The sequence below is a fragment of the Sulfolobus sp. E5-1-F genome (assembly GCF_009601705.1).
Classification (GTDB): Archaea; Thermoproteota; Thermoprotei_A; order Sulfolobales; family Sulfolobaceae; genus Saccharolobus.
Genome location: NZ_CP045687.1, coordinates 1,853,394 through 1,911,064 on the forward strand (window position 1 = coordinate 1,853,394; position 57,671 = coordinate 1,911,064).

Genomic DNA, 57,671 nt, shown 5'->3' on the forward strand with positions numbered 1-57,671 from the left:
CTAAAGAAGGAGCCAATACTCCCTCAATATGACCTAACTCTATCCCCTTCTCCTTTACAGAATAAGTGGCTAATTGCGTAAATAGAAAAGGAAATGAGAACCATGATAAGGTAATTAAAGGGAAAACTAGATCATTTGAAACAAAAAGTGTCAGGATGAATGATGCTATACTCCCAATGAGCAGAAAAGGACTGGACAAAACTTCATAGAAAACTAAAAAGGATACTACAACAAACAACCCACCATAAATAATCTTATTTTTACTAATATTCACCTTTAGACGGGAAATATTTAACAAAATCTCGTCCGGAAAATTTCTTCTAGAAATTCCCAATATAATTCCAATAATAATAGTAGCAATCGCATAATATCCTAACAGATTTAAGAATGTAGATAAAACAAGACTAGAGTTTACATTATTTGAAATAACTAGCGCATAAGCTATTGCTGTTACATAATAAAGGAATGAAACTATTATGGATGAGAACATTAAAGTAATAACTACTGAGAACATTACCATTAATATAGGAACAACCAGCAATAATATAGACAAATTATTTACTAATTGGGTTAGATTACTTCCTAATGTTAAATAATTCATTAAACGATCAATTAGGTAAGCTATGATAAGCATTAATACATTAGCCACGATATGTCTCTTCTCATACATTTATATATTACCCTTTAGTATTACATTATTGCCAAAGTAATGATAAATGTAACCAATGAATTCTTGGTAAGACTGAAGAGACTTGGTTATGAAGACTTAACACCAATCCAGAAAATAGCAATACCGAAAATACTCTCCGGAAAGAACGTTTTGATCATTGCACCAACGGGATATGGAAAAACCGAGGCTGCAATATTACCAATATTTTATACGATTTTCAAGGATAAACCAGAAAAAATCTCAACACTCTACATAACTCCCTTAAGAGCACTAAATAGGGACCTTGAGTCAAGGTTAAAAAGAATAGGAGACGCATTTGGTATCAGCGTAAGCGTTAGACACGGAGATTCTTCAACAAAAGAAAAGAAGGAAATTTTAGATAATCCACCTGACGTATTGATAGTCACACCAGAAACACTACTATACTTAGTGCTAAACGATAGTTTTAGGAAATACTTTGGAAATCTAAAATGGATAATAATAGATGAATTACAAGAAATGTTAGATGAGAAAAGAGGAATTGAACTATCCGTTCTACTCCAAAGAATCAAAAAGATAACAAAAAACAGAATTCAATTAATAGGAATTTCTGCAACCATAGGAGATATCGAGATGGCGAAAAAGTATTTAGATAGGGAAGGAGAGGTAGAAGTGGCAAGTATTAACGCTATAAAGGATATAAAAGTAGATTTAATCCTTCCTAAGATCGAAAAGAAAGACGCTGATTTAGCAGTAAAGTTAGGTTTAAGGCCAGATACAATTGCTAGGCTTGAGAAACTTAACGAGATTATAAAAAATAATAAGCCAATTATAATATTTACAAATACTAGGGAAACTAGTGAATTCATAGCCAACCAACTCACAAGCAACTACTCCTTGAAAATAAGTTCTCATCACGGTTCGTTATCAAGAGAAATTAGGATAAAAACAGAAAACGACTTTAAGAGCGGAAATATAGACGCTATAGTTGCAACTTCCAGTTTAGAGCTAGGAATTGACATTGGGAGAATTAATCTAGTAGTCCAATACATGTCACCGAGACAAGTAATTAGATTAATTCAGAGGGTAGGAAGAAGTGGACATAAAATAGGTAGAACGTCCATAGGTTACGTTATACCTTCTGAGGATATTTTCGATATTTTAGAATGCAAAGCAATAATAGAAGCATTATATTCCGGTTATTTGGAAAAACCACTATTTGAGGAAAATCCGCTTGACGTTGCAGCACACGAAATAGCAGGAATAGTTTTAGAGGGCTATAGAAATCCTAACGAAATCTTGGAAATTCTACGTAATTCATTTTATTTTAGGAATTTCACTCACGAAATGTTCCAAAGTATCATAGATCTCCTAGAGAGCGCAAAAATAGTTAAGAGAAAAGAAGATGGAAGCCTAGTACCGGGTAGAAGAATTTGGAAATATTATTACACTACTAATATGATACCAGATTCCATTAGAAGTTATATTGTAATCGATCACGCTACTAACATTAAAATAGGTACTTTAGACGAAGATTTTGTAGCCTCATTAGATGAGGAAAGTGTATTCGTTTTAGGAAGTAGACTATGGAAAGTCGTATCTATAGAAAACGATAAGATATTCGTAGAAAGAGCGGAACTAAAAAACGGAATATTGCCAAGTTGGTTTGGAGAATCAATTCCAGTTGAGAAAGAAATAGCAAGGAAAGTTTACGAATATATTTACATGATAGAAAAGGGAAAAATGGAAGCTGAGGATGATAGCATAACTAACGTAGTAAGGGAATTCAAAGATAGAGGATACCCGGAACTAAGACCAGATTTAATCTTAGTTGAAATAGTAAAGAACAACCTAATTATAATTCATTCACCATTTGGTTCGAGAGGGAATAACACACTTGGTGCTATAATTTCAGTTATGCTAGATGTGGAAAAACAGACCAAGACGTCTTACAGGGCAGATCCTTATCATATCGCTATATCTTCCGTACTACCAATAACTCGCGATGATATAGAAAAAATCGTCACTATGCTAAATTCCATGCCTATAGATAAAACAGTTGAAATCCTAAAGAGAGGAATAAGGGGAAGTCCACAATTTAAGTGGAAATTAATAGTAGAGATAAAGAGGTTTGGAATGATAGATTCAGAAAAGGAAATAACGCTCACCTCATCTATTATAAAAGCTTATGGAGATACATTAGTTGGAGAAGAAGCAACAAATGAATTATTAGTTAAAAATTACGATATCGAAATAATAAAGGAACTAAAGAATTACAACTGGAAAATAGTTGAGGTTTACGAAGCATCTCCATTAGCTGAGCAATTTCTCGATAAAATCCTTAATTACACTTCATTTGACAAAGAGGAAAAACCACTAATGATAGAGATCTTCAAAAAGAGACTAGAAAACAAGGAGTTAAAATTAATCTGTCTCTCATGTGGATGGAATTCGAGTTATTCTATAGTTAACTCACCCAGCAAATGCCCAAAATGCTCCTCAATCTTCTTAACTGCCACTAACCCTAATGATAATGATTCCATAAAGATAGTGAGAAAGGCAATAAAAGGGGAGAAGCTAACCAGTAAGGAAAAAAGGCAATTAGAAGACCTAAAGAAAATTGCCTCCTTCTTCCCAGATTACGGTAAATATACACTAATAGCATTAGCAACTAATGGTGTAGGACCAAGTAATTTAGGAAAAGTATTAAGTAAATTAAGTGAGGGGGAGAATGAATTTTACATGGCCTTAATAGATGAAGAAAAAAGGTTCATAAGAACAAGAAAATACTGGCACTAATCTTAAATTTAAGCCTCTTAAAAGTTTTTGTGAGATTAAAATGCCCGCAATCGAAGTTGGAAGAATTTGTGTAAAAATAAAAGGAAGAGAAGTTGGGAGCAAATGCGTAATTGTTGATATAATAGACGACAACTTCGTATTAGTAACTGGACCTAAAGATATTAGTGGTGTTAAAAGAAGAAGACTCAACATTCTACACTTAGAACCAACTGATAAGAAAATCGATATACAGAAAGGAGCTTCAGATGAGGAAGTAAAGAAGAAATTAGAGGAAGCTGGTTTAACAGAGTACATGAAAGAGAAGATAAAGATTAAAATACCAACATTGTGATTTAGATGATCCTAAATGATTTTATTTACAAAATAGATAATTTTTGTGGATATAAAAATGAATGGAAGATAAGAAAAGATAGTGAGACATCAGATAAATACGGATATTATCCAGAAAAAAGACCAATAGAAATATATATAAAAAACTCAATAATAAACCTTGATAAACCCCCTGGACCAACAAGTCATGAAGTAGCGTATTGGGTTAAAAAAATACTAAACGTTAGTAAAGCTGGACATGGTGGGACCCTAGAGCCCATTTCTCTGGGCGGGGTAATCCCAAGGTTACCGGCGTATTACCAATAGGAATAGAGAGCGCAACTAAAATAATGAATTACATAAGTAAAGGAGGAAAAGAGTATGTATGCGTAATGCAAGTCCATTGCGAATATGATAAAGAAGAACTGACAAAGATAATAACATCGTTCAAAGGACAGATATACCAAAGACCACCAGTCAGATCATCAGTCAAGAGGAGACTAAGAGTTAGAAGTATATATGATATAGAAATCCTCGATATGGACAAGAAATTAGTACTATTCAGAGTAAGCTGTGATTCTGGAACTTATATGAGAAAATTATGCCATGACATAGGGATAATTTACGGTTGTGGAGCACACATGAGAGAATTAAGAAGAACTAGATCTGGAATTTTCACAGAATCTACAAATTTAGTAAAACTACATGACCTTTCTGAAGCAATATACTTATACAAAAATTGCAAAGACGAAACAGAACTAAGAAAAGTACTTATGCCAATGGAATTCGCTACTTGTGAAATGCCCAAACTTATAATAGAGGACTCTGCAGTAAATGCATTAGCTTACGGTGCACAACTAGCTGTACCTGGAGTAGTAGCTTATCAGAACTTCAAAAAGAACGATACAGTTGCAGTATTAACTCTTAAAGGAGAATTAGTAGCAACCGGTACCGCATTAATGGACAGCAAAGAGTTAGAAAACGCAAAAAAGGGAATAGTAGTCAACTTAAGTAGAGTTTTTATGCAAAGAGATGTATATCCTAAAGCATGGAAAAAACATGAGTCATGAATACGTGATTTTTGAAGTAATTAATGGTGTGCCTCTAACCCTTCTCTCCTCACCGGGAATATTTTCGAAAAAGGAATTAGACTTGGGAACAAGAGTACTTTTAGAAAACATAAAAGTAGCGGAAAGTGGAATAGTCGCTGACGTTGGCTGTGGATATGGGCCCATAGGAATTTACCTAGCATTGAAAAATCCTAAACTTAAGGTCTACATGGTAGATGTTAACTATATAGCACTAAAGTTAGCTAAAAAAAATGCTAAACTTAATGGAGTCGAGAATAGAACAATAATATTAAAATCTGACATCTTCGATAATGTTCCCGCTGACGTTAAATTTAACGCTATTTACTCTAACCCACCACTTTCTAAAGGAGTGGATTTTCTACAAAAGCTTGAGGCTCAAGCGTATGATAGATTACTTGAAAAAGGATTCATACAATTAGTAGCATATAAGGGCGAAGGAAATATAGAGAAAATATTTGGTAAAAGATTTAAAGTTGAATCCATAAAGAGAAAAAAAGGGTACTCCTTAATCACAATAGTTAAAGATTAAAGCTATAAAGCAAAACTATAACTGCCGGGGTGCCCGAGTGGTCCAAGGGGCTGGCCTTGAGAGCCAGTAGGTATTAAGCCTGCGCGGGTTCAAATCCCGCCCCCGGCGTATAATATTAATCAAGCTATTTATACTAAATATAATCTAATTTTTAGTTACGAATAAGTTTCTAACAAAACTTCTAAACCTTGCTTAACCCTTTCTTCAACATCTCTACTACCCAAACCTAACATTAAACCAGCATGATACCAACTCTTACCTTGTAGAACCCTAGCAACTAGAGAAGCCTCAACTTCGATACTCAAATTAACTTTAAGTTCTAAGAAGTGCTTAGTAACTAAAAAGTGCGCAGCCTCAGCAATAACATTATAAGGTACCTTACCTCCTATATAAGCCTTAATCTTATTAGCATATAAATCTGGTACCTCTCCCTCTCTCCTTTCAGTATAAGTATTTCTCAATAACAAGGCAATAAGCTGAGGATTCAAATTATAGTAAACTTGATGAGAAGTCCTCAGCAACTTATCCTTCAACAAGCTCGAAAGCTTAACAACAAACCCCTTACTCTTTTCACTTAAAGGCTTAATTACAATAACAGAATAACCGTTAAGCTCCTCATTCTTAATGGAAGATAAGTAAATCGGAGTAAATCCATTCTTAATCCAAAACCGTAAGACAGAATAATCTGCAACAAAGGAGGATCCAATCCAGTCCACTCCCTTTGCCATCTTAGTAACCTCTTCAATAACCCTACTTCCTATACCCTTACCTTGATTTTCCGGAGAAACGGCAATCCTCATAATCCTCCAACCTTTCAACTTACCGAAATCAAACGCCCTCATGTACTTTATAAGCCTGTGAGGAATTAAATGCCCCTCATTCTTTAAACCATTCGAAATATCCTCTATTTGCCTTTCAGTAAGGTCTCCTTCATAAACAATCTGACAAACGGCAACTGGTTTCTCTGATGAATACCCAACTACAACCTTTTGAAATGCCATATCGCCTAAAAGCATCAAATCATCCGGAGAATTCCTATAATGAGCAGTAACCAATATTCCATAAACACTCTTAAGCAAATCACAATCTTGAAATAACTCCTCTTGAGATACCTCAGTTATTTTCAGTTCTCCATTATATTCAACCTCAGGTGGTTCAGCATCAAGTAGAAAACCATCAAACATAAACTTCTCTACAGGATCACCCTTAGCATATCTAATAGGATAATCCATCTTTATATGCTTTAAAAGTACCTTGTTTTTTAACTTATCAACGTATTTTAAAAACGCCTTACCAGAACCCTCATAGCCGTGAACAGTTGTAACTAAGATCACCTTATCCCATCCTTGTAAAATATAATCCAAAAACTCCATACCGATAGCTGCTGCCTCATCTACAACTATTAGATCACCCTCTTCGTTTCTAGCCAGGTCTGGAGAAACCCACTTTACTCTGGAATCGCCAGCAGTTATCTTCATTATCTTACCATCCTTTGAGGTAGAAAGTTTATACTTAACATTTAGAGCCTGTAATCCTTTAATTACGAAGTTAAGTATTTCCTGTGAAGAGTAATATGTTGGAGAAGTTACTAGAATATTAGTGAACCTTTCCTCACTCATTAGATAAGATAAAAACAAACCGATAGACGCACTCTTTCCCCTACCCCTAGCAGCTGTTACTACTAGAACCTTTTTCCCTGGGTTAATGAGGAATAGAGACTCCTCAAGAACCTTGTTCTGATCAGAAGACAAGCAAAGCTCATGAAGCTCAATTGGAACTTTAGGATTTTTAGGTATCTTCTTATAAGGTCTATGAGTTTCATTCGAAGAATATGGAGTAAAATTACACTTATCCTCTTTAAAGAGAATTATTCCCCTATACTTCTTTGCTAGCTCAATAAATCTATTTTCAAATAGATCTTTAACAATACCATCCCTAGTTAAAGACTCCTTATACAACTTACCCTTTAAAATGTCGTCACTATAAACTATTGCTAAACCTCCTCCCCTAGTCATATCTACGAATCTGGCTATATAGTTAGGTCTAAAATCACCCATTGCATCCAATATTACCAAATCCGCACTCTGCCCAAGATATTTCTCTGAATTTGAGTAATCTACGTCAAGAAAGTTTTCAAATCTCCTCTTAAATTCCCTCATTCTATCCTTTGAATTATCAAGCCATGGATGAAAGGCATATATGACCCTTGGCTTCTTATTAACTCTTAAATATTCATCAACCAGCAAATTAACCTTCTCTAGTGAATCATGAGATTGAATTATTGCCAAATGTCTATAATATCCATTTACTGCATCTACGAAATAGTTCTGAAACATTTTCATCACATTATGTATGCGGCCGCCGGGATTTGAACCCGGGATCACCGGCTTGGAAGGCCGGCGTCCTAATCCAGCCTAGACTACGGCCGCACTACATTATAATGAGAATAGGAAGGTATTTATTTTTTTCTTCAAGCCAGAAGCGTATTAAAAAGAAAAGAGAGGTTTTTTTAAAAAAATAATAATTAGCTTAACTTATTCTCCTCATTACTAGAACTATAGCTACTATCGCTACTATTAGACCTATTATCCCAGCTATTATACCACCATATGCTATTGTCGTTAAACTACTTACAGTGCTCTTTAGGCTAGCAACTTCGCTATTTAAAGTACCAAGACTTGCACTTAGATTACTTATTTTACCATTTAGTGCTGTAACTTGATTATTTAAAGTAGTGTATTGCGAAGATAACGAGCTAAGTTGACTGCTTAAGGAACTTACAGTGCTATTCAATTTTCCTATTTCACTGTTTAATGTCGAAATCTCAGACTGTAAAGTAGATATTTGAGCGTTAGCATTAGTTAAGCTCTTATTCAAACTCGCTATAGTGGCATTTAACGAAGATATTTCCGCCCTTAATGTATTCACTTCATTATTTAATGCGTTAATAACACTAAGATAGTTTGGAATCGCAGTTATAAACACATTATAAGTAACTGTGTGAGCTCCGTAAGTTACTGTTAAACTACCACTGATCAGGTAAGAAGATATTAACGTTAAACTTGTAGACAATTGAGGAACTTGAAAACTTAACGTAAATGAACCGTTGGCAGCAGTTGTCGTACTTAACGTTTTAGTACCAACTGTCGGTGTATTAAGAGTTAATGTTACTGTTACACCAGATAATGGAGCTACGCTAGAGTTGTATACGTAACCCATCAAATTCACAGTGCCGTTCTGCATAACTACTGAAGTTATGACACCATTTGCGAACTCTACAAACTGTGGATATGTATTCTCATACATTGCCAAGTTTTGTAAAGTTAATACTATTGGAGCTACTGCAGGAGTGGTGACATTAACGTTAATAGTACCGACAGCTACACCACCAGCTACTTCAACAGTAATTTGCCATATCCCTATTACATTGGGGAATGTATAAGCATTAGGTATGTAAATTCCACCGCTCGCATTAACTGTTGTAGGAATACTTGCCGCTAAAGTAGAATTAGGGAAGAACAAGTTTATAGTAGCACCTTGGCCAGCGAACTGAGTGGGAACAACAGCGTCAATTGTCACTGACTTTCCGACATAGTAAATTTGATTATTTACACTTGGACCGTAAAAAGTCACGTTACCAGACGTATAAACCGCAGTACTCACTAACGCTACAACTGAAATTAATATCAAGGTAGATAAAACGAATGTTTTTTTCATAACCATTCACCTCAAATATATGGTAAAGAGAAAAAAATAAAAACCTTTTAACTTGAAACCGCCGTTACGTTGGTATATACTAAGAACGTTGGATATAGAGATATTGCAGGACCACCAGCAAATGGTACTGCAAACATTACTACTGTATGAGGCTCACTTGGAGTTGACATACTTATGAACTGATATGATTGTACTGGTACTTGTAACACTACACCAGGGCCTAGAGATGGTGAATACACTGTCTGGAATGCTGGAGTACCAGGTACTGGAGTACCAGTAGTTACGTTATAGCCTAAGAATGATACTGTCGCTATATAGAACGGATATGGATATGGTACAACGCTAGTTACTGATAACAATATATACTGGCTAGTTGGACTTAGAACCAATGACTTATTATAATAGTAGAAGACCTTGTATTGAGCTGTTTGTGGAACTGTTACACCTAATGGAGCTAACCTAATTGGAGTATTGTTAAATGCGCCTAATGTAGTTTGCCCAGTTACTGTTGCATGAGTGACTGGGTCTTGAACAGTGAACGTTACATTAGAGGTTAATGGCAAAGCTGTGTATGGACCGAAGTGATATCCTGCATATGTATATTGGTTAGCAGTTCCAACTGCAACCTTATGAGATCCTAATACTACATACATCGTCCCGTTTGGACTACTTAATGTTCCAGTTGCTACATATAAGTTAACTACTGCTCCTGAATATACACCAAATGTTGAAGTCTCCGGCAGAGTAGATATTAAATTACCACCGTAAGATGCTACAAACATCCCGTTCATGTAAACTATAGTACTTGCATTGCTTGGATTATACATTACCGTTACCGTTGCATACTTACTAGTTATTTTAACGCTTGTTACTTGTATTTGGGTAATGCTTGCATTGGCTGCGTTAATATCAACTACCTTAGCACTTGGCTGTTGTACTACTGCATAGCTTATCTCAACTGGAATACCAGTTGTAGCGTTAATATACTTTGCAGTGAATATCCATTCAACCGAACCTGGAGTGGTTGGTGACATCACATAGAATTCGCCAACTATTAGTAAGGTCTTATTTGTTACATAGGCTCCACTAACAACATCATGATAGGTTACATATAGGTAGCTTCCATTCAGAGCAGCTGTATTTGGTAGACCTAATAGTGTAGCCAAAGCTGATATGTTAAATAATGTAGTCTCGAATAGTGGGCTGCATTGAGATACTTCACCTAAGCTTGTGGATATTAACAACTTGCTAACATTCAATGGTGATAATACTATTGACTCGTTCATACCATTTAGTTGCACAGTTATTGCAGTAATGTTACCTACGTTAAATCCGTTTTCTACAGCCTCAATTACACCACTTTGAGGACCTATGCTTATACTGCTATAGAACACATAGTATGGATCGGAAATCCCGAATGGCATGTATAGTTTGCCAACCGGGAATACTTGTGGCATTATTAATTCTGGAGTAACATTTGCAAACGTTAGAGTTACCTTATTGGTCTGATACTGTCCTGTACTTAAATAATAGAAGTAAGAAGCATAGTCGGGACTCACATACCACATTACAATCTTGGTGTTTAGTACATACCCTAGTGGCATGTACACAGTTACTACATATGTTGGAGTTGAGATGTTGTATAAGATATTTGTCGTAACAGTATAGCTAGTTCCTGGTTCAAACTTAAAGTCCACTGGATAATATCCAGCTGGAGCTGAAGTATAAGTCAATGCTACTGTTTGTCCATTTAATGTAACAGTAGTAGTTACGGGGGTGGTAGTTGCATTGGGTAGAGGACCTAAGGTTATATTCTTTATCAACTTAGTACCGTTATAAATCGCAACATGTAGGCCAGCATTGCTCATTAAGTCACCTTCTCCCGCAAAAGTAGCATTATTAACTTTGGAATTTGCTGTGGAGGTTTGCAATACTGAACCAGCATCACTCACTTGAGCTAACGTATACATGTTATCGCATGTTAGACCAACTAACGGAGTCTTTGGTACAGTGAAAAAGCTTGGTAGTGCTATATATGCTCTGAATGAACCTAGTGCAATTGGAGTACCTTGAGTGTCAACACCAGTTACAGTCACTGTTGTAGACGGACCCCATATGTGGAAAGTCACTAGATATATGTAACCTAAACTTTCAACAGTGAATCTCAATGGCATAAATACCGCGAAGGATAGTGGAGCTCCGGTTAATGTAGTAGCTATTACATCATAATCGTTGTAATGTACTAAAGGTAAAGACGAGGCCTTAGTTAGATTACCTACAGCCTCAGCAGAATTTTTGGCTTGTGCCAATTCACCCAAATACGTGCTTATTAATGTTGATGGATTTAGTTCAGCTTCGTATACAGATCCATTTAACAAGTAATTACCTGATGAAATAGAGTACTTACCAGTTATGTTAAACATTATTACTACTTGTGGGAAGCCAGTATTTAAAGACACTATTTTATTTATTACTGTCTGGTTATATATTACTGTCGCACTATTATCATCACCCAAGTTTATTGGAACTATAGGGGCTATGAAGAAGGTAAAATTAGCCATTTCGCCAGGTTTACTGAAGAAGAAGTTTATTGTACCATTGAATATATTTGCACTTAATGTTGCACTGCCATTCTGATATATGAAAACGTTAAATGCAACTCCTAATCTACCAGAGAAGATATAATTGCCAGGTGGGGTTACGTTAAAACTGTTAGATGTGTAGATAGTAGTTCCAGTTTGTAATGTTAGAGTTACATTCTCATGAGCAGTAACGTTCATTTGACCATTGAACATTAATATTGGACTTTGAGTTGGAGCAGAGTATAATATCGTATTATTTGATAAGTAGTATTTTTTAAATGGAGGAGCTTGGAAGTTAGCTGTTGGTTTAGAAGCACCAGGAGAAGTATACGTTGTGTTCGCAATCACGAACCAGTATATTAAAGCAGGGGCTAATGAGGAGTAAGTTAAAGTAAAGTTGAATGGTGATGTAGTAGTTGTAATGTAATTATCGTACACAGCTACGGTTATGTTGCTTCTTCCAACTGCGTAATTAGCACCGGGTAACATTTTTGAGTTAGTATAGTATAGTGGATTTAATAATGTACCTACAAGCTTTACTTGCGGAGATATTGTTATGGTATAAGTGACTCCAGCGTAAGAGAATTCTAGTTGAGTGCCTGGTGGTAGTTTTCCTAAACCGTTATATGCGTATGTCTTGCCATCTTTTTGAGCTGCTTGACTAATCAAATATGGTAAGCTTAGCTCACTCATATACTGATTAACTTTTACGCTTCCATTAGTGTAGTTAACGATAGCATAACTTTTAGAAGGAGTTACACCAATGCTTTGTTCATAACTATATGCTAATTCTTCAGAGGAAGTGGGTGTGCCATATTCACCAGTAGTATTTAGTAGTAAAACTACGGAATTATGAGCCACATCAAAATAGGCGAGCTTTTTAAAATTGGAATCACTTAATGTTATTGTTCCATATCCTGAACCATTTGGAAATTTAACACTAAATGTTATAACGTTTAAAGTATAATTAATCGCTAATCCATAATCAAGCTCTGTTGCTTGAGCTCCTATTGTAGCGTTTGAGCTAGCACTAAAGAATAGGTTTATGATCATATTGGAAGTGTTGTAGACAGAGGTGACAGATGGTATTGTGTATATTGCTGAATTGTTTGAGTTTGCTGCTTGTGTTGGCACTACAAATCCAGTTATTATGCCTAAAGTAGATAGGAGGAATACAGAGGTTAGGATTAGACCTAGGGTTTTATTCATACTACCTCTGGTGGTGGAATATGTGAAAATACTTTATAAAGCTTTGTATACAGATTGAATTTTTAGAAGTGGACCGGCCGGGATTTGAACCCGGGACCTCTCGGATGCCAACCGAGCACTCTTCCAGGCTGAGCTACCGGCCCACTGGTTAAGAATTTTTATTTAGACTAAATAAAGTTTATGCGATTGGAAGAGGATTAGGGGGAATGACTACTCTAGGAATAGTTTATGATAAATTTCTCTCCCCATATTTTGCAGGAGGAGGTGCAGTTCACGCTTATGAGGTCACTGTAAGACTTAAAAATTACTTTAAAGTTATCTATTACCCTAGTAGTACTGTCCTAGTTTGGGATAAGGAAGTAGTAAAAGAGAAGGCAAAGGAGTTAGAAACACAAGGTATAAGAATTGCTAATGAATTTTATGAGATATTGGAGAAGAGGGAGAAGATTAGTAAAATCAAGAAGTTTTTATTTGCTGATAAGGTAACTAAGGAGTTTTCTAAAGGTTATAGGGTTGATTCTGATATTTTTGTATCAACCTGACCATACATCACTTGATATTTTCTAGAGAGTGTCCAGAATGCAAATAATTCAATAAAGCTTGAAGGAGAGAAATATAATATTATATAAAATAAAGCATTAAGTACAATTACATCTTTCAATACAGCAGAAGATTAATTTTATATTGTAATGAAAAATAATAGATTTGAGAGAAAAACAGAATTTCAAATATAGCCTACACTACTCTCGTTTCCCAGGAGTGTGGCCACCAATTTCATGCGTTTGAAATATTTGCGTTTATAATTATCACTCCCCTATCCACTAAATACACTTGAGTGTAAAGAATGTTGTAGATTAGGAAGAAGGTCGAGAGCCCAACTCGTTAACCTATTTGAACTTTAGGTGAAGCGAAAGTCCATTGAGGAGAGCCTATGCTTCAATGTCCTTGCTCAGCGTAATCCCTCCTACCAAACCCTCCTATGCTAACATTAAACCAGTCAAAGGCACTATAAGCTGGTAAACCATCATGAAAGTAAATCACTCAATTAACCCTCCTAAAGTACTTACTAGCAATTTCCTCAATCCCCCTCGTGTTAACTAGCACAATCAATACGTGAAAACTACTCCTCAACACAACATCCCTAACGATCCAAACGTAATAATAATTACCCCTAACGCAAACAACCTTAGTCTCGTCAATAGTGTTTCAAGGATACAACGTACTTAACGTTACCAAGCCTCAGTAGAGCAAAGTGGAGTGTGATAACCTCCAGGAGGATAAGTCAGCTAGATAACTCGCTAGGCTTAATGCGATCTCCTCCCTAACGTGAAATCTCGGCTTAAGATTAATATACTTCATTAGGATTAAAATAACTTGGGTGAGCACGGGAATATTCCGTCTATTAGACATGTGTTTACCAACAAAAATCTCATGCTCACCAAAAAAGGTATTACGCTAAGCAAAAGGATTTATTTTACGCGTAAAAACGATTTGCACAATTTATTTCAAATTAAGCAAATTGCTGTCTATATTCCTTGATTTCATCATAAACTAATTAATATAGGAAGAGTCGTGAATTGTGTGGTTAGTTAAGTTTTTTATTCTCATAACTTTCTTTCTCTTGTGATTTCTGTTATTGTTAATGAGTATTTTAAGAGGGGTTTTCTGAAGGATGCTCTTCACAGTGTTTTTTCTCAAACATTAGACAAGAGTTTGTATGAGGTTATTGTTGTTAAGAGGGAGGAGGATAGGGAGGTTGATGATTATGCTAGGAAGAATGGTGCTAAGATAATTTACGATGATTCACCTCAATTAGGTAAAAGGTTTTATGTTGGTATTGAGGAGTCACGTGGTGAAATTATTACATTTCTTGAGGATGATGATATGTATGCTCCAGAGAAGTTGGCTTATATTCGTGAAAAAATGGGTGATAAAGTTGTTGGTGGGTTTAAGAATTTGTTATATAAAATTGACTATAAGGGGAATGTGATAGGGAAGGAGGAGAAGTTCATAGCTAAGGATGAATTAGTTACTCCACAGAACTACAAAAATGGAAAGTATATTAGATTTTTTGGGAATAATTCTTCTATAGCCGTGAGGAGAGAAATAATAGGTGAGGAGTTAAAGAAGATAGATCTAGTTGTTGATAGATATCTATCGATACTCTCAATTTGTTCTGGTGGTTACTATTATCTCAATAATTACCTAACATATTATCGTATTCACCCTCAAAACGATTCTAGGAATAGAAACTTAGAGAGAAGAATTAAAGGGAGTTTAAGGTGTTTTTCTGATCTTCAACTTATTTACGAGAAATATAAAAATTGCTCTAAAGAGATTGAGAAGACTATAAGACTATTTCTCCTTATGTATAAAATGCAACTTTCAATTTACTCTCTTTTCCCCGAATCGAATCTTCCAAAATTTAACTTAACGGCAAGGGAAAAGTTATTCTTGTTAAATACTGCAAATCTCTTTCCAATAAATACTGTGAAAGTTATTCTACTTTCATTGCCTAGCGAGGAATTGAAGAGAAGAGTATTTTCATATCTATACAAAAAAGACCAAAGACGTCTCAAACGCAAATAATTCAATAAAGCTTGAAGGAGAGAAATATAATATTATATAAAATAAAGCATTAAGTACAATTACATCTTTCAATACAGCAGAAGATTAATTTTATATTGTAATGAAAAATAATATACTACGAAGAAAAATAGAATTTCAAATAGTAGTTTCCTGAAAATTACGTATAATATATAACGTTTAATTTTTCCAATGCAAGATAAGGTATATCTATACTATACTATGTATGCTTCAACTATTTACGATTATTTAAATCTTTTTGGAGAGAATCTATGTTAGTGCTCAAGGTTTAAGGGATCTAAGATGAATTTACGTAAAGTACTAATCGAGATTCTTCCTCTTTTCATAGGGAACTTATATAGACCATTTCGTATCTTGTTAAGGTTTTTTAAAAATGTTTTTACAACCGAAATCCTCACTTTTTGGGTAGGGAAGAGGTCGAAATTAACTTAATCTTGTGTATGGGTCCGCCGGGATTTGAACCCGGGACCACGACGACCCGAACGTCGCATCCTAGTCCAGGCTAGACCACGGACCCCTATTATTTAAATTATAACTCGTGTTTATAACACTAATGGCAATTGATGAACTATTCGATTCCTATGTGATAGAGACTATCGGTAAGAGAATATCTGGAGATATTGTTTGGAGTAAAGATGTTTCCGCATCCTTAAGGAAATGGAGGGAGATGTTTAACATTTCCCAAGGTGAATTGGCTAGGGAGATGGGGATTAAACAGTCTGTTATCGCAGATTACGAGAGGGGGAGAAGGCAAGCTGGTAGTGAGTTCATTAAGCGCTATGTTTCTGCTTTGATTTCTATAGACGCTAGGAGAGGTCATAAGGTTACTAAAGAGTTGGCTAAGATGTTCGGTATAAATTTCCCTTTCATTGTCGACATGAGGGATTTCAATTCTCCTATTGGCATAGATAAGTTAGTTAGGGCTGTTGATGGCGTTATTGTAAACTCTTTTGTTACTGATAAAAAGGTTTATGGTTATATTGTTACTGATAGTATTAGGGCTATTCTGAGTTTGAGTGGTTTAGAGTTTTATCAAGTATTGAGCATGATGGTGAATAGGGTTGTGGTCTTCACAAGGGTAAGTAGCGGTAGATCTCCAATGATAGCACTTAAGGTTGCCCCAATAAGGCCTCAAGTAGTGGTTTTCCATAGACCGATTAAGCTAGATCCCTTAGCTTTAATGCTAAGTGAGGTTGAGGAAATAAATGTTATAGTCTCTACTAAACCAACTGAGGAGGATTTGATCAAGAGTTTGAAGTCCCTTCTTGCAGAATCATAATCGCCTTTGCTATATCACCATTCGCCTTAATTAGGGCTTCTCTTGCCTCTTTTTCGCTTTTTCCGGTCTGTTCTGCGACGAATTTTACATCTTCTTCTTTTATCTCTACTTGCTGATTACTTTGTTTTTGCTCTTCCCTAGTTTGTCCGCCGAATATAACTATTGCCTCATTGCCCATGACGTTAGTTTTTGTAACAGTGGGATTTTCGATTATTATATTCTTTTCATTAGTCTCAATTATCACTCTGATTGCATTTATTTGTTCAGTTTTTATTCCCATTCTTTCCATTTTCTTTAGGTCAGAGGGTTTTATTTTTACCATTACAAGTTTTATTGAAGAAGAAGTAAACTTAATAGTTTGCGGTTACAATATTTCACAAATGAATTACTTTCTGAAAATATTAGGTGGTGGAAGAGAGGTAGGCAGGTCTGCCATTGAGGTCGGAAATAGTGATAGCAGTGTAATATTAGATTACGGAGTGAACTTTGATGAAAAGGATAATCCAAATTTTCCATTGCAGGAAGTACCTAGTAGAGTGAAAGGCTTCATTGTATCCCACGCACATTTGGACCACATAGGGGCATTGCCTATCTATCAAATAGGTTCACTGAATACTAAGGTATATGGCACTGTGGCAACTAGGATAATAACAGAGGTTATGTTAAAGGATTTTCTAAAGCTTTCCGGTTCTAAAATACCTTACGAGTGGGTTGAGGTAAGGAAGACAATGGACAATTTTATGACGATCGGATATGGAGAAGAGACGGAAGTTGATAGTATGAAAATCTCGTTATACAATGCTGGCCACATACCGGGAAGTTCAATTATTAAGGTGTCATCAGAGAAAGGTTCAGTAGTTTTTACTGGAGACATTAACTTAACGGAGACTAAATTGATGAAACCAGCGGAAATTGAGAGTATAGGAGATGCAAACGTTTTAGTTATGGAGTCAACTTATGGTAAATTTAACCATCCCAACAGGAAAGACGTTGAAAATGAATTCTATGAGAAGGTTGTAGAAGTGGTAGAGAGTGGTGGGACTGTTTTAGTACCAGCTTTTAGCTTGGCTAGGAGCCAAGAAGTCTTGTCTGTATTAGCGGAAAGGGATTTTCCTTATCCAGTTTACTACGATGGAATGTCTAGAGAAATAACGGAGATAATGCTTGGTTTTAGAGAGTTTTTGAATAGACCGGATTTACTTAAGAAGGCTTACGATAATTTCAATTACGTTAAGGGATGGGAGGATAGGCATAGGGCATGGAAGGAGAAAGGAGTTATCGTTGCTAGTGCGGGAATGCTTAAAGGTGGACCAGCTGTTTATTATTTCAAAAAACTTTCAGAAAATAGTAAGAATGCAATATTCTTAGTTAGTTACCAGGCCATTAACACACCAGGAAGAAGATTATTGGAAATGGGTAAGTTCGATGAATATTCTGGGTTATTAAAGGCTAGATTGGAAATTTTTGACTTCTCAAGTCATGCTGGGAGAAGGCAATTATTAGAAATAGTTAAATCAATTAAGGGTTTGGAAAAGGTGGTACTAGTTCACGGTTCTCCAGATAATGAAACATCATTGGCTGATTTAATAAAGCAAGAGACTGGAATTGAAGTTGTAATTCCGGAAAATGCTCAAGAAATTAGTTTATAAATGTTTAAAGTAGACGTAATTTGTGATAATACTATTTATTCACGCCTCAGACTTCTCATTTAATGTAAAGGAGAAAGCTATTAAGGAACCAGAAGAGGCTAAATTGAAGTCAATAGAGTTGAAGAACGTTCTAGTGTGTTTTACTACAGTTGAGAAAGGTGATGATGAGGAGATTTTAAACAAGGCAATAAATGATATCTTAGATGTTTATAATAAGGTAAAAGCGGATTCCGTGGTTATTTACCCTTATGCCCACTTATCTTCTAACTTAGCAAATCCAGATATGGCGATAAAGATACTCGAATCGTTGGAGAACTTATTGAAGGACAAGGTAAAGGTTTATAGGGCACCATTTGGTTGGTATAAGGCTTTTTCTATATCTTGCTATGGTCATCCCTTAAGCGAGTTGTCAAGGAGAATAAAAAAGAGTGAGGAGTTAGAGAAGAGTGAGGAGTTGAAGTACTGTGAAAAGTTCGGATTTCCCACCTCTGCTGAAAGCACGTTCATGAGGAGAGCAGTAATAGGATATTTGAGAAACCTATTTCAACCACTTTATGAATCTGAGAATAATGAAATCGTAAGTAATGGCGAGATGAGCGTACTTTATCAAAATACAGAAAGCGGAAGACCTCTCCCATGTATCAATGAAAATCCTAGGGTAATAGTAGTTTATGGTGGTGTTAAGGAATTAGATTTTCCTAAAGAGATTGCTGATAGTAAAAATAGGATTAAGATCTGGTGGATAAAGGAGGGTAGGACTTATGTAGACGTTGGAAGATTGGTATATTACTTCATTTTAGAGTCGATTAAGAAACAGCCTCCTACTTTGCCAGATTGGCTTAATCCAATTCAGGTTAGACTCTTACCAGTTAAGAAGGACTTCTTAGATTTCTCAACACAAGTTGCAGAAAGGTTAAGAAAGGAGGGAATAAGAGTTAACATTGACGATTTGGATGATAGTTTAGGAAATAAGATAAGGAGAGCTGGGACTGAGTGGATACCTTTCGTTATAATTATAGGAGAAAGGGAAGTGAAGACTAATACGCTCACTGTAAAAATTAGAGTGAATAATGAGCAAAAGAGTATGAGTATCGAGGAGTTAGTTAAGGAGATAAAGGATGAGGTTAAGGAAAGGCAGAATTTACCACTTTATTATAGCCTCTATAGGCGATAAAACCGATAAGGTGGTGAAGTGTGAAATTTTAAATCAGACAAATATCTCACGCTGCGATTAAATAGAATGATCCAGACCTTGTATGTATGAGTAATGTAAATCCATAATAAATTAGAATAACTCCTTAACCGGAGGAATTAAGTCTAATAGGCGTAAATGAATTTTTTATTTTAAATTCAGATTTTTCATGGATGATAGTAGAAGCTAAGGTTCCGTTAAAGCTAACGTTATTTGGAGAGCACGCTGTAGTTTATGATAGGCCAGCCATTGCGATGACTATTTCAGAGAGCTTAAAGGTTAGAGTAAGTGAGAGTGATAAATTCCTAATTATATCGCCATCCCTTAATATAAGAGGGGTTAAGTTAGATCTAAATGAGATGAAAATTGAGAGTGATGAAGCGAAAAAAGTGCTTAGATACGTATTTGAGGTATTAAATTACTTTGGAATGAAGAGACCAGTAAAAATAGAAATAGATTCCACTGTTGAACCATCTGTTGGATTAGGTACTAGTGCTGCTGTTATTGTTGGTACTGTTGCTGCTTATTCCAGATATTTAGGAATTGAGTTAAACAAAGATGAAATAGCTAAAATTTCCCACGACATAGAGTTAAAGGTTCAAGGAATAGCAAGTAGAATGGATACCTATACTGAAACTTATGGTGGTTTAATTTATTTTCCACCGGGCGGAAAGGGATTTGAAAGGATAGATTCTGATTTTAAATTAACTGCTGGGTATATAAAGAGGAGTATGAGTACTGCTGATGTTTTATGGCGGGTTAGAAAACTCAAGGAATTAAACAAGGAAGTCTTCGATAGTATATTAGATGTAATAGGTGAGATAACTAATAGAGCTAGATCCTTAATATTTGAACAAAATTACGAGGAATTAGGACTCTTAATGTACGTAAATCACGGCTTATTGTTTTCTTTAGGGGTAACTTCCCCAGAAACTGATGAGATAGTTTCTAGAGCTAAACAATTGGGAATAAAAGGTTGTAAGATCAGTGGAGGAGGGGCTGGTGGTTCTATAATATGTGTAAAGTCCAATGAGGCTGAAGTTCTTTTAAGGAGTTACAACGCTAAGATAGTTGACTCAACCCTAACTAAAGATGGAGTCAATTTTTCGATAATATGAGGAAAAGTCTAATTTACCAGTAACTAAAAGATAGATTATTGTGTGTGGAATTATAGGGGTTGTGTCGAATAGGGAAAGCAATAGACTAGCTGAACTAGTAGTATCATGCCTAAATAGACTAGAATACAGAGGCTATGATAGTGTTGGTGTTGCTGCGCTTTCAAATACAAATTTAGAGATAAGAAAGGCTAAGGGTACGGTTGAGGAAGTAGTAAGGAAGAAGAATATTAAAGAATTATCTGGTTACGCGTTTTTAGGACATACTAGATGGGCTACTCACGGTGGTCCTACTGACTATAATGCTCATCCCCATACAGATTGCAATAATAATATAGCGGTAATTCATAATGGAACTATAAGGAACTTTAAAGAACTAAGAGATGAGTTACAAGCTCTAGGACACAGGTTCAAGAGTGAGACTGATACTGAAGTAATACCTCATATGATGGAGGAATACATGAAAAGGGGTGTGGACACTTTTCAAGCATTTAGAAGTGCAATAAGGGGTATTCAAGGTAGTTATGCAGTTTTAGCAGTAGTTAAGGGGGAAAGGAGAATTTTCTTTGCGAAGAGAGATAATCCATTAGTAATAGGATTGGGAGACGAAAAGACGTTTATAGCTAGCGATATTCCTTCGTTTTTACCTTATACTCGAAAGGTTATAGTAATATCTGATGGAGAGCTAGGCTATATAACGCCAAATAGCGTTTATATAGAAGACGAAAACGGCAATCCAATAGACGTCACAAGTAGGATAAAGATAATAGATTGGGACGCATCATCAGCCTCCAAAGAAGGATACCCTCACTTTATGCTTAAGGAAATTCATGAAAGTCCGATAGCTGTTAAAGATACAATTTCTGGACTTTTAAGTGAAATTGATAAGATAAGTGAAATCGCTGAGGAAATAAGGGAATCCTCTAGAATAATAGTTACTGCTGCTGGAACAAGTTATCACGCTGGGTTATATTTCTCTTTATTACTTGCTAGAAAGGGGTATACGAGTATTCCATTAATTGCATCAGAATATCATAATTTTAGAGCCAGAAAAGGTGATATTGTAATTGCGATAAGTCAAAGTGGAGAAACTCTAGATGTAAAAATGGGAATTAGGAAATTTAAAGAGGAAGGGGCTAAAATAATCGCGTTAACAAATGTAATTGAGAGCGATATAGCTAGGGAAAGCCACTACAAACTATATATGAGAGCTGGACCAGAAATTGGAGTTGCGGCTACAAAAACTTTCACATCTGAAATAGCATCTTTACTCTTTTTGTATTCCCTAATAGAAAAAGAAAGCATAAATTATCTAGAAAAGGTCCACGAGACAGTGAGAAATGTAATAACTGAGACTGAAGGATTTGCTAAGAAAATTGGGGAGGAATTAGCTACTAAAAACAATGTTTATTATTTAGGAAGAGGACTTGGAGTACCTTTAGCAATGGAAGGGGCATTAAAGATAAAGGAAATAGCATACATTCACGCTGAAGCATATCCGGCTGGAGAAAGTAAACACGGACCAATAGCGTTAGTTGAAAATGGATTTCCAATAGTCTTTATAAATGATGGAGAACTGGTAGATGAATTGGAGAAGAATTTACAAGAGATGAAAGCGAGAGGTGGTAAGACTTATTCAATAAGTGTAAATAAAAGACTTAGCTTCGCAGATACTGAGATTCTGGTAAACGCTGATGAAAAGGTATCTTCACTTGTGATAGCTCCTATAATCCAATTAATAGCGTATTACGCTTCTGTTAAGAGGGGATATGATCCAGATAAGCCTAGAAACTTAGCCAAAACAGTCACGGTTGAGTAAAGATGAAGGCTATAGTGTTAGCTGGGGGAAAGGGAGAAGGACTATTGCCATACACTCATAAGATTCAGAAAGAGGCTATTACAATACTAGGTAAAGCGATAATAAATTACACAATAGATGGTCTAAAGAAAGCGGGTATAAAAGAGTTTGAGATAGTCGTAAACGAGAAGGGAAGCCAAATAGAAGAAGAGATAGAGAAGCTTGATGTATCCTTTGAGACTATAGTGCAAAAGAGACAAGGAATTGATGGAGCGATTCTAGATGGTATGGAAAAGATTGATGATGATATATTTGTGTTGGCATTTGGTGATATTATAGCCCCTGCGGAGTTCTACAAGAGCCTTATGGACACTTACATAATGACAGGTAGGCAAGCGGTTATACCTTTGATACCAGTAAGTGAGGGAACAGAAACTTACGGTTTGGTTAAAATCATTGACAATAAACTGAAGGTAGTTAAAGAAAGCTCAACTCTAGCATTAGGTGGAGCTTACATATTACCAAAACCAAAAGACAATTTCACTTCTCTTCTGGATTATATTGATCTTCTCTCTAGTAGAGATAAACTCAACTATTTTATTTGGTCGGAGAGTTGGGTTGACATAGGTTACCCAGAGGATTTACTATTTGCATTAGAAACGTTGCTGAGAAGAAAAGAGAGCGTGATATCAGATAAGGCTGAGATTTCGAAAAACGCAATAATAGGAAAAGGAGTTATTGTTGAAGATAATGTAACAATAGAAGAATATGCAGTGATTAAAGGTCCAGCTTATATTGGTAAGAACGCTTATATAGGATCATTTTCTTTAGTAAGAGATTATTCTTCCATAGAAGAAGGAGCAAAAGTGGGAGCTTACTGTGAAATTGCCCATTCTCTGATCGAACCCTTTGCTGAAGTGGGTTCTAAATCGTATTTGACTTACTCAATAGTGGGTAAAAGAGCTAAGATAGGTGCTTCTGTCGTAACTGCGAGTTATCCAGCACAATCACTAAGTAGACCTAGATTCAACAAACTAGGTGCTTTAATTTCACCAGAAAAAGTAATTAAACATGGAAGTGTAATAGAGGCCGGAATGAAGATTTAATAAAAAAGTCTAAATTTCTTCAGCGTTTTTCTCTATCTTCTTCTTAAAAGAACTACGGCAACCACTACTATAACTATTATCACTATTACAATACCTATTATAATTGGAGTTGATAGCCCAGAGCTGGTAGCAGACACTGTTGTTGAAGAAGACGAAGATGTAGTTAAAGTAGAAGTTGTAGTTGAAGTAGTTGAAGTTGTGGACGTAGAAGTCGTAGTCGAGGACGTAGAAGAAGTCGTAGTTGAAGTAGTTGAAGAAGATGTAGTTAAAGTAGAAGTTGTAGTTGAAGTAGTTGAAGTTGTGGACGTAGAAGTCGTTGTACTTGTTGTTGAAGTAGTGCTGGTGGTCGATGTTGTACTGGTCATTGTTGTAGTTGAAGTAATAGTAGGTATTAATCCAGTACTTACTATACCATGAGGTGTGATATAAGTTATATTTATTTGATATTGCGTTCCGGTATATTCTTCAGGTATCTTTAATTCTATCCAAGAACTACCATATGCAAATTCAGTGCTATTACTGCCAAAGTAAGGTTCTTGAGATGATTGATCATTTATTTTTAGTGTTGAAGTGAAATTACCTAGGACTGTTATAAATGGCTTAAGAGAAGAGGATTGTGGTAAAACCTCAACTATAACTTTATCGATTAAGCTAAATGGATATTTAGATAGGATGTATGTGTACCCATTTGTTGTTACAAACGATACTGTAATGTTATTAGATGTATATGTATTAGATGTAATTAAAGTGCCATTTAACCCATAACTAACATTTACAAAAATTAAAAATGGAATGTATCCTAATACTTGCTGATAATTACTAATATTGTAGAACTGAATATAATTGTAGAAATAATATAGACCTTGCGGGACGTAACCTGGTACTAGAATCGGTATGTAAGAGGAATTTAAGAGAGGTGGTTGTAATTCAAATGGAGCGTTATACAGCCTATACATATTGGTGATAAATATTGATGAATAGGTATATGTTGCTACGGATATATTCCAACCACGAATATTTGTTATTGTTAGATTTACCGTGTAGAGCTTATTTGGTATTCCACTCACTAACATTAGGTTTGCACTATTATTTAGTAAGATGTTAGCAGATACGACCTTAGATACACTATTCACGTTAATTGTTAGAGACTGGCCGTTCACGGTTAAAACGTTCTTACCGGTCGGTAAAGATAATGTAACCGGAGAGTATGAATAGGGAGGAATAGTTATTGTAGTATATGAGTTACCATTAAGATAAACAGTTACTGTTTCACTAGTTGGGTTATTATTTATGACGTAAGCCGTAAATGAGGCTGATGAACTAGCAGTAGGAATTGTAATAAAGCCGGTTGGAACGAGTGCTATATTACTTACTGTTTGTGATTGTGCTAGCGTCAGTGGAATTGCAAACATTAAAATTGCAAATAGAGATATAAAACCAGTTACAAGTACTTTTCTTAAACTCACTGACATCACATTATGCAAACCGTGTTTATAAATAAACTTTTTGCTTAGTAGTATTATGTTAGAAAGTATTAAATACAGTACTTCAAGTAATTTTAGATAGAAGATTTATTATCAATTTTCCTTCAATGTATCATTAACGCCTCTTAAAAAAAATTTTTAAATAAAACTGCATATAGACCTAGTGTTAATTCTTGTATTGACTAGAATATTCCAAGATAATGTCAAAGTTTATAATTCAATAAAAAGATCTTAACTTAATGATTATCTTAACAAGAAAAGATCTAGATGAACTGCTAAACGCCGAAATAGCTGTAAACTCAGTAAAAGAGGCATTCAAATTACATTACCAGAAGAAGATAAATCAACCACAACGTTTAGTAATGAGTATAAAGGGAAATTGGTGGGGTTTAATGCCCTCAGCAACTGACTATTCTTTCGTAACCAAAATAGTTAATGTTATACCGGATAATAAAGGAAGAGGTTTACCATCAGTTCAAGGTGTTGTAATATTGATGTCACCAGATACCGGAGAAGTATTAGCGATAATTGATGGAACAATACTAACTGCAATAAGAACAGCAGCAGCAAGTATATTATCAACTGAGATAGCCATTAATAGTAGAAATATTGGCAATTTGGGAATAATAGGTGCAGGAATTGAAGCATATTATCACGCTAAGTTAGCCTTAGAATACTTCCGAGTTCAGAAAATTTACATTTCTGCTAGAAAATCTCACTTCGAATTAGCTAAGAAAGTTGGTGGTGAGGCTACAGACTTAGAAACATTATTAAAGAATTCAGATATCATTTTCGCAACCACTTCATCAAATGTTCCAGTAGTATTAGGAAAATATCTAAAAGATGTATTTCATATATCAAGTATAGGTGCACATACCCCCGATTCAAGAGAGATAGACGACGATACCATAATAAAGTTAAAGAGTTATATTGTAGACTCATTAGAAGCAGTTTCTAAAGAAAGTGGCGATTACATTATTCCTAAACAAAGAGGATTATTGGAAAATAAGATAATAAGGGAAGTTGGTGAAATAATAGATAAGGGTTTAAAGGTAGAAATGCCATCGTTATTTAAAACTGTGGGAATTGCAGCTGAGGATAATGTAACTGCTCATATGGCTTATCAAGAAGCTTCAAAAAGAGGAATTGGGGTTAACGTTTCCATATAATCTCTTGCACCTTCTCTTGCTTATTAACATATAACGCTAGAACAAATAGTAATGAGGATAGACGATTAAGATATTTAACATGAACGTCCTTAGCTCTATTTCTCCTTAGTAGCTTTACTACACTTCTCTCACTCCTTCTGCATACAGTTCTAGCCAGATGAAGAAAGGAAGCTGCGATATGTCCTCCAGGTAGAATAAAATTTCTTAACACTGGTAAATCCTTAGATAAATTATTGATCTGCTCTTCTATCCATTTTGTCTTATCTTCGTCGAAATTCAGGTCAAAGCCAGCGATTTCTGAGGAGAGTGAGAATATGTCTGATTGAATTCTCACTATAATTTCATGAAGTTGCGGATAAAGAGATGAAATAACACCTAAACTAGCATTTAATTCATCAAGGTCTCCAATAGCATTTACAATATCATCATCTTTCCAAATCTCACCAACTGAGGGTAATTTAGTCTTACCCTTATCACCAGTTCCGGTATACCAGATCGTCATAGGATATTATGTTCAAAGGGAGATTAAAAACCTCGCTAATTCTCTTTCATAAACTGTTGTGATCAAAACACCTTCCTTGTTTACAATTGCTATTACCGGTTTCTCAGTCTCCCTAAATTTTCTTAGCAAATCTATGATTCTCACGTTATCATATTCCATTGGAACCTCCTCAAGTGGTACATCACAAACTTTAGTATTTTCATATAGTTCTGGATCAATTTCAAGCAGAGTCTGTATCGACACATATCCAAGGGGTTTATTTTCATAATTTACAACAACTATACCCCTAACACCTCTTTCACCGATTTTAGTAATTACCGACCTTAAGTTCTCCTCACACGTAGCGTAAAGTGGCTTTATTTGTAGCTTAATTACCTCTTGAGACAGCTTCACTTTTTTACTCTCTGAAATTTTCTCTCTAGCTTTATAGCTTATTTGAAATAGGAGAGGAACTATTAAGGCTGAAAGGGAAATTGCCAAGATCGAAAATGAGTACGCAAATTCTCCTACATATCCTAACGTTAATCCAGTAAGTAATATTGATGAATCCACCCCTCCCTTAACGCTAGTTCCAATTCCATTAATCTTGCCCTCAACATTTACAACTTTTGACGAAATAAAGCCCGCAAGGAATTTAGAGGCAATTATAAGTGAGAAGAAAAGAAAGCCAAAAAGAATAATGGTTATGTCAATCTTAGTAACATATAAGCCTATACCCAAAAAGAATAATGGTTCAAAGAATCCATATGTGAATGCATGAAGTCTCTCTAACAACTCAGGTCTATCTTTTAAATAATCCTTTAATAATATACCCAAAAAGAAGGCAGATATAGCTGAATTAAACCTATATAACTCTGATAAATAGCCTATAATTAAAATTAGTGCAATAATAGAGGCAAACTCTATTTCTCTTGCCTTAAAATAATACTCTATTTTCTCTAGAATCTTGGCTAAAGTTCTACCGAACATTATCGTGAACGTAAATATTAGAAAAATTTCAAGCATTGTAATTAATATCTGACTAATCTTCAAGAGGATTGCAAATACTATTACAAAAATTATTTCTACAGAAATAACTTGTTGGAAAATTAAGTTAGAAATCTTATTGTCAGAAATTTCAACGTCCATCAACATTCTGGATAACGGACCAGCACTACTCATAGCCAATGGTACTGTGAGAATTAGGTAATCCTTAAGGCCAAGAGTATAGAGCGCAATTAGTATTACCGAGAATGGTACAATCGACTCTAAGATCGCTGCTAGAAATACTCTAGAATTAGATCTATTTTGGATATCAAACTCTTCTGCCCCAGCTAAGAATAACAAAAAATTATGCCCAGTGATGTAATAAACGAAATAATCTCATTTTAATCTTTATAATCCCAACTATGCCATCTCCGAGAATAATGCCCATTAATATAGGACCAACAAAAGTCACTAAACCAATTCTCCTAAATACCTCATCGGATATCTTGGCAACTATTAACATTATTCCTAGATACAATAGTGAAATCAGAAGTACAGATACCACAGTAAACTAAGTAAGTAGTACCATATTATTAAGAGTTTATCTTTTTGAGGCTGAATTCGATACAATACATTATATGTGAAGCTTGAACTAGGTTCTCCACCAGAATCTGGAGATCTCTATAATGCTTTCATAAACGCGTTAGTTATCGCAGGGGCTGGAAATGGAACCATAAAACTTTATTCCACCGCAGTAAAGGACTTCTTGGATTTTATAAACAAGGATCCTAGAAAGGTTACCAGCGAGGATTTAAACAAATGGATTACAAACTTGTTAAACAGAGAGGGGAAGGTTAAAGGTGACGAGTTAGAGAAAAAAAGAGCCAAGAGCGTTACTATCAGATATTATATAATTGCAGTGAGGAGATTCCTTAAATGGCTTAACGTTTCTGTAAAACCGCCTATTCCTAAAATAAGGAGAAAGGAAGTTAAGGCTCTAGATGAAACACAAGTTCTGCGAGTGCTTAACGCATGCAAGAGAACTAAGGATAAATTGATAATAAGATTACTATTAGATACTGGTTTACGTGCAAATGAATTACTTTCAATTCTAGTAAAGGATGTTGGTTTGGAAAATAATATGATTAGAGTTAGAAATACTAAGAGTGGAGAGGAAAGAGTAGTTTTCTTTACCGATGAGACTAAACAACTGCTAAGAAAATATATTAAGGGAAAGAAGCTTGACGAAAGACTATTCGATATAACTTACGATGCTCTATATAGAAAGTTAAAGAGATTAGGCAAGAAGGTCGGAATTGATTTAAGACCACATATTTTAAGGCACACCTTCGCTACCTTATCGTTAAAAAGGGGAATTAATGTAATAACATTGCAAAAGCTATTGGGACATAAGGATATAAAAACAACCCAAATTTACACTCATCTAGTTTTAGACGACTTAAGGAATGAATACCTTAAGGCGATGTCAAGTTCTTCCAGTAAAACGCCACTTTAACATTTCACTAACATATGATGCTAGATCTCTAATATTATTAAATGAAGCAGTTTGCAAATGTAAGTATTCAAATCTTGCTTGGTTCTCTAGCATTTTCTGTTGTAAGTCCTTAACTTTTTTAGATTGCAAAATTTTATTTAATGATTCTTCGGCTAAATTTCCTACTATCTCTCCATTTATATCATCTGGATAAGGTAAGTCACCATTAGGATATATGGTTATTGCATAACTTACTATCCTTTTGGGTACCTTGCCTATTATAGCATTTATGAATCCCCACGAATTATTTAGCGTAGAACCATATTTTCGCTTGAGATCATATAGCACTTTATAAAATTCATATGGATCTGGAGCTAACTTTACCTTTGAATTAGGATAATCTACTGCGGGCATTGCAAGTATCTTATATTTACACTCTGCTACCTTTCTAACTTTTTCTTCCAATTTGTATAAATTATATCTAGTAACTACAGTTTGAACGTTAACCTTAAGACCGTATTGTCTAAATCGGCATAAATTGTCTAACTCCTTCAGATTCCAATGATATTCATCTATTGAGTAATGCAAAAAGTCTATCTTGTCTGCTAATTTGGTGAGAAAATTCTCATCTTTAAGCCTATAACCATTAGTTGTAAGCATAACGTAAAAGGAACCATCATGTGCGTATTCTAAAAGATCTAAAATGTCTGGCCTATAAGTGGGCTCTCCACCTTCAAATGATAAAACAACTATTGACGAATCCCTCAAATTGTCTATTATCTTTTTCACTCTTTCTGTACTTCCCTCTCCTAATTCTCCAGAGTAATATGATGGAGAACAGAACGTACACCTCAAATTACATCTAGATGTTACCTTAAAGGTTGCATATGCTGGATTGAAAGGATCTTTGAGAATTTGCGTACTAATAAACCATTTTATGGCTTTTAAATCCTTATTCATAATTTTAATAACCTCCTTGTATGCTTTAAATATTCTTCAGCGTTCTCATCTATTATTGTAATCTCATTCTCTCTTAACTTCTTGATAACCTTTGCAGGAACTCCAACTGCTACGCTATAGGGAGGAATAACAGTACCTTGAGTAACTACGGATCCAGCTCCAATAATTGAGTATTCTCCAACTTGAGATCCATTAAGTAATATTGCTCCCATTCCCACAATAACGTGAGATGAAACTTTAGCACCATGAATAACAGCGTTATGACCAATTGTAACTTTATCACCAATTTCAACTGGATATCCATAATCTGTGTGGATTGTAGAATTCTCTTGCACGTTAGATTCTTTGCCAATCCTTATCTTATCATTATCTCCTCTAATCACAACATAGTGCCATATACTAGTCAAATCACCTATTTCTACATCACCTATAATATAAGAAGTAGGATGTATATACGCTTTCTGAGAAACCTTTGGGGTTTTACCTAAATACTCTTCTATTGGCATATATAGAATTTTTAGCCTTTCTTTATTAGCTTAGCTATGAAAAAACCGGTAATTTCGTGAATATGGGGATGAAATCTAATCTCATATTCTACTGAAAATCTTGGATCATCTATAACCTTCTCGTTCTCCCATGTTGTTACAGTGCAAGTAGAATAAAGTACTACCCCATTTTTCTTTAAAATCTTATAAGCGGAATTTAGGAATTGCTTCTGATATTTATGAAAATTAAGTATATCTTGTTTAGTCTTCTTATCGTATAATTTAGGTCTTATCCCTAATGCTGAACACGGGGGATCAATAATCACTTTATCTATCTCTCTTATATTGTAATCCTCGTAAAGATATCTCGAATCTGCTTTGTATATTTCTATTCTCATTCCCATTTTATTTACTAAATCTCTCAATTTCTTTACCTTATTCTCAGTATGATCAAAACCGATAAGCTTAACTCTAGGCTCTAACTGATAAATATGAGTCAACTTCCCACCAGGGTATGCAGTCATATCTACGATTTTCTCATTAGGCTGTGGATCAAGTAAATGAGCAACATACATTGATGCCTTACCTTGAACATATACTAATCCGTTTTTCAACTCTGGCAAATCAGCTAATTTAGGGGAAGTGTACAAGGATCTCGTAACCTCTACTACTAAATCAGTATTTATACCATAATATTTACCCTCAGCTACTGGAAACCCATTATCACTATAAACTGTAACCCTTTTTTCTTTAGGATCATTAATCAAAACTCTCTTCAAACCCGGTTTGTAAACGTTAGCCCCTAACATAACGCTCTCAGCAGTTTTCTTATCTACAATTACCTTATTTTCGTGAATTTCAATTTCATTTGGCCCTCTTATCTCAGTGTAAATTGCCTCCTTGAAATCTTCGTCTGGCTTAAAATGTAGAAGTTTTTCCAATATTTTTTCTACAGAAGTCTTTAGAGTATTCACCCTAACGTATAATCTAGGATTTGGTTTCCTTATGGAATCCAAAAAGTCGTTTAAGTATTCGCCATATACTTCTCTCAAATCACTAATTACGAACTCATCGTACTCCAGAATACCTTAGCACCCTCATTATTTGGTTCAGATATAAAACCACCAAATCTTGAAATTAATTCCTCACCCTCCCTTTTAGAACTAACAAATGTATAGACAGCAGGACCGAAGGAGGAAAGACCCGCGGGAAAACCAACCCTAGCCATATCCTTCATAAGTTTTCTGACCTTATCAGCTTGTAAAGAGACTTCAACCTTCTTAAATCCCAAATTTTGGATTAATGAGATCGCTTCTAGTGCCCCTTCTAAATCCCTTTCTGCAACTGACGGGATTAACTCCATTAAGACTACCCTCGCTAAAATGTCTAATCCCTCTAACTTAGCCTCCTTAAATGCCTTAATTTCATCATTGCCAAATATTCTTTTACCATCCTTAGGTATATTAACGTAGATGTACCAAGGAAAATTTAGCCTTGCTATTAATGGAGGGGGAGGAGCGGAGGAGAAATCTGACGGCAATAGCTCCTTTTTTACTTTAATGGAGTGCCCACCATCTACTATAAAACCCCCGTAATCGAAGGCATAAACGCCGACTCCGGATGTGCCACCTCTTTTTACCAATTTGGCTAGCTCGTACGAGTTAAGTCTCTTAAAATTATATTCAGCAGCTAGCTTAGCCACTGATAACAAATATTGTGTAGTGTGACCAAGTCCTACATGTTCGTCAAAGTCTTCCTCTATACATATTTTAGGGACCTCAAATGGTAAAGACACTTCAGGCTCGAAACAATTACCACTCCTAACCACTATCTTAGGATATTTTAAGGCAACTCCTACCCCGCCATCAATTCTGCCGTATTTCCCCTCAAGGTCAAACAACGTGATGTGAATGCGTGAAAGCCCAATGATCCTTATCATAAGAATTAATAAGATTGTGTGATAAAAAAGGAAACTATGAGTCTAGCAACATTACTTTATAAATGGTATAAAGAAACTCCTTCAAAGACCTTTCTAATCGATAAAAGCCAAGCAGTTACTTACGAACAAGCTGCTAGAGAAGTAGCATACGTTGCTTCTAATATCTCACCTGGAGATACTGTAGTTCATCTAATGTTCAATTCTCTACAGTCAATAATAAACTACTTGGCAGTATATTGGGCAGGGGGAAAGGTAGTTGCAGTTGATCCGCTAACTTCAGCCGAAGATTTAAAGTTCATTTTAGAGGACTCAAGCCCTGACCTAATAATAACTGACGAGGAGATATATAAGAGAGAATACGATGTGCTAAAATCGTATAAGGTTATAGTTAACAAGAAAGGAAAAGAGATTTTTGTAAAACCATATGAGTATAGAGAGGATGAGGTAGGCCTAATTTACTATTATGCTGGAATAGCAGGGAGAACGATGCAAGTATTGCATAGTGCTACTAGGGTTGAGCTTAACTCCGCAACAGTCTACAATGTAATTAACCTTAAAGAGATTAGGGGGATACTAACAGTTCCTATAGCTCACGTCTTAGGAAATAGCGTATTAGGTGTTACCTTGGAAGCTGGAGGCACGTTATACGTTATGAGTAAATTTAACGTTGATGAAGCAATTGAAAGTATAAATAAATATAACATTAACTATCTATCAACTGTTCCAACTGTTTACGATTACTTAAATAACGAGGAGAAAAGGAAATTAGATAGTTTAGAATTATGTGTAAGCTCTGCTGCACCATTATTTCCATCAACCGTAAATATCTTTAAGACTAAATACGGAAAAGATATCGTTCAACAGTATGGCTTTACTGAGGGTTTAATTCTAACTTTCCAACCCAAGGAACTAGCTGGGGTAATTTCAATAGGAAAGCCCTTGCCTGGCGTTGAAATAAAGATAGTGGATAACGAGGGCAAAGAGAGTAATGAAGGTGAATTGTGGGTTAAGGCTCCTTGGCTCATGTTAGGATATAAGGATAGAGAGGAGACAGTTAAAGTGTTTAGTGAGGGATGGCTAAGAACAGGTGATTTAGTTAGGATTGATGAGAAAGGTTTACTGTATTTTAGAGGAATTAAAAAGAGGATGCTAAAATTTAAGGGATATCCGATATTTCCAAGAGACTTAGAAGAAGTTTTGAAAACTCATCCACTCGTTGAAAACGTAAAAGTTATAGGAGAGGACGCTGGAAATTTAGGGCAACAACCTGTTGCCTTAGTTAAGGTGAAGGAGCCGAAGACCGGAATAGAGGACGAATTACTTAATTATGTAAATTCTAGGGTAGCTTTTTATAAGAGATTAAAGAAAGTTTATGTGGTAGATAAGATTGAGTGAAATTGACTCATTAATTAAGGAAGTTGCTGAAAGGCTACAAAAGAAGGGTGAAGAATATGGTAAAAAGAAGGAGGACGTTACCTTAGTCTTAACTGAAGAGAACTTCGATGAAGTAATTAAAAATAATAAGTTAGTTTTAGTAGATTGTTGGGCTGAATGGTGTGCTCCATGCCATCTTTATGAACCAATTTACAAAAAAGTTGCTGAAAAATATAAGGGTAAAGCCGTTTTTGGAAGATTAAATGTTGATGAAAATCAAAAGATTGCAGATAAGTATAGCGTACTTAATATACCTACTACGTTAATTTTTGTTAATGGCCAATTAGTGGATTCTTTAGTTGGCGCTGTTGATGAAGATACTTTAGAGAGTACTATAAATAAATACTTAGAATGATTGAGGTATATGCAAAAAAGAAATTGCAAGATTTTTTGTTAAATGTTAACTTCTCTGAAAAAGGAATAATTGCAATTACAGGTAAAAACGGTAGTGGGAAAAGCACATTACTAAAGATGATTGCCGGAATTCTAAGACCAGATGAAGGGTACGTTAAATTAAATGACATAGATATTACACATTTACCCATTAATAAGAGAAACGTTGTATTAGTGACTCCAGAAAGTTATATTCCCACATTAGACTTAAAGAAACATCTGAAATGGGGGGCTAAACTAAAGGGAAGAAAAGTAGATGATAAAGAAATAATGGAGTTAGCTAAATTGCTCGAAGTTCCCAATGAGAATAAAAAAGTAGGCAATTTGAGCTTAGGAAATAAGGAGAAAGTCTCATTAGCTACAGCCATTTTAGCAAAACCTAATTTAATTTTAGTTGATGAGGGATTCAGTAATATCTCGGAAAAGGAACATTTTATTAACATTTATATCGATTTATGTAAAAAGAATCAAATAGAACTAATTTATGTTACTCAAGATGTTGAAGATGTTAAATTTTCCGATCATCATTACGTGATGAAAAATGGATCTCTACATAAAGTTTTTTAAAAGATTTATAAGAGGATTGAAAGATTTTGAGAAATATCATGTGAAATCCTACATAAGAATGTGAAAACTTTCTATGATAATATCTAGCAATATTTTTAAACTATATATGAGTAGCCACATACATGCCAAGTACAGCAGAAGATGTAATCAAATTCCTAAAGGAAAATAACATAAAGTGGGTAGATCTACAATTTACAGATGTTCCTGGAAGACTACATCATATTACAATTCCTGCTAGCGACTTTGATTTGGAATCTTTAAAAACAGGCTTCGGCAAATTAGATGGAAGTAGTATAAGGGGATTCACAAGTATCTATGAAAGTGATATGGTACTACTACCAGTACCAGAAACCATGACGTTAGTTCCTTGGTCTCCTGGAGTAGCTAGAGTATTATGTAAGGTTTTCTGGGGAGGAGGAAAAGGAAGATTTGAAAGAGATCCTAGATTCATAGCTGAGGAAGCTGAGAAATATCAAGCAGAACAAGGTTATACCTCTTACTATGGTCCAGAATTAGAGTTCTTCATGTTCGATAAGGTAAAATTAGACGTAAGTACACCACAGTCTGGAACTGGATATAAAATTTATGCAAGAGAGGCTCCGTGGAGCGATAGTGGAACCTTTGTAATAAGATTCAAAGAGGGATATTACCCAGCACCACCAGTTGATCAATTAATGGATGTAAGAGTAGAGATCGTTGAGACTTTAGTTAAATACTTTGGATACACAATAGAGGCTACACATCACGAAGTTGCAACTGCAGGACAAAGTGAAATAGACTTCAGATTCTCCACTCTCGTAGATACTGCAGATAAGGTTCAAACTCTGAAGTATGTAGCTAAAAACATTGCTGCAAAACACGGATTAGTAGTAACTTTCATGCCAAAACCTATTTATGGTGATAATGGAACTGGTATGCATACACATCTTAGTTTATGGACTAAGGACGGAAAGAAGAATTTAATGTATGATCCTAATGAAGAATATGCAGAGATTAGCCAATTTGGAAGATATGTAATCGGAGGCCTTTTAACACATGCTAGAGCTTTATCAGCAATAGTGTCTCCTACTGTAAATAGTTATAGAAGGTTAATACCAGGATTTGAAGCACCAGTATACATAGCGTGGAGTAAGGGGAACAGAAGCGCTGTAGTTAGAGTACCAGCATATTACAAAGGAATGGAGAAAGCTAAAAGAATAGAGTACAGACCTCCAGATCCTTCAACTAATCCATATTTAGCATTTGCTGCATTATTAATGGCTGCATTAGATGGTGTGAACAAGAAAATAGATCCAGGAGATCCAGTGGATGAGAATATATATCACCTAACTCCAGAGAGGAGAAAACAATTAGGAATAAGAGAGCTACCTAGATCATTAGACGAAGCTTTAGACGAGTTAGAAAGTGATAAAGAGTTCTTAAAGCCGGTATTTAACTCGTCATTGTTAGATACTTATATAGATTTAAAGAGAGATGAGGCACGAAGTTTACAAGGTTATCCGCACCCAATGGAGTTGTACTATTATCTAGATTCTTAAATTGGTACAAAAATACCAGTATTTTTTAATGTATTTTTAAACTCATTAAGATCAAGGTAGTAGTCGAATTCATAATTTTTTGATGCCTCTTTTAGAATATTATAGTCGATATTAAGTAAGTTTGAATAGCTTGAAATCCATCTATCCATAGAAGACTTAAACCAACTAAATGACTCCTCATAAATACCCCTTATTTTCTCCCAATCCATATTATCCCTTACTGCTAATGTACAACAATGTAATGGCGTAAATCTGTGTACCTTATACCCCTTCCTCTCTAAAATTGACAAAAAGGGTTCCCAAATTGCTATACCATCCACTACCCCTTTTTCAAGAAAGTCCAACATTTGATATGAACTATAGGATGGAATGATCTCAATATTCCTAAATTCCCTAAATGCCCACATTTCCATACTTGACATCACAGTCGATGCAATTCTAGTGCAAGTTTTGCCTATAATTCCACCTCCTCCTTTAGCACCTCCTCCAATAATTCTTATATTACGATATATTGTTAAAAATATCATTTGCGTTATTATTGGTGATAGACCCAAATCTAACTTAGCTTCGACTAAATCTTTAGTTAAATCAATCCCATTTTCATAAATTTTAACAGTAACATTATATCCCCTATTTTCCAGATTTTTAATAAACGGAATTATGAACGGATACTCTGCAGCTCTTATAATTCCTAACCTTAAGAATCTATCTTGAGATAAACTCACTTCTAGGTTTTTTCCTAAAACCTTCCTTCTCTTTATTATACCTTCTTTCTCTAGTTCGGATAAGACTTCAGATAATCTACTCTTCGATAATCCAGAAAGTTTACCTAGTTCGCTTTGAGGTAGAGAACCTTTTTCCTTCAAGATAGATATAACTTTATCTTTACTGTTCATTAACAATTAATTATTCTAAAAAACTCTATAATAAGCTTACCTTACTTGCATTATCGAGTAACTTGAAGACATGATTTTGTAAACCTCTATTAGTCTTAAACAGCCCTCTGTATGCTACTGAAACTAACTTAGCCTCTTTATCCTTTACTCCTCTAACATATGAACACATGTGTATTGCGTTCCCTATCACCATAACGCCTTTAGGTTTTATTTCGCTATTCATTATGGCATCAGCTATTTGTTCCACTAATCTCTCTTGAATTTGAAGGCGTGAAGAATAATAATTTATAATTCTAATTATTTTACTAAATCCAGCAACCTTACCGCTATTGCTAACAATATATGCTACATGGATTTTTCCAATAATTGGCAACATATGATGTTCGCACAATGACGAAAAGTTTACGTCTTTTATTAGTACTATTTGATTCTTTTCATATACTTCACCATCTTCACCTAAACTGAATACTTTAATTTGAGGAGGTGGTGTTCTCAATCCTGAAGTCATTTCTAGCAAAGCTCTAGCTACTCTTTCAGGCGTCTCCTTAAGCCCTTCTCTTTCCGGATTCTCACCCAATAATTCAAGAATTTCCTTTATCCTTCTCGCTATTTCTTCTACTAATTTTTGGTCATCTAACTCTGTCTTTTGCATACCGTTTATAGTTTAGTGAAGAAATCTATTATAACTATTTTGTTAAAAAACTTCTACAACAGCTTATAAGTAGTTTCTAACACGATTGGTTTTCCTTTAGTTACTATAAGTGTATCTTCTATACGTATACCAAACCTGCCTTTCAGATATATTCCGGGCTCTACAGTAATAATCATATTTTCCTTTAATATTTGTTTAGAATTCATTGAAATTGTAGGACTTTCGTGTATTTCTACCCCTACTCCATGACCAGTAGAATGTATAAAATATTTGCCGTAACCAGCCTTTTCTATAATCGTCCTAGCAACAGCATCTACTTCTGAAGCCACTACCCCATCCCTCACAGCATCTATAGCTTCCATTTGTGCCTCCAAAACTATTTCATAGACTTTCTTTGCTTCACTATTCTTAAATACAAAAGTCCTAGTACTATCAAAACAGTAGCCATTATATTTGGCTCCTATATCGAATAGTACAATATCATTATTTCTTAACACACGATCTGTAGGAATGTGATGAGGATATGCGGAATTCTCTCCAAAGGCCACTATGGATGGAAAAGCGTAATCTTCAGCACCAATCGATTTCATAGTCATATCAATGATGCCAGCAATTTGTTTCTCATTAGAGGTTCCTTCAATCAATTTTTCCATTCCAATTTTCATTGCAACGGCAGTAATTTCGCCAGCTTTTCTTATTCTTTCTATCTCATCATCATCCTTAACTTCTCTTAACCTTGTTATTTCATTAGAAAAATCGATTACTCTATACTTTTGTGACAACGCGTTATATGTGCCAGCATCAACCCAGCTTACGTCCAACATTACGTTATTCTTATTGACAATTTTTTCAATAGCTTTAAATATATTACCTTCAATAACGTTCTCAAGAATTTTAGATGGATAATAAATCAAGATATCAACACCTTTTACATTCTCTGCTCTATACATCTCTAAAGCGGGAACGAGCAAGGTAAAACGTGAATCACAATAGACTAATGCCCCTGCCCCAGAATACTCTAGGAAGTAAAATAAATTTGGCGAACCAAATATAATAGCGCAACTATCTTTTTTATCTTCTAGGATCGCCTTGAGCTTTCTTAACTTATTCATATTCTATATTTGAAGTTAGGCTCTCTAATAGATATTGCTATCATAAATGCCCTTCCCAATAGTTCTTCTTTAACATCTTCTGAATACTCTCCTTTTAATATATCTAGTACATCTATCACGTTGTCTTCTCTATATAAGCAAGTCTTTAACTTTCCATCAACAGATAATCTAATTCTATTGCATCCAGCACAGAATATTGGATTTGCATAAGGCTTAACTACCTCAACTATTAACCCAGAAGGAAGAACATAACGTGGTCTAAAATGTTTTTTCCTGATTTGCTTTTTAATAGATATTTTCTCAATGTATTCTTCTATTTCTCTTAAGTCGTCATGTTCTTTAAAATTTAATTTCCCTAATCCCACTGGATGCAGTTCTATAAGATGTATTTCATTTACACCTAAATTTTGGGAAAGTTCAATAAACTTAAAGACTTCTTCCCGATTCCTCTTATTTACAACAAAATTTAACTTCACTGGTACTAAACCTGTATCTACAGCACTTTTTATTCCTTCAATTACTCTATCGAAAGCATCTACGCCCGTAATTTTCTTGAATGTCTCCCTTGAAATAGCATGAAGGCTGACATTAATTCTATCAAGTCCAGCTAACTTTAATTTATAAGCCAGATCCTTTAAGAGAAAACCATTGGTTGTCATAGACACGTCTCTATATCCTAATTGCTTAAGTCCTCTAACTATTTCAATTAAATCTCGTCGTAATGTTGGTTCTCCTCCAGTTAATTTCACAGAGTTTATGCCAAATTTCCTAGCTACCTTGGCAACTAATAAAATATCGTCTTTACTTAAAATGTAATTATCTCCTTCTTCTCCCTCCATATGACAGAAGAAGCATTCAAAGTTGCATGTATGTGTTAACGTTATCCTAAGATCTTCTAATGGTCTACCAAATCTATCAATCATTAATAGCTTTTTTACCTCAAAAGATTATAAACACATGTATGAATGCAGTAATTTGTCCGAAATGCAGAATTAGAATGGACTTTATCGCTGAGTCTGAAAGCAGTGATGGCATAAAGAAGATAATAAGATATTATTATAGATGCCCAGCGTGTGGCTCAAGAATTTTAGACTCTAATATAGAGACTATAAAAGATACAACAAACATTTTAATAAAAATTGCTCATTAAGTTTTTTAGTATATATAAATGAGTTGGAGGGTATAATCCCATTAGATTTATATTCTTTATATCAAAGAACTCTCTAGTAATATTCTTATCAGGCATATACTCATCTAGAAATCTTTTAGCTACTTCTTGGAAATGATTTATATTAACTATTTTGTAACTTAAGAATAAGAAGAATACTACTAGATCCCAAGCTCTATAATACACATTATTAGATTTAAATGATTGTTCAGCGTCTATAACAGCTAACTTACTTCTATTTACTATAACAAAGTTACTTATTTTAGTGTCACCTAGTACATATCCGACCTCATGGATTTCCCTCAAGCCTTTTGCTATTATCTCTATATTTTCCTCATTTATCTCATCCCCTTCTATAAACTCTCTAGTTATGCAAAGTTCTTTTGCATCAATATCAATTAGTTTAGGTACAATAACTGTATCCTTCCATGTGTTATCTAAGAAAAAATCCAGTTCTCTAACGAATCTTTCTTTAGGATCAGCAACATATGGATAATTCCAAAAGAAAGTAGAGATAAAATACCACTTTATTCCAAAGATTGTCATATAGCATTTTTGTACATATAATTTGTTATCCTTCTTTATGATTCTTGACTGGCTGTATGAATTTTTAAACATCGTTTGCTATATCTATTCTTAACCTTATTAACTCTCCGTCATCATATACCTCACTAGGTTTTTTGGATAAAAATTTTGATATATCTAAACTCCTTGGAGAAAAATCCAAAATATCTCCTTTCTTATTCATTATAACTATTACTTCTGGCACAGTTATTTGCTTACTCCTAAATCTCTTTTAAAGTTTGCTCTAGAATATCAACATACTTGAAAGCGTCGTCTGGAAATATAAGTACTGTAGTTGAGGAAACGTCATTTATCTTTTTATAGGCTGCCACAGTAGCACCTGCACTTATACCTATTAAAATCCCAGAAGTCCTTGCTACGTTAACTGTTCCATCAATTGCCTCTTCTAAACTTACATCAATTACGCGGTCAATCTTCACATCCCTTAGTAAAGAATTAGAGTAATTTTGTCTCTTTATCCCAGGGATTCTAGAATTTTCCGAGGGTTGAACTCCTACTATCTCTACATAATCACCATATTTTTCTTTAAAATACTTAGCAATCCCTGCTATATGACCTCCAGTTCCCATAGTGGCTATAATACGTGAAGGTTTCTTTCCGATAGAACTTAACTGTTCATCAATTTCTCTTGCAGTAGTCTCATAATGAGCTATTACATTTATTGGATTATTGAATTGATCCAAATTTACTGCATTGCTCATTTCTGCGAACCTCTTTACTAAAGGTATCACGTCATTGGTAGAATTGCCAGCTTCTATGACATTACCTCCTAATAACTTTACAAAAACCTTATAGACCTTTGGAGCGACTATGGGGACAAACATTGTGAATTGCATACCATAAATAGACGATAAAGATGCTAGGGCTATTCCAGTATTACCAGAGGTGGCTTCGACTATATGATTTGCATTTTTTAGTAACGCTTGCCTAAATAAGAACCACGCCGTCCTATCTTTTACACTTCTGCTAAAAGGATTATAAAATTCTAGTTTAGCCCACGTGTCATCTCCTATTCTAAGCTTTAGTAGCGGAGTAGGCCACATACCTTCTAGTAACTCTTGTTCATTTGAGAATACGTGAAGAGGATTTGACACAATATAGATCTACCGAAATTTTAGTAATGGGAAACTGGTATTTATTTATTTTTAATCAACTTGAGCCTTACTTCTATCTTTCCATCTTTTTTAGATACGCCGAGAAATAGATTACCAGTTTCATTACACCATTTTTCTAACTCTTGTCCTACTGCTTTCCATGTAGTAATTATTACTAATTCCTCCTCCTCGCCTTTTTTTAGGGAAACCCACTCTTTTACTACATTAGTTAAAATAACTGGGCATATATCATTTGACTCGATAATTTTCATAGTGTAATCACCACATCTGATTCCTTTGCTTCCAATAGAAACGATATACTTCCTGATAATTTAACATTATCTAATAGATCTTCACTTTTAGCATCCACAAGCCTTAAGCCAGCCTCATCAACAAAGAATTCAACACCTTGATTTATTGCATCATCAATTAATTTTTCTGGATCTGGAATATTTAGCCTCCTCATTTGAAACTTAACGAAAAATCTGGCAATGAAAGGTAAACCTAATTTCCCTTTTCCTTTCCCTGATTTTGTGAAGAGAACTACAGCTTGTGATGTTACGAAAAACTTAACATCCCAGCCTAAAGCTCTTGCTCCTAAAGCTACTACCAGACCATGATAGAGTTTATCTAAACTATTATCCGCAAGTAAGATAGTAATCTTACTCATCAGTAATTTAAACTCCTGCAAAGATTATAAAAGTGTAAACAAAATGATGATAAGAGCGATAACAATTTTCGTCACTAACTACTCAAAAATTAATGATTACACGGAGAAATTAAGCAAATTAAATGATAACAATATATGGAGCAAGAGGATCTCACTACCACCTACACCTAGTGATTTAAGCTTGAGTAAGCTAATAGAACTATTACCTTCAAAACATAATGAAATTATATTTAGTCTAGTCAATCTCCAGGAAAAGGATAAGAGAGTAGGAGAAATTAAAGATATTTTAAAAACTGATAGCAGAATTTACGCTCATGTATTAGTAAGAACAACAGATAATCTAAAAGATCTAGCAAAACTCAATATTAGTCTAGAGCCAGAGGAAGCGTCAAGGTTTGCCTTATTATTTAACCAAGATTTTCTATTAACCCCCTATTTTCCTACATCATCTGCAAATACTATTTATGATTCTTTTGGAATATCTTTATTATATGTTGATGAATTTAAACAAGGAAAGATAAATGAGGCCTTCTCAAAAGCAGACGTAATAGGGAGACAATTAGAGAAGATATTAGGTATAAAATACCTAGGAATTGATGCATCATTATCGCCATGGATGGAAAGTAGTGTAGGAGAAATTATAGAAAATAGAAGTAGAAAAATGTTTGATATCTCCAATTTGTCAACAATAGCCGAAATTAATAGGGAGATATTTGAGGGGATTTGGAGAAATAGAGTAAATCCCATAGGTTTTTCAGAATTAATGTTACCAGTTGCAGAGGATAATCTTCTAAGGGAGAGAGTTAAAGAAGGAAGCCTAACTTTAAAGGACTTGTTATTAATGAGTTATGTTTGTGTTGCAGGTATTGATATGGTTGGTATATATTCAGATTTAGTTACATATGAAAATATATTAAAATCCATTTACTATATTCAATATACAAAACGAAAACCCTACGGTGTAAGGGTGATACCAACTAATGGAAGCCCAGTATTAACCAAGATGTTTGGAGAAATACCCGAGGTAAAAATAGTATAGTATAGTATAAAACTACTTTTATAAACTTTGAACTATATGATACAAGTGGAGGTAGTATTTAATGGAAGTTAGGAGAGTTCAAAAGTTCGGTAAATCCACACTTATGGTTTCTTTACCTGCAGAGTGGGTTAAAGAAGTGTCACTGAGTCCAGGTGAAAGTGTATATCTAGAAGTTGATGAGGATGGTAGTCTAAAAGTATATCCCCCGAATCTAAAGGCAGAAAGTAAGGTAAAGGAGATGAAAATAAGTATACAAAGTGATAGTGTACAAGGTGAATTAGTAAGCAGAGTAATATACTCATTATACATTCTAGGCTATGATAGAATAGATCTTGAAAGTAAAAGTGGAATGTTTACTGAGGATATACTGAGGAAAGTTAAAGATACGATAAGGAACTTAATTGGATTAGAAATTGTATCGCAAACAACGGATACGATACAAATACAATCTTTCCTTGATCCTACAAAGTATACTATGAACAATTTGATTAATAGATTATCAAATTCAATAAAACAAATGCTTCACTACTTAGATCTTGGAATTAAAGAATCAAGTAGAACTTTCTTACAAGAAGTAATAGAATTAGAAAGGGAAGTAGATAGATTATATTATCTAGCTTTAAGACAATTACTATTAGCTCAAATGAATAGGAGCTTGGCCTATATGATAGGAGTTAAAAGAATACAGATAGTAGGAAACAGAATTTTAATAAAGGCAATAGAGGAAGCTGCAGATGAGATAAGTGAGATAGCGTTAGATCTGTTATCATTACATCCATCAGATCTTGAGGAAATGAAAAGACTATGGAATAAGATAAACATGTATATAGAGCAAACTTCTTCCGTAATAGACCATGCAGTAAAAGTTCTGGCAAAAGAGGATACCATATTAATAAATGAAGTAATGGAAGAATTAAGAACACTAAGAAGAGTGTTAATAACTGAAGCTATAATATCAGAGGAAATGCTAAAAGAGGTCAAATCTCCTAGCTTGATTGCCGTATTACGAGCACTTAACTTAAGGCTATATAATGCAATAAGAAGAATGGAGCCCATAACTGAAATAGCATTCAATAGAAGTATAGAAAATCAAAAAGAAATTATAATAACCGGCTAGCTACGTTGCAATTCAGTCAACTGATTAATCACGTATTCCCTTATTTCTTTTGGAGAAGGTAAAGGCTTTATAATCTTCCCATTTTCAATATATTTTTGAAGCAAAGGCTTACAATCTGAAGAAGGAGGATTTTGATCCATAAGGATAATAATATCATTTAACTTCCCGCATCTATACACTTGCTTAGCTCCGGGCCATTTGCCTCTCTTTGTGAAAGGAACCCATTTACCATCGACAAACTTTTCTACTATATCAGCGCTGAAATCAACACTTGGAGGAAATGCTATACTAGTTCCAACTCCAAACCCATCAACAATATCTCGAAGATTAATTATATCGTCCTCATCTATTCCTCCACTTGCAAATATCTTAACGTGCTCATAACCGTGTATCTTTAACGTCCATCTAACCTCTTGAATAATTTTTCTAAAATTGCCTCTTCTACTTGACGGCGTATCTAACCTTACAGCATACAATTTATTGCCGAGCAAAGTAGCAGCCTTTAAGGCCTCAGTTCTCTCATCCTCAAATGTATCAACTAACGCTATTCTAGGAACCTCAGGACCCATGGCCTCATCAAAAGCCTTCCAAGCTTTCACATTATCGCCTACAACAAGCATTAATGCGTGAGGCATAGTGCCTGAAGGGTCAACTCCTAGATATTCCTTGCTCATAGCACCGGAAACCCCGTCCACACCGCCTATATAAGCTGCCCTATCTGCCATAGGAGCTAATGCAGGGTGAAGTGATCTTAAACCAAAGAAAAATAGCGTTTTATCCATTGCAAGATATTTAAGTCTAGCCGCCTTAGTAGATATACTAGAATAGTGCCTTAATATTCCTAGAAATGCAGTCTCGTAAATACCAAAATCTAAATAATTGCCCTCTATTATCATTACCGGCTCTATTTCTTTAAATAAAGTACCTTCTGGCATCGCGTAAACATTAACTGGTACACCTTCCAATAGATGAAGTACTTCTTCTAAACCAGTAAAAACAGCCCATTCATAACCTTTAGGTAACCCATAAGAATGCACTTCCATCCTTACTTTAGCTTCTTTAACTCCGAGATGCTCTAGCGTCTTTAACGTTCTTTCAAAATAAATATCAGTGACTTTACCTTCCTTAATCTGCTTAAAATCGGCTATATAAAATTCCATTCAAGGTCATATGTTATTAAAAAGGATAAATTTTAAACCTTATATACTACGAATTTAGTGGAGTCTTATAATGATAACAGCTGAAATGGTACCTCCGGACCTTTTAATAAAACGACTAGCAATATATCTTAAGGAGAATGTGAAGACTGTAAATCCACCAGAGTGGGCATTATTAGCTAAGACAGCTAACTTTAAGGAAAGAGTACCAGATAACTCAGAGGATTGGTGGTATATAAGAGCCGCATCATTATTAAGAAAACTTTACATTAACTCGATTATTGGAATAGAAAAAACAAGAACAATATATGGCGGACGCAAAAGAAGGGGAACTAGACCAGAAAAATTTGTAAAAGCACCTGGCCATGCAAATAGATTAATATTTCAACAATTAGAAAAAGCTGGACTAGTCCAAAAAGTAAAGAATAAGGGAAGATCTTTAAGTCCTAAGGGAAGGTCATTATTAGATAAATTAGCATTAGAAATCTTTAAAGAGCTGGCCGAGAATAATACTTCTTTGAAAGTATACTTAGAATAAGGGGTGAAAAACATGTCAGCTTCCAATTCATATGATGATGAGGAATTAGAAGAATTATTAAGAAGAAAAGCGGCACAAGAGCAAAAAAGATTAGAAGAAGAGAGAAAGAGAAAAGCTGAACTAGAGTCACAAAAAGAAGCAATATTAAGAGTCATATTAACACCTGAGGCACGACAGAGACTAACAAATATAAAATTAGTTAAGCCTGAATTTGCTGAGTCCTTAGAAAATCAATTAATAGCACTAGCACAATCAGGGAGAATAAAAGTACCAATAACAGATGAGGAATTGAAGCAAATATTAGAACAGATTTCACAACAGAACAGACGTGATTTCAAAATACAAATAAGAGAGAGAGGATGGAAATGAGTAGAAACAAACCAGTAGCTAAGAAATTTAGATTAGCTAAAGCATTAAAAGCGAACTCCCCAATACCAATATGGATAGTGTTAAAGACCCGTGGAAGAATCAGATATAATCCCTTAAGAAGGAATTGGAGGAGAAACGATCTAAAGGTGTAAAAAATGAAAGAGAAGGATAATTTTGAAATGGTAATTAATCTAAGAAAAATAAAAACTGGAAAAAGGACTAAAAGAAGTAAGAGAGCAGTGAAATTCGTAAGAAAAATTGTGGCAAGGCACTTTAACGCGGATAAGGTGGTAATAGATCCATTATTAGCTAAATCAATATCTAAGAACGGAAACGATAAGATAGTCAGTAAAGTTAGAGTAGTAGTCAGTAAGATAGGAGAAAAAATATATCTTGTAAGACTCGCTATAAAAAGTAGATGAATCTGCAAAGGTTATCAATTTTTGGAACAGATAATATAGGAGTCTATATTTATACTAATAATAAATATACGATAGTACCAAGAGGATTAGACACTGAAACAAAAGAAAATATTGCCCAAATATTGGGAACAGAGTTAATAGAAGCGGAAATATCCAGAAGTTTTCTTTTAGGTATTTTTATAAGTGGTAATGATAATGGCATTCTTTTACCTAAATCCACAATTGATGATGAATTCAGATTTCTGAAGGAGAATCTCAAGGATTGCAGAGTTGAGATCCTTAATTCAAAAGTAACTGCGTTGGGAAACACAATACTCACAAACAATAAGGCAGCATTAATTTATCCAGAATTCAACGATATTGAAGAAAAAATGATAAAAGAGACCTTAGGCGTTGAAGAGATAAGACGTGGAAAAATAGCCCAAATGATAACCGTAGGTTCTGTAGGAGTCGTAACAAATAAAGGCGGACTAGTACACGTAGATACAAGTGAGAAAGAACTAAAAGAGTTAGAAAAATTATTCGGCGTAAAGATAGATATAGGTACAGTAAATTTTGGAAGTGTTTTCATCAAAAGTGGACTAGTTGCAAACGATAAAGGAACGTTAGTAGGAGCGTCAACGACGGGTCCAGAGATTTTAAGAATTCAAAAAGCATTAGGTGAATGAGATGAGTGAAATAAAGTTTTACCTTGTCAAAGGATCTGCCCTATTCGGAGAGTCCCACTATCCAGAAAGGAGAAAATTTGTAAAGATAGTTAGAGCATTGAATGAAAAACAAGCAATTGAGTACATTTATTCATATTTTGGTAGTAAAAATAAGATAAAACGATATAACATAAAGATAGAGCAAATAAGTGAAATAAAAGAAGAAGAAATTCCAGATAGAAGAATAAGAGAATTAGCTAAGATTGATAAAATTATAATATAATATGATGTGATGAAAGATGAGTCAAGGGCAAGGAGGTATTACGTTAGACGATCTGATAGCGCAAGCAGAGTACTTAAAGAAGTATATAGATTCATTACAGAGAACTCAATTAGAATTACTAGAATCAATAAATTCAATAGATTCAGCAAAACAAGCCATAGAGACAATAAAGAGCGGAAGCAAAGAAATGTTAGTCTTCATAGATAGGAAAGGATATCTTTTAGCTAAAGTAGGGGGTATAATAGGGGATAAGGTAACTGTACATCTAGGTTTATCTTACTACGCGGAAGTAGATCTAGATTCAGCTATAAAAATTCTTGATAAGAGAAAGGATGAGATGAATAAAGCCGCACAAAATCTGAATAATGAACTTCAAAAAGCTGCTAGTGCATACAATCAGATAGTTGACATATTAAACCAAATACAGCAGGCTGCAGCTAGGAGACAACAAGGTGAATAAGTTGTTTTGATAAAATAAAGAAAGCTTTTTCTAATTTTGTAGATAAATTAAAGGGAGAGCAAGAAGAAACAGAAAAGATTGAACAAAACATAACTACGCAGAGTATGAATAATACTCAACAGCAAACTAGTCATAACGTAACGTATCAATCACCAACTAGTGAAGTAAAGGAAAAGGATAGAGAAGAGGAAAAGAAGAGTGGCGGAAGTATCTTTGATGTTTTCAGATATAAGGAAATTAAAGAGAAGGATATTGAGGATCTAATAGAGGAATTAAGGTATCAGTTACTTGAAAGCGATGTTTCTTTTGAAGTTACTGAAAAAATTCTTGAAGACTTAAAAGAAAACTTAGTGGGTAAAAAGGTAAAGCGAAGCGAGGATCTTGAGAAAATAGTAAAAGATTCTTTAAAAAAATCCATCACTGAAATAATTACAAAGAACAAACCAGTAAATATACTAGAAGAAATAAAAAAATCGCCAAAACCTTATATAATAATTTTTTTCGGAATAAATGGAGTAGGTAAAACTACAACTATTGCCAAGTTTGCATTTATGCTTAAAAAAAATAGTTTATCGTGTATCATTTCGGCTTCAGATACGTTTAGAGCTGCCGCACAAGAACAATTAGAGATCCATGCAAGAAACCTGGAAATACCTTTAGTTAAAGGCAAATATGGGAGCGATCCTGCATCAGTTGCTTTTGACGCTATACGCGCGGCTAAAAGCAGAGGAATAGATGTCGTATTAATCGATACTGCAGGAAGAATGCACACAGATACTGATTTAGTAAATGAACTAAAGAGAATTGTTAACATTACCAGACCGAATCTGAAAATATTGGTTTTAGACTCTTTAGGTGGTAACGACGCGTTGGAACAAGCTAAATATTTCGAAAATAATGTTGGGTTTGATCTAGTAATACTAACTAAAGTTGATGCAGATGTAAAAGGTGGTGTAATATTATCGTTAGCATATGAATTGAATAAGCCCGTTGGATATTTAGGAGTGGGTCAAACTTATGATGATTTAATTCCGTTTAATGCCGAATGGTTCATTCAGAGATTATTCAGTTAACTTAAATACCTTGAATCGATTATAAATTACTGTGAGTTCAAATAAGCTAATTAACTGGTTCAGAAGGCTAAGGGAGGATTGGAATAGAATAATTACAGTAGCTAGGAAACCCGATAGGAACTTTTTCTCACTTAACCTTAAGGTTACTTTATTAGTATTAGTCGTAGTAGGTATATTAGCTTACATAATTCAACTTGCACTTACATTAATTGGGGTGTAACTTTGTGGAAAAACCAAATATGAGAAATTATTACGCTGTAAAAGTTGTTGGAGGGCAAGAAATAAATGTAGCTTTGATGTTAGAAGAGAGAATAAAGACTAATAATATTAAAGGAATATATGCGATAATTGTCCCACCCAATTTAAAAGGGTATATAGTTCTAGAGGCAGAGGGTTTACATATAGTTAAACCATTAATTGCTGGTCTAAGAAATGCAAGAGGACTTGCACAAGGTTTACTACCTAGAGATGAGATACTAAAAATTGTATCTAAGAAAACAATAGGCCCAACGGTAAAACCTGGGGATGTAGTAGAAGTAATTTCTGGTCCTTTTAGGGGTACTCAGGCTCAAGTGATAAGAGTCGAAGAAGCCAAAGGAGAGGTAGTGTTAAATATTTTAGAATCAGCATTTCCATTACAGGTTACAGTTCCGTTAGATCAAATTAAGGTGTCTAAAAGGTGAACTAAATGCCCACAAAATCAATAAAAATAATGGTAGAAGGAGGTAACGTTAAACCAGGTCCGCCATTAGCACCAACACTTTCGCAGTTAGGATTAAATGTAGGGGAAGTTGTCAAGAAATTAAATGAAGCTACCAGTAGTTTTAAAGGAATGTCAGTCCCAGTAACAATAGAGGTAGATAGTAATACTAAAAAATATGAGATAAAAGTTGGGATACCTACTACAACTGCATTACTATTAAAAGAAGCTGGAGCTAGTGAACCATCTGGAGATCCAGCACACAAAAAGATAGGTAATTTATCATTGGAACAAGTAATTAAAGTCGCAATTATGAAAAAACCCGGATTAACTACAAAATCATTAAAGGCCGCAGTTAAGAGTATACTAGGTACAGCTAAATCTATTGGACTATCTGTAGAAAATAAAGACCCTAAAGAACTAGTAAAGGAAATAGAAGAAGGTAAATATGATGATTTATTAGCAAAATATGAGAATGAATGGAATGAGGTGAAAGAGTAAAATGCCAATCGTTGATAGAAGTAATATTGAAGCTTCCCTCAAACTAGCATTATCTTCAGAAAACAACCCCAAGAGAAACTTCGTCCAAAGCGTAGAAATAATAGTAACATTTAAAGAAGTAGATATGAAAAAGGGTGACTTAAAGTTAAGAGAAATAGTGGTATTACCTAAACCACCAGAAAAATCAAAGAAAGTTTTAGTAGTTCCGACTATTCAGCAGTTAGAATACGCAAAAAAAGCCGAACCTAATATCATTTTAACTAAAGAAGAATTACAAAAACTTCAAGGAAATAAGAGGGCAATTAAAAAATTAGCTCGTCAAAATGATTGGTTTCTAATAGCTCCAGATTCAATGACTTTGATAGGTAGAATATTAGGCCCAGCTTTAGGTCCTAGAGGAAAATTTCCAACACCACTACCAAACACCGCAGATATATCAGAATATATAATAAGGTTTAAAAGATCAACCCTAGTTAAAACTAAAGATCAACCGCAGACACAAGCATTTATAGGCACTGAGAATCAACAAATTACAGATTTAGCTGAAAATGCTTTAGCAGTGTTAAACGTAATAGAATCTAAAGGATATGCCCAAAAGATAAGGAATATATATGTCAAAACTACTATGGGTAAGGTAGTAAAAGTAGAGTTAAGGTGAAAAGATTGGCCCTAGCCTTAAAACAGAGAAAAGTCGCCAGTTGGAAGCTTGAAGAAGTCCAAGAATTAACCGAGCTTATTAAAAATAGTAATACTATACTGATTGGAAGTCTAGAAGGTTTTCCCGCAGATAAATTACACGAAATTAGGAAGAAATTAAGGGGAAAAGCTACAATAAAAGTAACTAAAAACACATTATTCAAGATTGCTGCTAAAAATGCTGGTATAAATATAGAAAAACTTGAAGAATATTTAACTGGTCCTAATGTATTTATATTTACTAAAGATAATCCATTCTTAACTAGCATGTTCTTTGAAAATTATAAACTAAGAAGGTATGCCATGCCAGGAGATAAGGCTGAAGAAGAGGTTGTAATTCCTGCTGGAGATACAGGGATGCCTGCAGGGCCAATATTAAGCGTATTTGGAAAGTTAAAGGTACAAACGAAAGTACAAGACGGTAAGGTACACGTAGTAAAAGATACTGTAATAGCAAAACCCGGTGATGTAATTCCGACAGAAGCTTTACCTATTTTACAGAAACTTGGAATAATGCCAGTGTACGTTAAATTAAAAATAAAAGTAGCATATCATGAAGGTTTAATAATTCCCGCAGAAAATCTAAAACTTGATTTAGAAAGTTATAAGAGTAATATAGCTGAAGCTTATAGGAACGCATTTACTCTCGCTATAGAGATAGCGTATCCAATTCCTGACGTATTAAAGTTTACAATAAGCAAAGTATTTAAGAATGCAATTGCGCTAGCATCTGAGATAGGATACCTCACGCCAGAATCAGCCCAGGCAGTAATATCTAAAGCTGTTGCTAAAGCATATGCATTAGCTACAGCAATTAGTGGAAAAGTAGATTTAGGATTACAATTACCTACAGTACAACAGAACCAAACCCAGCAACCTGCAGCAGAGGAGAAGAAAGAAGAAAAGAAAGAAGAAGAAAAGAAAGGACCAAGCGAAGAAGAAATTGGAAGTGGACTTGCATCCTTATTTGGATGATAAAAATTTATATAACCTAAGACAAAAATGTGGAGTGTGAATAAGAATGGAGTACATATATGCGAGTCTCCTATTACATTCAGCTAAGAAGGAAATAAACGAAGATGCCTTAAAGAATGTACTAACTGCAGCTGGAATAACCGTAGATGAGGTAAGATTAAAAGCTGTAGTAGCTGCGTTAAAAGAAGTGAACATAGATGAAGTACTAAAGAATGCAGCAGCCATGCCAGTAGCAGTAGCAGCTCAACCACAAGCAGCTCAAGCACAACCTGCAGCAGAGGAGAAGAAAGAAGAAAAGAAAGAAGAAGAAAAGAAAGGACCAAGCGAAGAAGAAATTGCAAGCGGGTTAGCTTCGTTATTCGGTTAAAGCTTTAGTAAATAATAACAAGCAATCTTTTAATGTAAAAAATATTAATTTAACGCTTTTTAAAGTGATAGTTAAACGTTAGATTTATTTTTATTATGTAAAATAATGATTTCAAGTTAATTTCAGTTGAAGAAAAATCTTAAATAATCAAATTATAATGAATATTCTTGCTAGAATCTTATCACGGGAGGAGTCAGTTTTTAAGCTTTAGATACTTTTCTTTTTAGTGTATGAAAGCTAGTGAAGAGGAGTACAGACTAAATTTCTTTATCAAGAATGATTTCAAGCGAAAAATATGCAAATCATGCAAAACACCATTTTGGACTAGGAATGAAAAGAAAGAATATTGTTCAGATATACCTTGTACTGACTACTACTTTTTTGACATAAATATAAAAAGCCCACCATTGACTGTTAAGGAAGCTAGAGAGAAATTTCTCTCATTCTTTGAAAAGAGGGGACATACACGAATACCTCCTAAACCAGTTTTAGCTAGATGGAGAGAAGACTTATATCTAACAATAGCAAGCATAGTTGATTTTCAGCCCCATGTAACTAGTGGCTTAGTTCCTCCACCCGCAAATCCACTGGTAGTTTCACAGCCTTCAATAAGATTAGAGGATATAGACAACGTTGGAATAACCTTTGGAAGGCATTTAACTACTTTCGAAATGGCCGCACATCATGCGTTCAACTATCCAGACCATTATGTATATTGGAAGGATGAAACAGCTGCATATGCTACAGAATTCTTCACAAAAGAGTTAGGAATACCAGAAGAGGAGTTAAACTTTAAAGAGTCATGGTGGGAAGGTGGAGGTAATGCTGGACCTTGCTTAGAAGTTACAGTAGGTGGATTAGAACTAGCTACATTAGTATTTATGCAATATAAGATCACAGATAACGGTGAATATACTCCACTCAAATTAAAAATTGTAGATACAGGTTATGGTGTAGAAAGAATTTCATGGATAACACAAAAGACTCCATCCGCATTTCACGCAATATATGGTAATTTAGTATACAAATTCTTTAACAAAATTGGCGTAGCTTATATAGATGAGACACTTCTAAAAGTTGCATCTAGATTTGCGGGCAAGATAGACCCAGATAACCCTGAAACTATAAAGATTCATAGGCAAATGGTTAGCAATGAATTAGGAATTGATATTAAAACCGTTAAAGAAGAATTAGATAAGGCGGCTAAGGTATTTCAGATCTTAGACCATACGAAAACAATAATGCTAATGCTGGCTGATGGTCTCGTTCCTTCCAACTCTGGAGAAGGATATCTTGGTAGGCTCGTCATCAGAAGAGCCTTAAGAGTACTGAGATTACTCAAATCAGATGTGAGACTCTATGAACTAGTAAAAGAACAAATAGACTTCTGGAAAGAGGACTTCCCCCAAGTATTAAAGAATAAAGATTACGTATTAGACGCAATAGAATTAGAACAACAAAGATTTGAGAAGATTTTAGAAAAAGTTCCATCTATAGCCTCAACTTTAGCTAGAAAGAGTGAAATAACAACAGAAGATTTAATACAGGTTTATGATTCTAATGGCGTTCCCCCAGATCTACTAGAAGAAGAATTAAAGAAAAAAAAGAATGTGAAATTTGAACTACCTCGTAATTTTTACGCATTGGTAGCTAAGAGACATCAAACCTCGACAATCAAAAACCCGTATGATAAAGTTAAATTACCTAAGGATTTATTGGAATATGTAGGTGCATTACAGCCAACGGAAAAATTATACTATAAAGACCAGTATATGAGATCTTTCGAAGGAAAAGTGTTAGGAGTCTATAAAAACTACTTGATTTTAGATAAGACTGCATTCTATCCGGAGGGAGGAGGCCAATTAGGTGACACTGGCATTATCATTGATGAAAAAGGTGATAAAAGATACGAAGTTGTAGACACGCAAAAAGTAAACGATGTAATAGTCCATATACTAAAGGAGGAGCCGTTAACAATAAAAGTTGGAGATAATGTAAGAGGGGAGATTAATTGGGAAAGAAGATATCGTTTAATGAGACATCACACAGTAACACACGTAATACTTGCTGCGGCTAAAAAAGTATTAGGTGAGCATGTATGGCAAGCTGGTGCTGAAAAAACACCAGAAAAGGGAAGACTAGATATCACTCATCATAAGACTTTAACTGAGGAAGAGGTTAAGCTGATAGAGAACTACGCAAATAATGTGATATCTGATAGAAGACCAGTTAAGCCTTTAGAAATGAACAGAATGGAAGCTGAGATGAAATATGGAGTATCCATATATGAGGGTGGAGTACCAAATTCGGCAACAATCAGGTTATTGGAGATAAAGGATTGGGATATAGAAAGTTGTGGAGGAACTCATGTGAGTAATACTAGTGAGATAGGAGCTGTGAAGATAATTAACGTAGAGAGAATACAAGATGGTGTAATAAGGCTTGAATACGTTGCGGGACCAGCACTAGTAGACTATATTAGGGAAGCTGAAGCAAAAATTTCTGAAGCCTCAAAAATAATAGGTGCTTCTCCAGATCAACTAACCAGCAGATTAAAAAGAATACTTAGTGAAATTGAGGAGAAAAATAATTTAATAATCCAATATAGAAAAATAATTGAAACTGAACTACTAAATAATCTGAAGCCCTACGAAATTAACGGTAATAAAATATACATCATAGAGGGATTAAGTGACGAGGAGGAAAATAAGGAGATATTAAGAAAATTGACTTCCGCAGATAATGTTATTGCGATATCAATTTCCGATAATAGATTACAGATTGCCACATCTAAAAATATGAGAGTAGATAAAATAGTAGAAGAATTTCTAAAGGCTGGAGGAAAAGGAGGAGGAAAAGGGACCTTTGCAAACATAATCCTAAGTAGTAAAAAGAGTAAAGAAGAAATAATAGAGGTAGTGAGAAAATCTCTTTAAGAGAATATTATGAATTTCACAGATGTTTTTAGGGAGGCTTATTTAGACTATAAATATTTTTTAAATAGAGATTATCCTAGAAAAGTCATCCTTGATGTAATAACCGCTAAATACAACTTATCCAGATTAGAACGACTCTTACTATATCGTTGTGTACATTCCGATAAGGAAATAGAAATAATTAAAGGAAAAATAAACAATGAAGAAAGAGAAGTTATTCTAGATGGATATAATTTAGCTTTAACATTAATTTCTGCAATAAATGAGGAAGAGTTATATCTATGTGATGATGGTTTCTTTAGAGACCTAGGCCTAGGAAAACACAAGTCTAGTGAGATAATATCCGATGTACTGATATTAATTTCTGAATATTGTGAGAAATATAGAATAAAATGTGAGATAATACTTGACAAACAGTTAAGTAACAGCGGTGAAATAGCAAGCAAACTAAGGAAAAAAGGAATAAAAATAAGAACTGTTAATAAGGCTGATAAAGAGATAATAATTTCAAATAAAGCTATTTATAGTAACGATTTCGTAATCTTGTCTAAATCACAAAAAATTTCCACTATCTTGAATACGATATTTTTCGAAAGTGGGTTTAAGATACTTAAGGGACCTTGGCCTGTTAATCTTGAAGAAAAACTTTAATGGGATTGTATTAATCTAATAATTGGACCCGTAGCTCAGCCAGGATAGAGCGCCGGCCTCCTAACTTTCGGAAGAAAGCCGGTGGTCGCGGGTTCGAATCCCGCCGGGTCCGCACATTCTCACATATATTTAGAATTTAAAGCTTAGGCTTTAAAGTGAGTTAAATTCATCTTATTACTTTTTACAATAAAAATTCTTGATAATATTATATAATTTTCTCTGTTTAGTGATATAAAACTTTCATGACTTGTGTTAAAATGCATTAAACTATCATTATAATAATTACTAATATTGAAAAGTATAAGCTGATTATACATACATGATGCTTAATTTTAAATTCTAATTGAAAAGTATATATCTAGATTGAAATGTTAGGAATAAAAATACCGCTTAGTAAAACCACTATACTACCAGTATTAAGCTTTACGTTATCTTCCTATTACCTTATTAATTTCATTTTTTATCTACAATATACAGATTATACAGGATTAGTAGAGTTTCTATTAATAGGTGTCCCATTCATAGGAAGAGCAATAACTCCAATAACATATCCTTTTCTGATGTCGAGATTAGATATTGAGAGTCTAATCTATCTCTCATTAGGAAATATGGCTATTTTAGATGTATTAGAGTTCTTTGTTGCAACTAACCTTTCTGCGCTGATTCTATTAAGAGTGGTAACGGGGATTTTATTCGGCTTGGCTACATCAGCTGCTGTAGAACTTGCAACTCAGAGTAGAAGCAAAATAATTATAGGAATGACAATGGGCGGATGGGCATTAGGATGGATATTAGCTGCACTCGTGTCATTTGTAGTGGGGAAATTGATACTTATAGTTAGCTCTTTTGCTCTAATATTTTTCTTATTAGTAAAGAGATCTAGTATTGATAAGAAAATGTTCTCAAATACTGGAAATATAAATATAGCATTCTCATGGAAGGCATTGATAATATTTTTACTTGGATTTGAGCCAGCTTATATATTACAGTTAGTTCCATC

At 34.6% G+C, this 57,671-nt stretch carries 59 protein-coding genes, 5 tRNA genes and 3 pseudogenes (2 of these 67 cut by a window edge); 41 read left to right on the plus strand and 26 right to left on the minus strand.

Features of this window, described 5'->3' with window-relative positions; genetic code table 11:
* Window positions 1-670: the start of an ATP-binding protein gene (locus GFS03_RS09585; RefSeq protein WP_153423818.1), read on the minus strand. The gene continues 1,049 nt to the left of window position 1, outside the view; the window shows 670 of its 1,719 coding nt (coding positions 1-670); the start codon lies at window positions 668-670; its stop codon lies off the left edge, out of view.
* Window positions 671-709: 39 nt separating this feature from the next.
* On the opposite strand from GFS03_RS09585, the gene GFS03_RS09590 reads away from it, so the two are divergent.
* The 6 genes from GFS03_RS09590 to GFS03_RS09615 all read left to right on the plus strand — a co-directional run bounded on the left by GFS03_RS09590 (window position 710) and on the right by GFS03_RS09615 (window position 5,485).
* Window positions 710-3,448, plus strand: coding sequence for a DEAD/DEAH box helicase (locus GFS03_RS09590; RefSeq protein WP_153423819.1), 2,739 nt, complete (start codon window positions 710-712; stop codon window positions 3,446-3,448).
* Between the two features lie 40 nt (window positions 3,449-3,488).
* Window positions 3,489-3,779, plus strand: a complete 291-nt coding sequence (locus tag GFS03_RS09595; RefSeq protein ID WP_153423821.1) for a 50S ribosomal protein L14e — start codon at window positions 3,489-3,491, stop codon at window positions 3,777-3,779.
* A 5-nt stretch (window positions 3,780-3,784) separates the two neighbouring features.
* Entirely contained in the window at window positions 3,785-4,084 is a 300-nt protein-coding gene (locus tag GFS03_RS09600) for a tRNA pseudouridine synthase A (protein ID WP_153423823.1), read from the plus strand.
* Entirely contained in the window at window positions 4,081-4,827 is a 747-nt protein-coding gene (locus tag GFS03_RS09605) for an RNA-guided pseudouridylation complex pseudouridine synthase subunit Cbf5 (protein WP_238699233.1), read from the plus strand. Before GFS03_RS09600 ends, GFS03_RS09605 begins: the two co-directional genes overlap by 4 nt.
* On the plus strand, window positions 4,817-5,377 hold the full coding sequence (locus GFS03_RS09610) for a class I SAM-dependent methyltransferase (protein WP_153423826.1): 561 nt from the start codon (window positions 4,817-4,819) through the stop codon (window positions 5,375-5,377). The genes GFS03_RS09605 and GFS03_RS09610 overlap by 11 nt, the downstream gene beginning before the upstream one ends.
* A 23-nt stretch (window positions 5,378-5,400) precedes the next feature.
* Window positions 5,401-5,485 (plus strand) — tRNA-Ser (locus tag GFS03_RS09615).
* Between the two features lie 47 nt (window positions 5,486-5,532).
* Here the strand turns inward: GFS03_RS09615 and GFS03_RS09620 are convergent.
* The 5 genes from GFS03_RS09620 to GFS03_RS09640 form a co-directional block, all read right to left on the minus strand.
* On the minus strand, window positions 5,533-7,713 hold the full coding sequence (locus GFS03_RS09620; protein WP_153423828.1) for a tRNA(Met) cytidine acetyltransferase TmcA: 2,181 nt from the start codon (window positions 7,711-7,713) through the stop codon (window positions 5,533-5,535).
* A gap of 17 nt (window positions 7,714-7,730) precedes the next feature.
* Window positions 7,731-7,806 (minus strand) — tRNA-Gly (locus GFS03_RS09625).
* Window positions 7,807-7,906: 100 nt separating this feature from the next.
* Window positions 7,907-9,100, minus strand: a complete 1,194-nt coding sequence (locus GFS03_RS09630) for a glycosylated S-layer protein, SlaB (RefSeq protein WP_153423830.1) — start codon at window positions 9,098-9,100, stop codon at window positions 7,907-7,909.
* Between the two features lie 41 nt (window positions 9,101-9,141).
* Window positions 9,142-12,885 (minus strand): glycosylated S-layer protein, SlaA, encoded by a 3,744-nt coding sequence (locus tag GFS03_RS13595; RefSeq protein WP_238699092.1) that lies wholly within the window; start codon window positions 12,883-12,885, stop codon window positions 9,142-9,144.
* Window positions 12,886-12,954: 69 nt separating this feature from the next.
* Window positions 12,955-13,028: transfer RNA gene (locus GFS03_RS09640), tRNA-Ala, on the minus strand.
* Window positions 13,029-13,091: 63 nt separating this feature from the next.
* On the opposite strand from GFS03_RS09640, the pseudogene GFS03_RS09645 reads away from it, so the two are divergent.
* Window positions 13,092-13,449: pseudogene (locus GFS03_RS09645) on the plus strand (glycosyltransferase family 1 protein); the annotation flags it as partial.
* Window positions 13,450-13,659: 210 nt separating this feature from the next.
* On the opposite strand, the pseudogene GFS03_RS09650 reads toward GFS03_RS09645, so the two are convergent.
* A pseudogene (locus GFS03_RS09650) lies at window positions 13,660-14,348 on the minus strand (IS6 family transposase).
* Between the two features lie 160 nt (window positions 14,349-14,508).
* Here GFS03_RS09650 and GFS03_RS09655 point away from each other — a divergent pair.
* Window positions 14,509-15,474, plus strand: coding sequence for a glycosyltransferase family A protein (locus GFS03_RS09655; protein WP_153423832.1), 966 nt, complete (start codon window positions 14,509-14,511; stop codon window positions 15,472-15,474).
* A gap of 459 nt (window positions 15,475-15,933) precedes the next feature.
* On the opposite strand, the gene GFS03_RS09660 is transcribed toward GFS03_RS09655, so the two are convergent.
* A tRNA-Pro gene (locus GFS03_RS09660) sits at window positions 15,934-16,009 on the minus strand.
* Between the two features lie 36 nt (window positions 16,010-16,045).
* On the opposite strand from GFS03_RS09660, the gene GFS03_RS09665 reads away from it, so the two are divergent.
* The gene (locus tag GFS03_RS09665; protein WP_153423834.1) at window positions 16,046-16,771 is read left to right on the plus strand and encodes a helix-turn-helix domain-containing protein; all 726 of its coding nucleotides are present in this window, start codon (window positions 16,046-16,048) and stop codon (window positions 16,769-16,771) included.
* Here GFS03_RS09665 and GFS03_RS09670 read toward each other — a convergent pair.
* Window positions 16,737-17,093 carry a nascent polypeptide-associated complex protein gene (locus GFS03_RS09670; RefSeq protein ID WP_153423836.1) on the minus strand — a complete coding sequence of 119 codons (357 nt, stop codon included), beginning with the start codon at window positions 17,091-17,093 and terminating at the stop codon, window positions 16,737-16,739. The genes GFS03_RS09665 and GFS03_RS09670 overlap by 35 nt on opposite strands.
* A gap of 58 nt (window positions 17,094-17,151) precedes the next feature.
* Between GFS03_RS09670 and GFS03_RS09675 the strand changes: the two genes are divergently transcribed.
* From GFS03_RS09675 to GFS03_RS09695, 5 genes are all read left to right on the plus strand, one after another.
* A complete protein-coding gene (locus GFS03_RS09675; protein WP_153423838.1) occupies window positions 17,152-18,420 on the plus strand; it encodes an MBL fold metallo-hydrolase in 1,269 nt (422 codons plus the stop codon).
* A 22-nt stretch (window positions 18,421-18,442) separates the two neighbouring features.
* Window positions 18,443-19,594: a threonyl-tRNA synthetase editing domain-containing protein gene (locus GFS03_RS09680; RefSeq protein WP_153423840.1), complete on the plus strand. Its 1,152-nt coding sequence runs from the start codon at window positions 18,443-18,445 to the stop codon at window positions 19,592-19,594.
* A gap of 191 nt (window positions 19,595-19,785) precedes the next feature.
* Window positions 19,786-20,730 (plus strand): mevalonate kinase, encoded by a 945-nt coding sequence (mvk, locus tag GFS03_RS09685; RefSeq protein WP_153423842.1) that lies wholly within the window; start codon window positions 19,786-19,788, stop codon window positions 20,728-20,730.
* A gap of 40 nt (window positions 20,731-20,770) precedes the next feature.
* Window positions 20,771-22,546 (plus strand): glutamine--fructose-6-phosphate transaminase (isomerizing), encoded by a 1,776-nt coding sequence (gene glmS / locus GFS03_RS09690; RefSeq protein WP_153423844.1) that lies wholly within the window; start codon window positions 20,771-20,773, stop codon window positions 22,544-22,546.
* Between the two features lie 2 nt (window positions 22,547-22,548).
* Window positions 22,549-23,631 carry a sugar phosphate nucleotidyltransferase gene (locus GFS03_RS09695; protein WP_153423846.1) on the plus strand — a complete coding sequence of 361 codons (1,083 nt, stop codon included), beginning with the start codon at window positions 22,549-22,551 and terminating at the stop codon, window positions 23,629-23,631.
* 32 nt (window positions 23,632-23,663) lie between these two features.
* Here GFS03_RS09695 and GFS03_RS09700 read toward each other — a convergent pair whose 3' ends face one another.
* A complete protein-coding gene (locus GFS03_RS09700; RefSeq protein WP_153423848.1) occupies window positions 23,664-25,202 on the minus strand; it encodes a hypothetical protein in 1,539 nt (512 codons plus the stop codon).
* A 152-nt stretch (window positions 25,203-25,354) separates the two neighbouring features.
* On the opposite strand from GFS03_RS09700, the gene GFS03_RS09705 reads away from it, so the two are divergent.
* Window positions 25,355-26,284 (plus strand): ornithine cyclodeaminase family protein, encoded by a 930-nt coding sequence (locus GFS03_RS09705; protein ID WP_153423850.1) that lies wholly within the window; start codon window positions 25,355-25,357, stop codon window positions 26,282-26,284.
* Here the strand turns inward: GFS03_RS09705 and GFS03_RS09710 are convergent.
* On the minus strand, window positions 26,268-26,786 hold the full coding sequence (locus tag GFS03_RS09710) for a cob(I)yrinic acid a,c-diamide adenosyltransferase (protein ID WP_153423852.1): 519 nt from the start codon (window positions 26,784-26,786) through the stop codon (window positions 26,268-26,270). The two genes, GFS03_RS09705 and GFS03_RS09710, sit on opposite strands and share 17 nt — an antisense overlap.
* Window positions 26,787-26,798: 12 nt before the next feature.
* Window positions 26,799-28,317, minus strand: a pseudogene (locus tag GFS03_RS09715) (cation:proton antiporter).
* A 75-nt stretch (window positions 28,318-28,392) separates the two neighbouring features.
* On the opposite strand from GFS03_RS09715, the gene xerA reads away from it, so the two are divergent.
* Complete coding sequence (gene xerA / locus GFS03_RS09720) at window positions 28,393-29,268, plus strand: site-specific tyrosine recombinase/integron integrase (RefSeq protein ID WP_153423854.1); 876 nt, start codon at window positions 28,393-28,395, stop codon at window positions 29,266-29,268.
* Here the strand turns inward: xerA and GFS03_RS09725 are convergent.
* Genes GFS03_RS09725 through GFS03_RS09740 form a run of 4 tightly spaced genes read right to left on the minus strand, consistent with a single transcriptional unit; the run spans window position 29,239 to window position 32,631 of the window.
* A complete protein-coding gene (locus GFS03_RS09725) occupies window positions 29,239-30,207 on the minus strand; it encodes a radical SAM/SPASM domain-containing protein (RefSeq protein WP_153423855.1) in 969 nt (322 codons plus the stop codon). The two genes, xerA and GFS03_RS09725, sit on opposite strands and share 30 nt — an antisense overlap.
* Window positions 30,204-30,713: a DapH/DapD/GlmU-related protein gene (locus tag GFS03_RS09730; protein ID WP_153423857.1), complete on the minus strand. Its 510-nt coding sequence runs from the start codon at window positions 30,711-30,713 to the stop codon at window positions 30,204-30,206. Before GFS03_RS09730 ends, GFS03_RS09725 begins: the two co-directional genes overlap by 4 nt.
* 11 nt (window positions 30,714-30,724) lie before the next feature.
* Window positions 30,725-31,744, minus strand: a complete 1,020-nt coding sequence (locus GFS03_RS09735) for an RsmB/NOP family class I SAM-dependent RNA methyltransferase (protein WP_153423859.1) — start codon at window positions 31,742-31,744, stop codon at window positions 30,725-30,727.
* A gap of 8 nt (window positions 31,745-31,752) precedes the next feature.
* A complete protein-coding gene (locus GFS03_RS09740; protein ID WP_153423861.1) occupies window positions 31,753-32,631 on the minus strand; it encodes a beta-ribofuranosylaminobenzene 5'-phosphate synthase family protein in 879 nt (292 codons plus the stop codon).
* An 18-nt stretch (window positions 32,632-32,649) separates the two neighbouring features.
* Between GFS03_RS09740 and GFS03_RS09745 the strand changes: the two genes are divergently transcribed.
* The 4 genes from GFS03_RS09745 to glnA all read left to right on the plus strand — a co-directional run bounded on the left by GFS03_RS09745 (window position 32,650) and on the right by glnA (window position 36,563).
* Entirely contained in the window at window positions 32,650-34,026 is a 1,377-nt protein-coding gene (locus GFS03_RS09745; protein WP_181443754.1) for a class I adenylate-forming enzyme family protein, read from the plus strand.
* Complete coding sequence (trxA, locus tag GFS03_RS09750) at window positions 34,019-34,420, plus strand: thioredoxin (RefSeq protein WP_153423865.1); 402 nt, start codon at window positions 34,019-34,021, stop codon at window positions 34,418-34,420. The genes GFS03_RS09745 and trxA overlap by 8 nt, the downstream gene beginning before the upstream one ends.
* Window positions 34,417-35,025 carry an ATP-binding cassette domain-containing protein gene (locus GFS03_RS09755; RefSeq protein WP_153423866.1) on the plus strand — a complete coding sequence of 203 codons (609 nt, stop codon included), beginning with the start codon at window positions 34,417-34,419 and terminating at the stop codon, window positions 35,023-35,025. The genes trxA and GFS03_RS09755 overlap by 4 nt, the downstream gene beginning before the upstream one ends.
* A gap of 122 nt (window positions 35,026-35,147) precedes the next feature.
* The gene (gene glnA, locus GFS03_RS09760) at window positions 35,148-36,563 is read left to right on the plus strand and encodes a type I glutamate--ammonia ligase (protein ID WP_153423868.1); all 1,416 of its coding nucleotides are present in this window, start codon (window positions 35,148-35,150) and stop codon (window positions 36,561-36,563) included.
* Here glnA and GFS03_RS09765 read toward each other — a convergent pair.
* From GFS03_RS09765 to moaA, 4 genes are read right to left on the minus strand one after another with little or no spacing between them, the layout of a single operon-like run.
* Window positions 36,560-37,459 carry a MarR family transcriptional regulator gene (locus tag GFS03_RS09765; protein ID WP_153423869.1) on the minus strand — a complete coding sequence of 300 codons (900 nt, stop codon included), beginning with the start codon at window positions 37,457-37,459 and terminating at the stop codon, window positions 36,560-36,562. The genes glnA and GFS03_RS09765 overlap by 4 nt on opposite strands.
* 25 nt (window positions 37,460-37,484) lie before the next feature.
* The gene (folE, locus tag GFS03_RS09770) at window positions 37,485-38,111 is read right to left on the minus strand and encodes a GTP cyclohydrolase I (RefSeq protein ID WP_153423871.1); all 627 of its coding nucleotides are present in this window, start codon (window positions 38,109-38,111) and stop codon (window positions 37,485-37,487) included.
* 53 nt (window positions 38,112-38,164) lie between these two features.
* Window positions 38,165-39,223 carry an aminopeptidase P family protein gene (locus tag GFS03_RS09775; RefSeq protein ID WP_153423873.1) on the minus strand — a complete coding sequence of 353 codons (1,059 nt, stop codon included), beginning with the start codon at window positions 39,221-39,223 and terminating at the stop codon, window positions 38,165-38,167.
* Window positions 39,220-40,146, minus strand: coding sequence for a GTP 3',8-cyclase MoaA (moaA, locus tag GFS03_RS09780; RefSeq protein ID WP_153423875.1), 927 nt, complete (start codon window positions 40,144-40,146; stop codon window positions 39,220-39,222). The genes GFS03_RS09775 and moaA overlap by 4 nt, the downstream gene beginning before the upstream one ends.
* A gap of 38 nt (window positions 40,147-40,184) precedes the next feature.
* Between moaA and GFS03_RS09785 the strand changes: the two genes are divergently transcribed.
* Entirely contained in the window at window positions 40,185-40,373 is a 189-nt protein-coding gene (locus tag GFS03_RS09785) for a hypothetical protein (RefSeq protein WP_153423877.1), read from the plus strand.
* Here the strand turns inward: GFS03_RS09785 and GFS03_RS09790 are convergent.
* The 5 genes from GFS03_RS09790 to GFS03_RS09805 are packed head-to-tail and all read right to left on the minus strand — an operon-like array spanning window position 40,353 to window position 42,740.
* A complete protein-coding gene (locus tag GFS03_RS09790) occupies window positions 40,353-41,009 on the minus strand; it encodes a serine/threonine protein kinase (RefSeq protein ID WP_153423879.1) in 657 nt (218 codons plus the stop codon). The two genes, GFS03_RS09785 and GFS03_RS09790, sit on opposite strands and share 21 nt — an antisense overlap.
* The gene (locus GFS03_RS13360) at window positions 41,002-41,160 is read right to left on the minus strand and encodes a hypothetical protein (RefSeq protein ID WP_167738492.1); all 159 of its coding nucleotides are present in this window, start codon (window positions 41,158-41,160) and stop codon (window positions 41,002-41,004) included. Before GFS03_RS13360 ends, GFS03_RS09790 begins: the two co-directional genes overlap by 8 nt.
* Before the next feature lie 16 nt (window positions 41,161-41,176).
* Window positions 41,177-42,070 (minus strand): cysteine synthase family protein, encoded by an 894-nt coding sequence (locus GFS03_RS09795; RefSeq protein ID WP_153423881.1) that lies wholly within the window; start codon window positions 42,068-42,070, stop codon window positions 41,177-41,179.
* Between the two features lie 41 nt (window positions 42,071-42,111).
* Window positions 42,112-42,342, minus strand: coding sequence for a sulfurtransferase TusA family protein (locus tag GFS03_RS09800; RefSeq protein ID WP_153423882.1), 231 nt, complete (start codon window positions 42,340-42,342; stop codon window positions 42,112-42,114).
* Window positions 42,339-42,740 carry a DsrE/DsrF/DrsH-like family protein gene (locus tag GFS03_RS09805; RefSeq protein WP_153423885.1) on the minus strand — a complete coding sequence of 134 codons (402 nt, stop codon included), beginning with the start codon at window positions 42,738-42,740 and terminating at the stop codon, window positions 42,339-42,341. Before GFS03_RS09805 ends, GFS03_RS09800 begins: the two co-directional genes overlap by 4 nt.
* Before the next feature lie 43 nt (window positions 42,741-42,783).
* Here GFS03_RS09805 and GFS03_RS09810 point away from each other — a divergent pair, with 43 nt between their 5' ends.
* Window positions 42,784-43,779, plus strand: coding sequence for a DUF711 family protein (locus tag GFS03_RS09810; RefSeq protein WP_153423887.1), 996 nt, complete (start codon window positions 42,784-42,786; stop codon window positions 43,777-43,779).
* Between the two features lie 61 nt (window positions 43,780-43,840).
* Window positions 43,841-44,896 carry a phosphate signaling complex PhoU family protein gene (locus tag GFS03_RS09815; protein ID WP_153423888.1) on the plus strand — a complete coding sequence of 352 codons (1,056 nt, stop codon included), beginning with the start codon at window positions 43,841-43,843 and terminating at the stop codon, window positions 44,894-44,896.
* On the opposite strand, the gene GFS03_RS09820 is transcribed toward GFS03_RS09815, so the two are convergent.
* The gene (locus tag GFS03_RS09820) at window positions 44,893-46,056 is read right to left on the minus strand and encodes a nicotinate phosphoribosyltransferase (RefSeq protein ID WP_153423890.1); all 1,164 of its coding nucleotides are present in this window, start codon (window positions 46,054-46,056) and stop codon (window positions 44,893-44,895) included. The genes GFS03_RS09815 and GFS03_RS09820 overlap by 4 nt on opposite strands.
* A 70-nt stretch (window positions 46,057-46,126) precedes the next feature.
* Between GFS03_RS09820 and GFS03_RS09825 the strand changes: the two genes are divergently transcribed.
* From GFS03_RS09825 to GFS03_RS09910, 18 genes are all read left to right on the plus strand, one after another.
* Complete coding sequence (locus tag GFS03_RS09825; protein WP_153423892.1) at window positions 46,127-46,591, plus strand: 30S ribosomal protein S19e; 465 nt, start codon at window positions 46,127-46,129, stop codon at window positions 46,589-46,591.
* Window positions 46,592-46,603: 12 nt separating this feature from the next.
* The gene (locus GFS03_RS09830) at window positions 46,604-46,960 is read left to right on the plus strand and encodes a DNA-binding protein (RefSeq protein ID WP_153423894.1); all 357 of its coding nucleotides are present in this window, start codon (window positions 46,604-46,606) and stop codon (window positions 46,958-46,960) included.
* The gene (locus GFS03_RS09835) at window positions 46,957-47,112 is read left to right on the plus strand and encodes a 50S ribosomal protein L39e (protein ID WP_153423895.1); all 156 of its coding nucleotides are present in this window, start codon (window positions 46,957-46,959) and stop codon (window positions 47,110-47,112) included. Before GFS03_RS09830 ends, GFS03_RS09835 begins: the two co-directional genes overlap by 4 nt.
* A 3-nt stretch (window positions 47,113-47,115) precedes the next feature.
* Window positions 47,116-47,382 carry a 50S ribosomal protein L31e gene (locus GFS03_RS09840; protein ID WP_153423898.1) on the plus strand — a complete coding sequence of 89 codons (267 nt, stop codon included), beginning with the start codon at window positions 47,116-47,118 and terminating at the stop codon, window positions 47,380-47,382.
* The gene (locus GFS03_RS09845; RefSeq protein WP_153423899.1) at window positions 47,379-48,050 is read left to right on the plus strand and encodes a translation initiation factor IF-6; all 672 of its coding nucleotides are present in this window, start codon (window positions 47,379-47,381) and stop codon (window positions 48,048-48,050) included. The genes GFS03_RS09840 and GFS03_RS09845 overlap by 4 nt, the downstream gene beginning before the upstream one ends.
* A 1-nt stretch (window position 48,051) precedes the next feature.
* Window positions 48,052-48,312, plus strand: a complete 261-nt coding sequence (gene rpl18a / locus GFS03_RS09850) for a 50S ribosomal protein L18Ae (RefSeq protein WP_153423901.1) — start codon at window positions 48,052-48,054, stop codon at window positions 48,310-48,312.
* 16 nt (window positions 48,313-48,328) lie between these two features.
* On the plus strand, window positions 48,329-48,772 hold the full coding sequence (gene pfdA, locus GFS03_RS09855; RefSeq protein ID WP_153423904.1) for a prefoldin subunit alpha: 444 nt from the start codon (window positions 48,329-48,331) through the stop codon (window positions 48,770-48,772).
* Window positions 48,773-48,876: 104 nt separating this feature from the next.
* Window positions 48,877-49,845 (plus strand): signal recognition particle-docking protein FtsY, encoded by a 969-nt coding sequence (gene ftsY, locus GFS03_RS09860; RefSeq protein WP_238699096.1) that lies wholly within the window; start codon window positions 48,877-48,879, stop codon window positions 49,843-49,845.
* Between the two features lie 31 nt (window positions 49,846-49,876).
* Window positions 49,877-50,065 carry a protein translocase SEC61 complex subunit gamma gene (locus GFS03_RS09865; protein WP_153423908.1) on the plus strand — a complete coding sequence of 63 codons (189 nt, stop codon included), beginning with the start codon at window positions 49,877-49,879 and terminating at the stop codon, window positions 50,063-50,065.
* A 4-nt stretch (window positions 50,066-50,069) separates the two neighbouring features.
* Window positions 50,070-50,528 (plus strand): transcription elongation factor Spt5, encoded by a 459-nt coding sequence (locus tag GFS03_RS09870; RefSeq protein WP_153423910.1) that lies wholly within the window; start codon window positions 50,070-50,072, stop codon window positions 50,526-50,528.
* Window positions 50,529-50,533: 5 nt separating this feature from the next.
* The gene (locus GFS03_RS09875; RefSeq protein WP_153423912.1) at window positions 50,534-51,046 is read left to right on the plus strand and encodes a 50S ribosomal protein L11; all 513 of its coding nucleotides are present in this window, start codon (window positions 50,534-50,536) and stop codon (window positions 51,044-51,046) included.
* 1 nt (window position 51,047) lies between these two features.
* Entirely contained in the window at window positions 51,048-51,704 is a 657-nt protein-coding gene (locus GFS03_RS09880; protein WP_153423914.1) for a 50S ribosomal protein L1, read from the plus strand.
* Window positions 51,701-52,717 carry a 50S ribosomal protein L10 gene (locus tag GFS03_RS09885; protein ID WP_153423916.1) on the plus strand — a complete coding sequence of 339 codons (1,017 nt, stop codon included), beginning with the start codon at window positions 51,701-51,703 and terminating at the stop codon, window positions 52,715-52,717. Before GFS03_RS09880 ends, GFS03_RS09885 begins: the two co-directional genes overlap by 4 nt.
* A gap of 46 nt (window positions 52,718-52,763) precedes the next feature.
* Window positions 52,764-53,084 carry a 50S ribosomal protein P1 gene (rpl12p, locus tag GFS03_RS09890; RefSeq protein ID WP_153423918.1) on the plus strand — a complete coding sequence of 107 codons (321 nt, stop codon included), beginning with the start codon at window positions 52,764-52,766 and terminating at the stop codon, window positions 53,082-53,084.
* A gap of 230 nt (window positions 53,085-53,314) precedes the next feature.
* Window positions 53,315-56,020: an alanine--tRNA ligase gene (alaS, locus tag GFS03_RS09895; RefSeq protein ID WP_153423920.1), complete on the plus strand. Its 2,706-nt coding sequence runs from the start codon at window positions 53,315-53,317 to the stop codon at window positions 56,018-56,020.
* A gap of 9 nt (window positions 56,021-56,029) precedes the next feature.
* A complete protein-coding gene (locus tag GFS03_RS09900) occupies window positions 56,030-56,671 on the plus strand; it encodes a DUF434 domain-containing protein (RefSeq protein ID WP_153423922.1) in 642 nt (213 codons plus the stop codon).
* A gap of 24 nt (window positions 56,672-56,695) precedes the next feature.
* A tRNA-Arg gene (locus GFS03_RS09905) sits at window positions 56,696-56,783 on the plus strand.
* Between the two features lie 256 nt (window positions 56,784-57,039).
* On the plus strand, window positions 57,040-57,671 hold the 5' portion of the coding sequence (locus GFS03_RS09910) for a transporter (protein ID WP_153423924.1). 412 nt of this gene lie beyond the right edge of the window; the window shows 632 of its 1,044 coding nt (coding positions 1-632); its start codon is at window positions 57,040-57,042; the stop codon falls past the right edge of the window.

What these genes read in the sequence shown, in the direction of transcription:
- rpl18a (WP_153423901.1), top strand. Translation starts at nt 48,052, where the DNA reads ATGAGTGAAATAAAGTTTTACCTTGTCAAAGGATCTGCCCTATTCGGA.
- GFS03_RS09695 (WP_153423846.1), top strand. Translation starts at nt 22,549, where the DNA reads ATGAAGGCTATAGTGTTAGCTGGGGGAAAGGGAGAAGGACTATTGCCA.
- GFS03_RS09595 (WP_153423821.1), top strand. Translation starts at nt 3,489, where the DNA reads ATGCCCGCAATCGAAGTTGGAAGAATTTGTGTAAAAATAAAAGGAAGA.
- GFS03_RS09725 (WP_153423855.1), bottom strand. Translation starts at nt 30,207, where the DNA reads ATGAATAAGGATTTAAAAGCCATAAAATGGTTTATTAGTACGCAAATT.
- GFS03_RS09610 (WP_153423826.1), top strand. Translation starts at nt 4,817, where the DNA reads ATGAGTCATGAATACGTGATTTTTGAAGTAATTAATGGTGTGCCTCTA.
- GFS03_RS09785 (WP_153423877.1), top strand. Translation starts at nt 40,185, where the DNA reads ATGAATGCAGTAATTTGTCCGAAATGCAGAATTAGAATGGACTTTATC.
- GFS03_RS09765 (WP_153423869.1), bottom strand. Translation starts at nt 37,459, where the DNA reads ATGAACAGTAAAGATAAAGTTATATCTATCTTGAAGGAAAAAGGTTCT.
- GFS03_RS09810 (WP_153423887.1), top strand. Translation starts at nt 42,784, where the DNA reads ATGATGATAAGAGCGATAACAATTTTCGTCACTAACTACTCAAAAATT.
- GFS03_RS09710 (WP_153423852.1), bottom strand. Translation starts at nt 26,786, where the DNA reads ATGACGATCTGGTATACCGGAACTGGTGATAAGGGTAAGACTAAATTA.
- GFS03_RS09800 (WP_153423882.1), bottom strand. Translation starts at nt 42,342, where the DNA reads ATGAAAATTATCGAGTCAAATGATATATGCCCAGTTATTTTAACTAAT.
- GFS03_RS09705 (WP_153423850.1), top strand. Translation starts at nt 25,355, where the DNA reads ATGATTATCTTAACAAGAAAAGATCTAGATGAACTGCTAAACGCCGAA.
- GFS03_RS09815 (WP_153423888.1), top strand. Translation starts at nt 43,841, where the DNA reads ATGGAAGTTAGGAGAGTTCAAAAGTTCGGTAAATCCACACTTATGGTT.
- GFS03_RS09740 (WP_153423861.1), bottom strand. Translation starts at nt 32,631, where the DNA reads ATGATAAGGATCATTGGGCTTTCACGCATTCACATCACGTTGTTTGAC.
- moaA (WP_153423875.1), bottom strand. Translation starts at nt 40,146, where the DNA reads ATGATTGATAGATTTGGTAGACCATTAGAAGATCTTAGGATAACGTTA.
- GFS03_RS09790 (WP_153423879.1), bottom strand. Translation starts at nt 41,009, where the DNA reads ATGTTTAAAAATTCATACAGCCAGTCAAGAATCATAAAGAAGGATAAC.
- GFS03_RS09805 (WP_153423885.1), bottom strand. Translation starts at nt 42,740, where the DNA reads ATGAGTAAGATTACTATCTTACTTGCGGATAATAGTTTAGATAAACTC.
- GFS03_RS09880 (WP_153423914.1), top strand. Translation starts at nt 51,048, where the DNA reads ATGCCAATCGTTGATAGAAGTAATATTGAAGCTTCCCTCAAACTAGCA.
- GFS03_RS09900 (WP_153423922.1), top strand. Translation starts at nt 56,030, where the DNA reads ATGAATTTCACAGATGTTTTTAGGGAGGCTTATTTAGACTATAAATAT.
- GFS03_RS09665 (WP_153423834.1), top strand. Translation starts at nt 16,046, where the DNA reads ATGGCAATTGATGAACTATTCGATTCCTATGTGATAGAGACTATCGGT.
- glnA (WP_153423868.1), top strand. Translation starts at nt 35,148, where the DNA reads ATGCCAAGTACAGCAGAAGATGTAATCAAATTCCTAAAGGAAAATAAC.
- GFS03_RS09620 (WP_153423828.1), bottom strand. Translation starts at nt 7,713, where the DNA reads ATGTTTCAGAACTATTTCGTAGATGCAGTAAATGGATATTATAGACAT.
- GFS03_RS09755 (WP_153423866.1), top strand. Translation starts at nt 34,417, where the DNA reads ATGATTGAGGTATATGCAAAAAAGAAATTGCAAGATTTTTTGTTAAAT.
- GFS03_RS09830 (WP_153423894.1), top strand. Translation starts at nt 46,604, where the DNA reads ATGTCAGCTTCCAATTCATATGATGATGAGGAATTAGAAGAATTATTA.
- GFS03_RS09825 (WP_153423892.1), top strand. Translation starts at nt 46,127, where the DNA reads ATGATAACAGCTGAAATGGTACCTCCGGACCTTTTAATAAAACGACTA.
- ftsY (WP_238699096.1), top strand. Translation starts at nt 48,877, where the DNA reads ATGAATAATACTCAACAGCAAACTAGTCATAACGTAACGTATCAATCA.
- GFS03_RS09675 (WP_153423838.1), top strand. Translation starts at nt 17,152, where the DNA reads ATGAATTACTTTCTGAAAATATTAGGTGGTGGAAGAGAGGTAGGCAGG.
- GFS03_RS13595 (WP_238699092.1), bottom strand. Translation starts at nt 12,885, where the DNA reads ATGAATAAAACCCTAGGTCTAATCCTAACCTCTGTATTCCTCCTATCT.
- mvk (WP_153423842.1), top strand. Translation starts at nt 19,786, where the DNA reads ATGATAGTAGAAGCTAAGGTTCCGTTAAAGCTAACGTTATTTGGAGAG.
- GFS03_RS09670 (WP_153423836.1), bottom strand. Translation starts at nt 17,093, where the DNA reads ATGGTAAAAATAAAACCCTCTGACCTAAAGAAAATGGAAAGAATGGGA.
- GFS03_RS09600 (WP_153423823.1), top strand. Translation starts at nt 3,785, where the DNA reads ATGATCCTAAATGATTTTATTTACAAAATAGATAATTTTTGTGGATAT.
- GFS03_RS09835 (WP_153423895.1), top strand. Translation starts at nt 46,957, where the DNA reads ATGAGTAGAAACAAACCAGTAGCTAAGAAATTTAGATTAGCTAAAGCA.
- GFS03_RS09590 (WP_153423819.1), top strand. Translation starts at nt 710, where the DNA reads ATGATAAATGTAACCAATGAATTCTTGGTAAGACTGAAGAGACTTGGT.
- GFS03_RS09730 (WP_153423857.1), bottom strand. Translation starts at nt 30,713, where the DNA reads ATGCCAATAGAAGAGTATTTAGGTAAAACCCCAAAGGTTTCTCAGAAA.
- rpl12p (WP_153423918.1), top strand. Translation starts at nt 52,764, where the DNA reads ATGGAGTACATATATGCGAGTCTCCTATTACATTCAGCTAAGAAGGAA.
- GFS03_RS09820 (WP_153423890.1), bottom strand. Translation starts at nt 46,056, where the DNA reads ATGGAATTTTATATAGCCGATTTTAAGCAGATTAAGGAAGGTAAAGTC.
- pfdA (WP_153423904.1), top strand. Translation starts at nt 48,329, where the DNA reads ATGAGTCAAGGGCAAGGAGGTATTACGTTAGACGATCTGATAGCGCAA.
- GFS03_RS09775 (WP_153423873.1), bottom strand. Translation starts at nt 39,223, where the DNA reads ATGAATAAGTTAAGAAAGCTCAAGGCGATCCTAGAAGATAAAAAAGAT.
- alaS (WP_153423920.1), top strand. Translation starts at nt 53,315, where the DNA reads ATGAAAGCTAGTGAAGAGGAGTACAGACTAAATTTCTTTATCAAGAAT.
- GFS03_RS09840 (WP_153423898.1), top strand. Translation starts at nt 47,116, where the DNA reads ATGAAAGAGAAGGATAATTTTGAAATGGTAATTAATCTAAGAAAAATA.
- GFS03_RS09875 (WP_153423912.1), top strand. Translation starts at nt 50,534, where the DNA reads ATGCCCACAAAATCAATAAAAATAATGGTAGAAGGAGGTAACGTTAAA.
- GFS03_RS09845 (WP_153423899.1), top strand. Translation starts at nt 47,379, where the DNA reads ATGAATCTGCAAAGGTTATCAATTTTTGGAACAGATAATATAGGAGTC.
- GFS03_RS09630 (WP_153423830.1), bottom strand. Translation starts at nt 9,100, where the DNA reads ATGGTTATGAAAAAAACATTCGTTTTATCTACCTTGATATTAATTTCA.
- folE (WP_153423871.1), bottom strand. Translation starts at nt 38,111, where the DNA reads ATGCAAAAGACAGAGTTAGATGACCAAAAATTAGTAGAAGAAATAGCG.